A 57,671-nucleotide genomic window follows, 5' to 3' on the forward strand; every position below is an offset into this window, starting at 1 on the left:
TAAATATCCTGATCGCTACGTGATTCAATAATCAAAACTTCCTGTTTTTTCATCAACCACACCAAACAAGATATTCGTTTATGAGTTTGTTATAAAAATATCAAAAAGATCCCATCTTCAGTTCAAGGAGTTGATTACCGCAAAAGTGTTAGATTACGAGGTATCCACTGCCTTGCTCTCTTCTCCTCCCTTCACCACAACAACTATAGATGCGCAAAATTCATTTATAATCCATAGATGATGTTCATACAAGAGAAAAAAGGCCACAAACTTCCATCTATAGACATTTTAAAGAAGTGAAGAGCTGTATATGGCCCAGTTACCCTCAGATAGTGCAGACAAACAGGTAGGCCAACGCATTCAAATGCGTCGTAAAGAGCTGGGGATGACTGCTCAGCACTTAGCGGAGCTTGTTGATATATCCCACCAACAGCTTTCTCGTTATGAACGTGGAACGAACAAGATCAACGTAGCCCACCTCGTGAACATCGCGGTCAAGCTCAACACGCCGATTAGCTGGTTTTTCATTGATTGCTTCTCGACGTTTGAAAATGACGTCCAGAAACAACAGGATTTCGCTCCTGTAAAAGATGCAGACTTGAAGAGTCGACTTGATAATATATGGCCTCGCTTAACACATGAGCAAAGGCGCATATTGATTATGTTTCTTGATAAATACACCAAATAGCAGTAATAATTGATGGCTATTTCAACCAAATTTTTGTAAATCAGCAATGAGGGGCATTTTTATCTAATTCCATCATCTCCTGAACGACCTTTTCCTGGTTTAAAAGATCCTCAACAAACTTGTATATATCACGTCTAATAGTTTTGTTATCTAAAGATCTAAGTTCATCACGCTTCACTGATTTCACTGTATTTTCGAGCGATGATAGCGGTGTTTTAATCCCTTTATTTTTTAATTCTTTCAATATCTCTTCATCACTTAAATTTAGTCCATACTTCAAATGGCTAACGAGTAGATGTAAGTGCAGTAATTCCTGAGAACCTTCTGTTTTCGGTATGTACTTTGTTATAGTATCTGAAATTCTCAATAGATACTTCATAACTCCCGAGTATGTTTCTATAAGGTTATATTTTCCTTTCTCTGGGCGACGATAACCTAGAGTCTCACATAATTCGATTAGCTTATCATAGTGAACATCATCAAGTCTTATTGTTAACTTTTTACCCCCAAGCTTATCCAATTTTTCCTTGCGTCTGTTTTGATATTCAATGTACTTCTCACGTCGATAAGCCAATTCTGCTTCTTCTCGAATTTCATTTTTCGTAACCATGATTTTTCCTATCTGAATCAAACCACCTTTAGATCTGATCATCAGATTAACACAGCATCCTTCAGAAATCTGATCATCAGATTTGAAGATCACGGAAATTTGGTCTGCGTTCAAACGAGCACGCATCAACCATCTGATATTTATATGAAAAAATTACACCCGCAAAAATCTGTAAAGACTAGCCGCATCAATTGGATGCGTAAACCAAACAGGCTTTTACGATGCACACCTCACGCTTGATCAAACTGAAAACCGTCCTTGAATACTGTGCCTTCTCACGAGCAACCCTCTATCGCCAGATAAAAGCAGGCCACTTCCCAGAGCCTGTACGCCTAACAGGTGGAATAGCAAGTACAAACGAATCCTCGCGGGCTGTTGCATGGCGAGAAGTGGAAATACTGCAATGGATTGCCAATCGTCAAAAAGTGTCGTTAGCAGAAACCAAAATTTGATGACGTTTATGGATCAGAAAATCCCATCCCTCTAATAGCACGTTATATGCACATAGATATAAATAGTGAGAGTAATAACTGATATTGATTCATATGCTGATTATGGCCTCATATGGGCTATGACTCTCACTATTCTGAGAAGGAATAGTTATGTTATTACACAGAAGCAACATAGATATATGTCAATCTTTAAAGATCGGTAGAGACAATGACGGGCACAATCTAAAAATAAGAATTGATAAGTTAACTGTAGTTAGTAGTTTTCTTTCTGAAGAGGAAAGAAAGGAAGTGTATAGTAAACTTGAAAAAATGAATCAACGGAGTGAAAGGATATATCGAGCTGAATACATTAAAAACAAAAATGAAAAACCTTACCGCAAATCACTAAATATATACAGTAGAAAGAAGAACTCTCCAGTTCTATTGCACATTGATTATGTTCCGAAGCATCCTAATACAGGAGGGCTACGTTTGGATTTTAATCCTCAACATATGACGAAAGTAAAAATAGATGAATTAGTATCATGGATAAATGGCAGCTTAGGTGAGATATTTTATCGGCTACTTATTCGAGCATGGGTTACAAGAATTGATGTAGCTCTTGATGTATATAACTGCAAGCTAGATGATTACCTATGGGGATTAAAAAACGCAGGGAAGAGCACGTATTACGATACTGAAAATGGATTACCTGGGGTTAGAATAGGCAGCAATCGCTCTCTTCTACATATTCATTGTTATGAAAAAGTTAATGCACGCCGTGACAGAAAACTCATTCTGAAGGGTCGTGCCAAACATATTAATATCAATCTGGATGAGCATAAGCGCTTCTTGCGCATCGAAGCTCGATACAAGCCAGGCGCTAAACCAACCAGTAAGAAACAGGATGCCTTGATGCTGTCCCAACTCCTGGAGATGAGAAACCCATTCAAACGGCTGCAAGTCTATTCTAACGGCTTAGGAAAGGAGTTGCTTATGAGAGGGTGTCTTACTACCCTCCCAAAAGAACCCAGCGTTATAGCGCTGAAAGCCAGTCTCAGACAACAGCTAGGGCGTTCACGCTTGACTGCCTTACTTGCTAGACATAGAACAGTGCTTTTCGATGAACGTGAGATCTGGAATCTGTGGCCACGCTGCGTTGAGCAATTAAGCAGCATATACAACATAGCATCTGCTTAGGGTGTACTTAAGGGTGTAGCTAATCGAAAAGACGATTAGATAAAACACTTATAAATCAAAGCATATATAGCACTACTCAACATTCTAATTCAACATCGAGTAAACCTCATTCCCACGTAGCCCGTCGCGATGCGATGGTGCTACGTGCTTTCTTTACACTCCGTACCTCCCTCGCCACTCTCGGATTACTTTTTCTTATCCATTTTTTAATCCATTAAAAATAAGTAACGCATAAATAGCGGATGTATTGCAATATCTACATAAACTATAGTTATCAAAACTGCTTCACCTTAGAAAATCTCAATCGTGATATTACGCACAAATCGTTAGTCTCTGCCCTCAGTAAACCAGGGGGAAGACATGCTGTTACACGTTCTCTACTTAATTGGCATTACTGCCGAAGCCATGACCGGGGCGCTCGCTGCGGGTCGACGCCGTATGGATACATTTGGCGTTATTATCATTGCCACCGCGACAGCAATTGGCGGCGGTTCCGTACGCGATATTCTGCTCGGTCACTATCCGCTCGGTTGGGTACAGCACCCTGAGTACGTGATTATTGTCGCTTCTGCTGCGGTTCTGACGACGATCGTCGCCCCTGTAATGCCTTACCTACGCAAACTGTTCCTTGTACTTGATGCGCTGGGCTTAGTGGTCTTTTCTATTATCGGCGCTCAGGTTGCGCTGGATATGGGGCATAGCCCGGTCATCGCTATTGTGGCGGCTGTCATTACCGGCGTATTTGGCGGCGTATTGCGTGACATGTTCTGCAAACGTATTCCGCTGGTCTTCCAGAAAGAGCTGTATGCTGGTGTTTCCTTTGCGTCTGCCGTGTTGTACATCGCGCTACAACACTACGTATCCAACCACGACGTCGTGGTTATCTCCACGCTGGTTTTTGGCTTTACCGCTCGCTTGCTGGCGCTGCGTCTCAAGCTTGGCCTGCCGGTGTTTTACTATCGCCACGAAGGTCACTAAGGGCTAAAGCCGTTAATATGCCGGGCAGCCAGCCAGTTGCCCAGCGCCCGTATTTCCGGGTTATCCCGCCACTGGATGACCCGCCTGGCGCGCCCCTCCCCTGTCGTCGGAAGCTGTTGCCAGTATTCTGCCTGGCGTGCCAGTAACTGCCCCCATGAACGATCGCCGCTGGCCTTAAGCGCCGCCTGCGTTAACGGTATGCCCATCGCCATCACCCAGCGGATAAATGGCCGATGCCGCACCAGGTTAAACTGATGCCACAACTGCTTGCTTTTTTCTTTACTAAACCCAGGTGTCGCCTGTAGTTGTTCCTGCGTTAACGCGAGCCAGGAGAAAATATGCTCGAAACGATGCGCCTGGTGAAGCACACGCCATCCTGCCTCCCCCATCCCGTCAACCTCCAGCACCTCCTTCGACCCCAGCCAGACCAGCCTGGCGATGAACTGCTCCTGGCATACCTCAGTCGCATAAAAACAGGTTAATGCGTTATAGCGATTCCCCGGCGGTGCGGGCTTATCCCGTTGAGTGCTACGCCAGACAACCTTATCAATACGCGGAATCCCCTGTCCGGCAAGGCTGACAAGAATGTGGTCACCTGGCGCAATGTCCCACTCCTCCCAGCGCCTGACAGACCCTACATTTACGCGCTTCACCCGTTTATCATCCAGCATCACTGGCGCAAGCGACGCCACAACCGAGATTTTCCCGCTCTTGCCAACAGCGAACTGAACCCCGGTGACTTCAGCCACTTTTGCGACCGGAGGATACTTCCAGGCAACCAGCCAGTCGCCCTGCCCGGGCATCCAGTGTCTGGCCTCGGGTTCTTTACCCGTTCTTACCACGACTCCATCAATAACGAACGGTAATCCCGTTGTCCACCATGCTGTACGCACGCGTTCAACATCATCAGCGCTTTTCACCGGTTGAGAATATTGTTGTGCAAAGCCAAATCCTGCCCCGGACAGTTGACGCAAGCGCTCAGGCATCGTTGCCGGGCCATCAGGCCATGCCCAGATGAAAACAGACAGCGACTGGAGCGACGAGGTGTTATTCTGGCGCATCATCATTCCGGCGACCTTCGAACGGGCATTCATTCCTCCCATCTGCCGCTGAATATGGTTGTCGCGCAGCAAAAAAATCTCACCCTGCAACGTGCTATTGGCAAGCGCGCCTTTTGTGCTTTGCGGTACTGCGGGTATTAAACGCACCTTCTGCGTCCAGTCCTCGCCTTTAAGCCCGTTCCCCCGGCTAATCGCTCTGACCAGACGCCCATCCCGGTATACGAGAGTAACCGCCACTCCATCCACTTTCGGTTGCACCCACAAATCGCTGCGCTTACGCATCCACTGCTGCACCGCCTGTTTGTCCGCAAGCTTTCGCACCCCCGTATGCGGAACAGGATGGGGCAATGAGCCGCTCACTGGCGGCGCCAGTTCTGCCCCGGTATCACCGCCAAAGCAGCGTTGCCATTGCACCAATTGCGCGCTGAGCTGATCGTAAACGCTATCTTCTACCGCACTAACCCCCTGCTGCCAGTAACTGTCGTTCCACTGGGCGAGCTGCTGCTGTAGCCGGGCGATTTCGTCATTCGCTCTGGCTGGCGACCAGTCAGGGCAAGCCGCCCATACCGGGAAATGCCACAGCAACAGACTCAGCACGATGCTTTTCCCTCTTCTCATCAGTACCTCCGCTGTAGATTGCGGGCCAGGTATAACGCGGGGCGTCATCAAAACCGAGAGGAAAAAAGCGATCGTGCGAACACGCTTCCAGACATTTTCATTGATTGCAGTAACTACACGGTAAATCAGGAAACAGGTACGCAAAACGCAATAAACTGACGCAAAAAGTGTGACAAAGGCTACGTCACATAGCGGCGACGTGTATAATAAGCTCGTATGTAGGCTCTCTTTCGATAATCACATACATAAGATACTCATGGCTCAAGGCACGCTTTATATTGTTTCTGCCCCCAGTGGCGCGGGTAAATCCAGCCTGATTCAGGCGTTGTTAAAAACCCAACCGTTGTATGACACCCAGGTTTCTGTTTCACACACCACGCGCGCGCCGCGTCCGGGTGAAGTGCATGGCGAGCATTATTTCTTTGTCGATCATCATGAGTTCAAAACCATGATTGGCAGAGATGCGTTTCTGGAGCACGCTGAAGTGTTTGGTAACTATTACGGCACATCGCGTGAAACCATTGAGCAAGTGCTGGCAACGGGTGTGGATGTTTTTCTGGATATCGACTGGCAGGGCGCGCAGCAAATTCGTGAGAAGATGCCGCAAGCGCGCAGTATCTTTATTTTACCGCCGTCCAAAATTGAGCTGGACCGCCGCCTTCGCGGGCGCGGTCAGGATAGCGAAGAAGTAATCGCAAAACGTATGGCGCAAGCTGTTGCAGAAATGAGCCATTACGCCGAATATGATTACCTTATTGTGAATGATGATTTCGACACCGCCCTGGGCGATCTGAAAACCATTATTCGCGCAGAACGTCTGCGCATGAGCCGCCAAAAGCAGCGTCATGACGCTTTAATCAGCAAACTGTTGGCAGACTGAACCCACTTTCAGTATCATGCCCAGTCATTTCTTCACCTGTGGAGCATTTTAAATATGGCACGCGTAACTGTTCAGGACGCTGTAGAGAAAATTGGTAACCGTTTTGACCTGGTACTGGTCGCCGCGCGTCGCGCTCGTCAGATGCAGGTAGGCGGCAAGGATCCGCTTGTACCGGAAGAAAACGATAAAACTACCGTAATCGCGCTGCGCGAAATCGAAGAAGGTCTGATCAACAACCAGATCCTCGACGTCCGTGAGCGCCAGGAACAGCAAGAGCAGGAAGCCGCTGAATTACAAGCCGTTACCGCTATTGCTGAAGGCCGTCGTTAATCACAAAGCGGGTCGCCCTTGTATCTGTTTGAAAGCCTGAATCAACTGATTCAAAACTACCTGCCTGAAGACCAGATAAAACGTCTTCAGCAGGCGTATCTCGTTGCACGTGACGCTCACGAGGGTCAGACACGTTCAAGCGGTGAACCCTATATCACGCACCCGGTTGCGGTAGCCTGTATTCTGGCCGAGATGAAACTCGACTATGAAACGCTGATGGCTGCGCTGCTGCATGACGTGATTGAAGATACTCCTGCGACCTACCAGGACATGGAACAGCTTTTTGGTAAAAGCGTTGCAGAGCTGGTAGAAGGGGTATCCAAGCTTGATAAGCTTAAGTTCCGCGATAAGAAAGAAGCGCAGGCTGAAAACTTTCGCAAGATGATTATGGCGATGGTGCAGGATATCCGCGTCATTCTCATCAAACTTGCCGACCGCACTCACAACATGCGCACGCTGGGCTCATTACGCCCGGATAAACGTCGCCGCATCGCCCGTGAAACCCTTGAGATCTACAGTCCGCTGGCGCACCGTTTAGGTATTCATCACATTAAAACCGAGCTGGAAGAGTTGGGTTTTGAAGCGCTGTACCCAAACCGCTATCGCGTGATTAAAGAAGTGGTAAAAGCCGCTCGCGGCAACCGCAAAGAGATGATTCAAAAAATCCTCTCTGAGATCGAAGGGCGTTTGCAGGAAGCAGGCATTCCGTGTCGCGTGAGCGGGCGTGAAAAGCATTTGTACTCTATCTACTGCAAAATGGTGCTCAAAGAGCAGCGTTTTCACTCCATCATGGACATCTACGCCTTTCGCGTGATCGTGCATGATGCCGATACCTGCTATCGCGTACTCGGCCAGATGCACAGCCTGTATAAGCCGCGTCCGGGGCGCGTAAAAGACTATATCGCCATTCCAAAAGCGAACGGTTATCAGTCTTTACACACTTCGATGATCGGCCCGCACGGCGTTCCGGTTGAGGTACAAATCCGTACCGAAGACATGGACCAGATGGCGGAAATGGGGGTTGCGGCGCACTGGGCTTATAAAGAGCACGGTGAAACCAGCACCACCGCGCAAATCCGCGCCCAGCGCTGGATGCAAAGCCTGCTGGAGCTGCAACAGAGCGCCGGTAGCTCGTTTGAATTTATCGAGAGCGTTAAATCCGATCTCTTCCCGGATGAGATTTACGTTTTCACACCGGAAGGGCGCATTGTTGAGCTGCCTGCCGGTGCCACGCCGGTCGACTTCGCCTATGCCGTACATACCGATATCGGTCATGCCTGCGTAGGCGCGCGCGTCGACAGGCAGCCATACCCACTGTCACAGCCGCTTACCAGCGGTCAGACCGTCGAAATTATTACCGCCCCTGGCGCACGCCCGAATGCGGCATGGCTTAACTTTGTCGTCAGCTCAAAAGCTCGCGCCAAAATTCGCCAGCTGCTGAAGAACCTCAAGCGTGATGATTCCGTCAGCCTGGGGCGCCGTTTGCTCAACCATGCCCTCGGCGGCAGCCGTAAACTGGCTGAAATCCCGCAGGAGAACATCCAGCGCGAACTGGAGCGTATGAAGCTCGCAACGCTGGACGATCTGCTGGCGGAAATTGGTCTGGGCAATGCGATGAGCGTGGTGGTGGCGAAAAATCTTCAGCAAGGCGAAGCCACCGTACCTGCCACAACGCAGTCCAATCATGGGCATTTGCCGATTAAAGGCGCGGATGGCGTGCTGATCACCTTTGCGAAGTGCTGCCGCCCGATTCCAGGCGACCCGATCATTGCGCACGTCAGCCCAGGTAAAGGGTTAGTGATCCACCATGAATCCTGCCGCAACATCCGTGGTTACCAGAAAGAGCCAGAGAAGTTTATGGCTGTGGAATGGGACAAAGAGACGGAGCAGGAGTTCATCACCGAAATTAAGGTGGATATGTTTAACCATCAGGGGGCGCTGGCCAACCTGACGGCGGCAATCAACACGACGACCTCCAATATTCAGAGTCTGAATACGGAAGAAAAGGATGGTCGCGTCTATAGCGCCTTTATTCGCCTCACCGCGCGTGACCGCGTGCATCTGGCGAATATCATGCGCAAAATCCGCGTAATGCCGGACGTGATAAAAGTCACCCGTAACCGAAACTAGTTTTATGAACTTACAGCGTTATGCGCGTATCTGCGAGATGCTCGCCAGGCGTCAGCCTGATCTGACGGTCTGCATGGAGCAGGTCCACAAACCTCATAATGTCTCGGCGATCATTCGCACCGCCGACGCAGTAGGCGTACACGAAGTTCACGCCGTCTGGCCGGGCAGCCGTATGCGCACCATGGCGTCGGCGGCAGCGGGCAGCAATAGCTGGGTACAGGTGAAAACCCACCGTACCATCGGCGATGCGGTCAGCCACTTGAAGGGCCGGGGCATGCAGGTTCTGGCGACTCATCTCTCTGATAAAGCCGTTGATTTCCGCGAAATCGATTACACGCGCCCAACCTGCATCCTGATGGGGCAGGAGAAAACCGGTATCACCCAGGAAGCCTTAGACCTGGCGGATCAGGACATCATCATCCCGATGATCGGCATGGTGCAGTCACTTAACGTTTCCGTCGCTTCCGCTCTGATTCTCTACGAAGCGCAGCGCCAGCGGCAGAACGCAGGCATGTACCTGCGTGAAAACAGCATGCTGCCGGAAGACGAACAGCAGCGCCTGCTGTTTGAGGGCGGCTATCCGGTGCTGGCGAAAGTCGCCAAGCGCAAAGGTCTACCCTACCCTCATGTAAACATGCAGGGTGAGATCGAGGCCGACGCCGCCTGGTGGTCCACGATGCAGGCGGCAGGGTAATCACATGAAAGGCCGTTTGCTGGATGCCATCCCGCTCAATTCCCTGACCGGCGTTGGCGCGGCGCAAAGCAGCAAACTGGCGAAAATTGGCCTGCACACCGTGCAGGACCTCCTGTTGCACCTTCCCCTGCGTTATGAAGATCGCACCCATCTTTACCCGATTGGCGAACTGCTGCCGGGCATTTACGCCACTGTTGAAGGCGAAGTGCTGAACTGCAATATCACCTTCGGCGGTCGCAGGATGATGACCTGCCAGATTAGCGACGGCTCCGGCATTCTCACCATGCGCTTTTTCAACTTCAGCGCGGCAATGAAAAACAGCCTGGCGATCGGGCGGCGCGTACTGGCCTATGGTGAAGCCAAACGCGGGAAGTACGGCGCGGAGATGATTCACCCTGAATACCGCGTGCAGGGCGATCTCAGCACGCCAGAGCTTCAGGAAACGCTCACGCCCGTTTATCCGACCACCGAAGGCATTAAGCAAGCCACGCTGCGTAAGCTCACCGACCAGGCGCTGGACCTGCTTGATACCTGCGCCATTGCCGAGCTTCTGCCGCCTGAACTTGCGCAAGGAATGACGAGCCTGCCGGAAGCCTTGCGCACGCTGCATCGCCCACCACCGTCGCTACAGCTTAGCGATCTGGAAACCGGGCAGCATCCGGCGCAGCGACGCCTGATTCTGGAAGAACTACTGGCGCATAACCTGAGCATGCTGGCGCTGCGTGCCGGCGCGCAGCGTTTTCACGCCCAGCGGCTTAGCGCGAACGATTCACTGAAAAATCAGCTGCTGGCCGCATTGCCGTTCAAACCAACGGGTGCGCAGGCGCGCGTGGTGGCGGAGATAGAACGCGACATGGCGCTCGATGTGCCAATGATGCGTCTGGTGCAGGGCGACGTCGGTTCCGGTAAAACGCTGGTCGCCGCACTGGCTGCGCTACGCGCCATTGCGCACGGCAAACAGGTGGCGTTGATGGCGCCGACAGAACTGCTGGCCGAGCAGCATGCCAGTAACTTCCGCAACTGGTTTGCACCGCTTGGTATTGAAGTGGGTTGGCTGGCAGGTAAACAGAAGGGGAAAGCGCGCCTGGCGCAGCAGGAAGCCATCGCCAGCGGGCAGGTACAGATGGTGGTCGGCACCCACGCGATTTTCCAGGAGCAGGTACAATTTAACGGGCTGGCGCTGGTGATTATCGATGAACAGCACCGCTTCGGCGTCCATCAACGCCTGGCGCTGTGGGAAAAAGGTCAGCAGCAGGGGTTCCACCCGCATCAGTTAATCATGACCGCAACGCCGATCCCCCGCACCCTGGCAATGACCGCCTATGCCGATCTCGATACCTCCGTGATTGATGAGCTACCGCCGGGTCGCACACCTGTCACTACCGTTGCCATCCCGGACACCCGTCGTAGCGATATTATCGATCGCGTCCGCAATGCCTGTACCCAGGAAGGCCGCCAGGCATACTGGGTCTGTACGTTGATTGAAGAGTCAGATTTGTTAGAAGCCCAGGCTGCGGAAGCGACATGGGAAGAGCTCAGGCTCGCCTTACCGGAGTTGAAGATTGGTCTGGTTCATGGGCGGATGAAACCCGCAGAGAAGCAGGCGGTGATGGCGGCCTTTAAGCAAGGTGAGCTGCACCTGCTGGTCGCGACAACGGTGATTGAAGTCGGGGTGGATGTCCCCAACGCCAGCCTGATGATTATCGAAAACCCGGAACGGTTAGGTCTGGCGCAATTACACCAGTTGCGTGGACGCGTGGGCCGTGGCGCGGTGGCCTCCCATTGCGTACTGCTCTACAAATCACCGCTCTCGAAAACCGCACAGAAGCGCCTTCAGGTCTTACGGGACAGCAACGACGGCTTTGTGATTGCGCAAAAGGATTTAGAGATTCGCGGCCCCGGTGAACTGCTGGGCACGCGTCAGACGGGTAACGCCGAGTTCAAAGTGGCGGATTTGCTGCGCGATCAGGCCATTATCCCGGATGTTCAACGCATCGCCCGTCACATTCACGAACATTATCCGCAACAGGCAACCGCCCTGATTGAACGCTGGATGCCCGAAACCGAGCGTTATTCCAACGCCTGATAACCCCTGCCCGAGACCGTTTGTAAAATTTATAAATGCAATCGTTTGCTTTTACCATCTGGTCAGATAAAATCACCGCTTTTCCACCATGGGATTGCCTCTGATGTCTGTTAACACCGTCGAGTCGGCAAATGCGCAACCGGTTGCGCAGACGCAAAACAGCGAACTGATTTACCGTCTTGAAGATCGCCCGCCGCTCCCTCAAACCCTGTTTGCCGCCTGTCAGCACCTGCTGGCAATGTTCGTCGCGGTCATCACGCCAGCGCTGTTAATCTGCCAGGCGCTCGGTTTACCGGCACAAGATACTCAACACATTATCAGTATGTCGCTGTTCGCCTCCGGTGTGGCCTCAATTATTCAAATCAAAGCATGGGGGCCGGTCGGTTCAGGGTTGTTATCTATTCAGGGCACCAGTTTTAACTTCGTCGCCCCGCTGATTATGGGCGGCACCACGCTGAAAACCGGCGGAGCGGACGTCCCCACCATGATGGCAGCGCTATTCGGCACGCTGATGCTGGCAAGCTGCACCGAGATGGTTCTCTCCCGCATACTGCATCTGGCGCGCCGCATTATCACACCGCTGGTCTCCGGCGTGGTGGTGATGATTATCGGTCTGTCGCTGATCCAGGTGGGTTTAACATCCATTGGCGGCGGCTATGCCGCAATGAGCGACAACACCTTTGGCGCGCCCAAAAACCTGATGCTGGCAGGCGTTGTACTGGCGCTGATCATCCTGCTTAACCGCCAGCGCAACCCCTACCTGCGCGTGGCCTCGCTGGTGATCGCGATGGCGGCAGGCTATCTGCTGGCCTGGTTTATGGGGATGCTGCCGGAAAACACCACACCGGCAACACAAGACTTAATCATGGTGCCCACGCCGCTGTACTACGGTCTGGGCATTGACTGGAACCTGCTGCTGCCGCTGATGCTGGTCTTTATGATCACCTCACTGGAGACCATCGGCGATATCACCGCCACCTCCGATGTCTCCGAGCAGCCGGTCTCCGGGCCGCTGTATATGAAGCGTCTGAAAGGCGGCGTGCTGGCTAACGGCCTGAATTCCTTTGTTTCCGCCGTGTTCAATACCTTCCCCAACTCCTGTTTCGGGCAGAATAACGGCGTGATTCAGTTGACCGGCGTGGCCAGCCGTTATGTCGGCTTTGTGGTAGCGCTGATGCTGATCCTGCTCGGCCTGTTCCCGGCAGTAAGCGGCTTTGTGCAGCACATTCCTGAACCGGTGCTCGGCGGCGCCACGCTGGTGATGTTCGGCACCATCGCCGCTTCCGGCGTGCGTATCGTCTCCCGTGAGCCGCTGAACCGCCGCGCTATCCTGATTATCGCGCTGTCGCTGGCTGTCGGCCTGGGCGTTTCTCAGCAGCCGCTGATCCTGCAATTTGCGCCAGACTGGGTGAAAAACCTGCTCTCCTCCGGCATTGCCGCTGGGGGCATCACCGCTATCGTTCTGAACCTGATTTTCCCGCCAGAGAAGCCGTAAGCGAAATGCGGCGATGATCGACAATCATCGCCGCTGTAACGCTCTTTCACCATTCCCGCCTTGAGGATTGCGCGTAAATCGTGCATAACTCAGATGTGTGCACTTCGCGGGATGGAAGACCATGAAATTTATTGGAAAGCTGATTCTCTACATATTGATTGCCCTTTTGGTGGTGATCCTCGGCCTCTATTTTCTGCTGCAAACCCGCTGGGGCGCGGAGCATGTAAGCGCCTGGATATCAGAGAACAGCGGGTACAGCCTGACATTTGATGTCATGGATCACCGCTTTTCCGCACCGTCCCACGTTTTGCTTGAGAACGTCACGTTTGGCCGGGATGGCCAGCCCGCCACGTTAGTCGCGAAAACGGTGGATATCGGCCTGAGCAGTCGCCAGATAACCGATCCCCTGCACGTCGACGCCATCCTGTTGCAGGACGGCACGCTCAATATCTCCCCGCAAACCGCACCGCTTCCTGTTCAGGCTGACCGCCTGCAATTACAGAACATGGCGCTTAACAGCCCGGGCGGTGAGTGGAACCTGAGCGCTCAGCGCGTTAACGGCGGCGTGGTTCCCTGGCGTCCCGAAGCGGGCAAGGTATTGGGGAATAAGGCACAGATCCAGCTCAGCGCCGGTTCACTCACGCTGAATGATGTTCCCGCGACCAACGTGCTGATTGAAGGCAGCATTGATAAGGAACAGGTAATCTTAAGCAACATTGGCGCAGACATTGCGCGCGGCGCCTTAACCGGCGTGGCGCGACGCAACGCGGACGGCAGCTGGGTGGTGGAAAATCTGCGTCTGAACGACATCCGGCTGCAAAGCGATAAATCGCTGACCGACTTTTTTGCCCCGCTCACCGCTATCCCGTCTCTGCAAATTGGCCGTCTTGAAGTGACCGATGCCCGCCTGCAAGGCCCGGACTGGGCAGTAACCGACCTCGATCTCAGTTTGCGCAACCTGACGTTCAGCAAAGATGACTGGCAGACGCAAGAAGGCAAACTATCGATGAATGCCAGCGAGTTCATCTACGGTTCTCTGCATTTCTTCGATCCCATTCTGAATGCCGAATTCTCACCGCAGGGCATTGCGCTACGCCAGTTCACGACCCGCTGGGAAGGCGGTATGGTCAGAACATCCGGCAACTGGCTGCGTAATGGCAAAGCGCTAATCCTCGACGATGCCGCCATTGCCGGGCTGGAATACACGCTGCCGGAAAACTGGAAGCAGCAGTGGATGAAACCTCTGCCTGGCTGGTTAAACAGCCTGACGCTGAAAAAATTCAGCGCCAGTCGCAACCTGGTGATTGATATCGACCCGGCTTTCCCGTGGCAGCTCACCGCGCTGGATGGTTATGGCGCGAATCTGGGACTGGTGCAGAACCATCAATGGGGTATATGGAGCGGGAACGCAACGCTTAACGCGGCAGCCGCGACGTTTAACCGTGTGGACGTGCGTCGCCCCTCTCTGGCGCTGGCGGCAAACAGCAGTACAGTTAACATCAACGAGCTGAGCGCATTCACGGAGAAGGGGCTGTTAGAAGCTACGGCCAGCGTTTCGCAACTCCCCCAGCGCCAGACAAAAGTCAGCCTGAACGGACGCGGCGTGCCAATGAACGTCTTGCAGCAATGGGGATGGCCTGCGCTGCCCATTTCCGGCGACGGCAACATCCAGCTTACCGCCAGCGGTAATATCCAGGCGGACGCCCCACTGAAGCCAACGGTAAACGGCCAGTTGCACGCGGTAAACGCCGATAAACAGCAGGTGACGCAAACAATGCGGGCAGGCGTTGTGTCAGGAGCGGAAGTCACGCAACCACAGCCTGCGCAATAATGTGTTTTGCCCGGTGGCGCTACGCTTACCGGGCCTGTGACAGGTTTTCTCACGAAACGTCGCATGAACGTTATGTGTACTCATAATTCCCAAAAGATATGAAAACAGGTAACTCATGGATTTTGTGAAGATTTATATGAAACCGATCATGGTAAGGCGAAAGGCTGATGAAAAAAGTGAGTGGGGGGATGTGGAAACCTTGAGAAAGTAGCTATAATGCGCCCCGCCTCCATGTAGCAATGTGGGCGCGGAAGATCGTCGTCTCCGGTGAGGCGGCTGGACTTCAAATCCAGTTGGGGCCGCCAGCGGTCCCGGGCAGGTTCGACTCCTGTGATCTTCCGCCAAAGTTCCTCACTCTTCCCCTGGGTCTTAAGCCAATTCCCCAAACTCATTCCTTCATTGCGACCTGATCTTTAAACGCCCTCACCCATTATTAAGAAATCGATTATGGCTGTATCGTCCTGACGGCCTGGAGCAAACGGGAGAAAACATTACCTGGTGAACTAAAAGAAGCACAACCGCAGTTAAAAAGGATTAAGGGCGCGCTGATTCCCCTCGTCATATTGTGCGCCGGATGGCGCTTACGCTTATCCGGCCTACAAAATACAAACGGCAACGCGTATCGCCTCACATCGGGGGGAGTTCCAGTCTTTCGCAGCGTGCTTTTACCGCTTCGTGCAGCAGGCGGACTGCCGTCGAAAGCTGTTTGCGGTGCGGGCAGATCATGTTCAGCGGGACTTTCTCTCCCTGATAATCTGGCATCAGGCGCTGCAATCGCCCGTCACGCACATCTTCAGAGACATCAAGCCAGGATTTATACGCCATCCCCTCTCCGGCGATAGCCAGCCGCCGGATAACTTCAGCATCATCGCTCATCATGGTGCCGTTGACCTGTACGCTGCTGACGTCACCGTTGCGGATGAACGTCCAGCGGTCATGCAGGCGTCCGCGCAACACGAACGTTAACGCATTCAGATTCGCTAAATCATCGGGATGACGCGGATCGCCGTATTGCGCGACCCAGTCCGGCGAAGCCACCAGCACACGCCGGTTATCGGGGGAGACGGGCAGCGCGATGTAAGAAGCATCTTCCGTATTGCCGTAACGGAACGCGACATCAACCGGATCTTTAAATACATCGGCGACCTGATCGGAGAAAAACACCCGCAGGCGCAACGCAGGGTGGCGACGGCGAAACGACTGAAATACCGGGAGCAGTAAATTGCGCCCAAGATCGGAGGGCACGGCGATTTGCAGCGTACCGGAGATCTCATCTTCCGGCGTCTGAATTTTTTGCAGCCCGGCGTGCATCACCTCAAGCATCTGTCTGGCGTAAGGCAACCAGACCTCGCCTTCCGGCGTTAGCCGTAAGCTGCGGGTCGAGCGTGCGAACAGGCGAATGTTTAACGTAGACTCCAGCCGTTTGATGGCGGAACTGACCTGGGCAGGCTGTACCCCGGCTTCCCGCGCCGCATCGCTAAAACTGTTTAGCGCCGCCGCGCGAACAAACAACGTGAGATCTTCAAGCCGGAACATTTTCACTCCCCGAATATAAGTCCTGTCGTCGTGAGGCTATTTTTCCCGTTCTGCTGGCGGTTTACCATCGAATTATACAAACGATAAACCTGTTCCCACACCGGAGACGTTATGAAAGCCATCGCAATTACCCGCACCGCGCCAGAAGGCAGCAATATTGAGTTTTTACAGGACATTGACCTCCCTGTTCCGGTCGCCGCCGGACATGACCTGCTGGTTGAGGTGAAAGCCATCTCCGTTAACCCGGTCGATACCAAAGTACGCGCGGGTTTTAACGCAGAGACCCCGCGCGTGCTGGGCTGGGATGCCACAGGCGTAGTGAAATCAGTCGGCGAGGCGGTGACATTGTTCGCACCGGGGGATGAAGTCTGGTATGCCGGCGCGTTGGGCCGTCCGGGAAGCAACAGCGAGTTCCAGCTTGTTGATGAGCGCATCGTCGCGTTGAAACCCAAAACGCTGGATAATGCCGCCGCAGCAGCGCTGCCGCTGACCTCGATCACCGCATGGGAAATGTTGTTTGACCGCCTCGGCGTTGAAGAAGGCGGCAACGAAGGGGATACGTTGCTGATTGTCGGCGCCGCAGGCGGCGTGGGCTCCATCCTGACGCAGCTGGCCCGCAAACTCACCCGACTGACGGTGATCGGCACCGCGTCGCGCCCGGAAAGCCAGAAATGGGTACGCGAAGCCGGTGCGCATTATGTTATCGACCATAGCAAACCGCTGACGGAAGAGCTGGCGCGAATCGGCATCAACGCGGTGACGCACGTCGCCAGCCTGACCCACACTGATAAGCATTACCCGCAGCTCATCGAAGCCCTGGCGCCGCAGGGTAAGCTGGCGCTGATAGACGATCCAGCAACGCTCGACGCACGACCGCTGAAAACAAAGAGTATTTCGCTGCACTGGGAGTTTATGTTTACCCGCTCAATGTTTGAAACCGACGACATGCTCGCCCAGCATCAGCTACTGACCCGCGTGGCGCAGCTTATTGATGCTAAGGTGATTCACACCACGCTGGGCGAGCATTACGGAGCCATCAACGCGGCGAATATTCAGAAAGCGCACGCACAGCTTGAAACGGGCCGCTCCGTCGGCAAGATTGTGCTGGAAGGCTTCTGATAAGCCCCCAGGGGCGAGAAAGTCGCCCCTGCTTTTTTATGCGCCGCGTAAAACTATATGAACGGGTTGTCTCTTCCGGGACGAAATCGCTATGCTTGGCGCATCGCCCCTCTACCGCTAACGCCCATGATCAAAACGCTGCACATCGAAAACTACCGCTCGATTCGCCATCAGTCTCTGGAACTGGAACAGCTCAATATCGTCTTCGGCCCTAACGGCACCGGAAAGTCGAATATCTATAAGGCGATTCACCTGATGCACAGTGCGGCACAGGGGCAGTTCTCACAGGCGCTGGCGAACGAAGGCGGCATTCTGAAGGTATTCTGGGCCGGGAAAACGCGCAGCGACCAGTTGCGGCGCATGACTCTGGCGGTAGAAACAGAAACCTATGAATACGAGTTACAGGTAGGGTTTGTCGAGAAGCTCCCCTACCCGTCGCAGTTCGATCTCGACCCGGTCATCAAAGAGGAGTCTGTCTGGTTGAGCGGACACGCTCGCCGCCCCTCCTCACAGTTGATGAAACGTAAAAACCAGGTCGTATTCCTCAATAATATCCATCACGAGAAAGTCACCCACAGCGGCACGCTGTATGAGAACGAGTCGGTATTCGGCCAGTTGGGAGAGCCACACCTCTACCCGGAGGTGTCGCAGATGCGAGAAATGCTGCGCAACTGGCGCTTTTATCATGAATTTTCAGTCTCGTCTGGTTCTGCGATTCGTGTTCCGCAGGTGGGATTCCGCTCACCGGTTCTGGCCAGCGACGGAGCAAACCTGGCGGCAGCGTTCCAGACAATCGTCGAGATTGGCGATGAACTGCTGCTGATGCGGATTCTCGACCGGGCATTTCCCGGTTGCGTGTTCTACAGCGATAACAGCGGCGGCCGCTTTCGCCTGATGATGAAACGCGAAGGGTTGACCCGTCCGCTGGAACCTGCGGAGTTCTCGGATGGCACGCTACGTTTCCTGTGCCTGGCCGTAGCGCTGTTAAGCCCGCGACCGCCAGCTTTTATCGCGCTCAACGAACCGGAAAACAGCCTGCATCCGCAGATGTTGCCCGCCCTCGCCCAACTGATCGCCGAAGCCAGCCGCCATTCGCAAATCTGGCTCACCAGTCATTCGCCTGAACTGGCAAATCTGATCGAGAAACATGCCGCGTTTTCGCTGTATCAACTGGCGATGGAGGACGGTGAAACACAGCTTACCCGACTGTCGTAAAAGTGGGCGATGCTAACGCCCGTCTCGTTTGTGCCGCCATCTCTGCTATGATGCCTGCACATAAAAAAGACAAAACACCATGTTGAGGAAAAAATGGGGTCCACCAGAAGAGGGATGCTGAACGTCCTGATTGCCGCCGTATTATGGGGAAGTTCAGGGGTTTGCGCGCAGTACATTATGGAACAAAGCCAGATGTCGTCGCAGTTTCTGACCATGACGCGTCTGATATTCGCCGGGTTGATTCTGCTGATGCTCTCGTTTGTTCACGGCGACAAAGTATTTTCCATTTTCAAAAACCGCCAGGACGCCCTAAGCCTGCTGTTCTTTTCCATCATGGGGGCGCTTACCGTACAGCTCACCTTCCTGCTCACCATTGAGAAATCCAATGCCGCCACCGCAACGGTGCTGCAATTTTTATCGCCGACGATTATCGTGGCGTGGTTCTCGCTGGTACGGAAAGCACGCCCCGGCATTCTGGTGCTGACGGCCATTCTCACCTCTCTTATTGGCACCTTTTTGCTGGTAACGCACGGTAATCCGACATCGCTGTCTATCTCGCCTGCCGCACTGTTCTGGGGGATTGCCTCCGCGTTTGCCGCAGCGTTTTATACGACCTGGCCCTCTACGCTGATCGCGCGTTACGGCACGCTTCCTGTCGTTGGCTGGAGCATGTTGATCGGCGGCGTGATATTGCTGCCCTTCTATGCCGGGCAGGGAACGGATTTTGTGGTCAGCGGCAGCCTGATTCTGGCGTTTTTCTATCTGGTGGTCATCGGCACATCGCTGACTTTCAGCCTGTATCTGAAAGGGGCGCAAATGATTGGCGGGCCGAAAGCGAGCATTCTGAGCTGCGCGGAACCGCTAAGCAGCGCGTTGTTATCGCTGCTGTTGCTGGGCATCAGCTTCACCCTGCCGGACTGGCTTGGTACATTGCTGATCCTCTCGTCGGTGGTGCTGATTTCAATGGATTCCCGCCGTCGCGCCCGGGCGGCATAAGGCAAAAGAGTGGACTCCAATAATCTGGTCCACTCTTTTATCGCTTATAATGTCGCGTTAATGTTTATTAGCCTTTTGTATAATCTGCAATTTTTCTGGTCGATAAGCTTACGCGTCAGCGCCCAGCGCTCCCGATAAACCAGTTTATCGCTCACATTTAATTCCAGTGCGATTTCTTTAACCGACATGCCTTGTAAGAGATGAAACACAATTTGCTGCTCACGCAGCGTGAACAAGAAACTACTTGAACGGCATTTTCTATTACCATTAATCACCGCATTACAATGCACCATGAAAGCATCCATGCGCTCCCTGACCGCCGTAAGGCCATGCAGTCCGGCAACCGAAAGAAAAGAGGTATGGTCAGGGTTATACATATCGACAAAAAAGAGTATATGATTAAAACGCATTCGCTTTATCTCTTCCCCTTTTGCCGAGAGGGTAATATCGTGTTCGAGCGTGCGACTGCGTTGTTTATACGTCGCATCAAACCGCAATGAAAACGGAATAAAATTACTGTACTTATCGATCAGGTGAAAGGGTATATCTTCATTAAGCCCCATTTTCAATCCTGATTCATGCAGGGCATCTTCAAAAAGTGTATGAATGGCAATACCATCATAAATATTTTTCGTCAGGTAAATAAATTTAAAACGTAAGGATGAAGGGTTAAAATTAAGCATAACGTTATCCTTCGCATTAGTAGTTATAGGTATTGACCACGCCATAATCATCAATCCATGAGAGTGTTTTGACTGTGCCCTCCCCTTTTGTGTTTTTGGGTAAAACAACCGTTTTAGTTGACAATGGTGCCCAAAGACCATCATCAGGTAATTGCTTTATTTCTGTACCGTCATTCAACGTAAGATCCATTAATGTTACGTACAAAGGTGAGTTATTCTTTACTAACAGGCAGCGTTTTCCTCCACAATCAGATAAAGAGATGTGTAATTCTTTTATACTTTCCTCAAGGGTGATTGCTGCCAGTGCAGTGGGCCGCCAGAATAACTTCACCCGAGTACGAAAAGCGACCTGTAGCGCGCCCTTCTCCGCTTTACTATCAGCCACAGGAGGGACTTCCAGCGTGTTCAGCCAGAATAAAGACTCTCTGTCAGCAGGTAATGTATGCTGGTCGCCAGTAAACTGTACCCGCACCGCCCGGGATGTTTTTCCTTCAAGCCGAAAAATCGGAGGTAAAATGATAAACGGTGTTTTAATCTCCTCGGGACGATCAAAAATATTGTCTTTTTCAGTCCACAACTGCAATAAAACGGGTTTCAGCCCTTCATTGTAAATAGTAAATGATGTTTCGCGCGCCTTTTCATTAATTATCACTCGCGTGTAATTAATATACGTTGCCGACATAGCCGATGACGGCAATAAAAGTAAAATCAGGAAGTGGTTCAGAACATATTTTAGCCGTTTCGCCATGCCCCCTCCTCTATTTATAGACAAGGGTGAATGTCACTGCACCTCTGACATCGCCAGAAGAGACATTTGCCGCAGTCTGATATAAACCGGCACGCAGTGGCACGGTATAATTCGCATTGTCCTGAGCCGGATCATAATCCGTCAGGAGATATGCCGTATTAAACGACAGAGGGATATTCTGATCGTCCAACAACTGGATACCCACGCCACTCGCCGTTGAGGTGCTCGCCAGCGCAAAAACACCGTTGGCGTTATCAATAATGGCCGTGGTCGGCGTAAACAAATAGCTGATGCTCGATAACCCTGCCGGGCATTTTGTAAAGTTCAGATTAAAATCAGTACGCGCAGCGGTATAACCTATGCCACTAAAATCAGTTCGGCTAACAGCCGGTAAATTAACCGTGACATCCGACGTCGTACAGGTTCCCCCGGTGGTGGATATGATCAGCCCTCCCGCCAGAAAATCAGCGATCATATAGGTGCCGCTGCCAACAGACGTACTGCCCCCGTATGTCTGGTAGTGTCGCATATACATCGGGTCAAAGACGGAAGTGCTGCCTGCGGTTAACGATGTCGAGGTTTTTACAAAACGGATTTGGACATCCACGCCGAGATTCCATGAACTTCCATCGCCTGTCACCGTAAATAACTGCGAAGGCGTCTGCTGCCCTCCGGTCGCAATAGTAAGAGGATACCAGTCGCTGGTTTGCCCTTTTACCGTATAGCGCCAGCGAGCGATATACCCCAACCCGGTTTTTACCGTCGTGTTATAGACAGTATACGTTTGCCCATCGACCTGGGTAGTTCCCCAAACGGTGTAGGGGGGATACCCCTGTACCGCCATCGGGATGGCGTAGCTTTGATAATTGGTACGATGAGAGCAGGTCCATGCCGTCGGGTTGTAAGAGGTCGCCCATGTACCTAATAAATCGCCTACGGCAGCATCTTTACCCACCTGTACGGTCGTAGAGTCAAAGTACTGGTAGTAGCCATTGGTACGCTCACAGTTCACCCACGTCCCGTCCGCTCGCGCCACGCCGCACATCGCCACCAGTGCCAGAAAAGAGAGGGCAACGCCCGTTACGATAGTTTTCATCTTTCACTCCTTAATTACTGGCATACCGCATCAGCCCGACGTAAGTCGGCGACATCTGCGCTTTTCTGCTCTGATAAGCGGTAACTGAACTGGCACTCCTGACCCGATCCACTTCCCCATTTCACGCGCAATTTGCCCGCCAGATTCTTAACGCGCGCAAAACTTTGCCCACCCTGGGCGATGTAACCGACAGTATTGCCGCTCTCATCGACCACATCGGCGCCAAAAGGCAGCACATCACCGGCATGGCGGAGAGTGAAAAGCACGGAATACCCTGTATCCGTGGCGTATTTCATCAACACCACGGCGCCTGCGGTAGGGACGCTGTTCTGGCTGGTGACGTCCAGGGAGATATCATTCGATAGCCCCCGAGGGTCGAGCTCAATCGTGTTCTGGCGATAGGGTGAGAGGTAAGGCACTGCGGCATTGCCATTGCGGTTAAGGCTAAGGCTGCTGTTGTTTGCCACCTTTGCGCCTCCCGCATGTTCCGCTTCAATGACCGCCATGGTGTCCCCCATGATCGGCGTCAGCACAACGCCATTTTGCCAGGCGACAACACCGCCAGAGAGGTTCATGCCGTATTGCTGGTAACCCTGGCCTGCTGAGAAACTGCCGCCCATGCTGGTCCACGGCGAAGTCCAGTTACCACTGACGCCGCCCGTGGTTTTATTGCTGCTATGGTCGTAGTCATCCTGATTGACGAACGCGCCCCAGTTATACTGACGGTTCTCCCCGGAGGTGCCGGCGATTGAGTTTTGCAGCCCCCGATGCCCGCTTTCCTGAACATAGGTGGTACTGAGATAAGCCGAGCGCGCGCTGTTCCCTAACGGCAGGGAAATCCCTATCGCGATTTTGTTATCCCATTTGTCTTTCACTAAATCGCGGGTACGGCTGGCGTTGAGGTTAAAATTGAACCACTTGAACGCATTGGTGTAACCCAACTGATACTCGGTATCACGCCCGCTTTTGTTCCAGTAATCCTGAGTGCTGGCACTGAGATTAATGCTCCCAAGAGTCTCGGAAATAGTTTGCGTTGCGCTGAGTTGCAGACGATTCTTGCGGTTAATGCTGCTGGAATAAGCCCCTTTATTTGTCCGCTCTAAATCACGCATCAACATCGCATCGTCAATATCGTAATAACCGGAGCTGGAATAGCGATAGCTCGCCAGAGTGATATTGGTATCAACGACGGGCAGAATCCTGGCAAATGAAAAGCGGATGCTCTGGCCTTCACGCTTACTGTTATCCGCAAGCGTCGTTCGCGCATGCGTTATGTCAGCAGAAAGCGCGCCAATGAGCGTATTGAGCGCGACGCCACCTGCGACCGATTGATAATCCTCCCCGCCCATCGCACCGGTGTAAGTGGTCAGTAAGTTAGTAAAACCATGACGGAATGTCCCCATCGCAATCTGTGGTTTCTCATTCACGGAGGTATTCCGATAGCGCCCCGCCATCAGCGAATAGCGACTGGTTCCCGGGCGGAGCAGTTCAGCGATGGAAGCATAGGTCACGGTAAAACTGTGCTCACTCCCATCTGCCTCTTTAATCGTTACCAGCAGATCGCCGCCGGTGCCATTGGGGTACAGGTCATCAATACGGAACGCGCCTGGCGGAACCGTCGTTTGATAGATACGCGCGCCGCGCTGACTCACGCTGACGAGTGCGTTGGTGTTCGCAACACCGGTAATGACTGGCGCATAGCCTCGCTGGGAATCCTCATACATACGATCGTCAGAAGTCAGCATTACGCCCCGAAAACCAACGCTGTCGAAGACCTGGCCATCCGTGGTGGAATCACCCATCACCAGTTTGCTGCGCAGCGGAATAATGCCGCGCTCAAGATAAGTGCTGGTTGAGTCATAATGCCAACCCTGATCGTTGTTCCAGTTGAAAACACCGCGATAGCGTAAGCGCCAGGCATCCCAATTGAGCCCTCCCATCAGGCTCAGATACTGAGATGACATAGAGTCCGTTCCAGACATCTCTGCATGCCATGCGTTGTAATCATATTGCAACGTCGCAGCAGGAATACCGTTATCCCATAATTCAGGATTAACATAGCCGCGAACCTGGCGAAGCAGCCATATCTGAGGCGCCTGCACATTGATGCGCTGTGTCGTCACATCGTAATAAGCTGTTAAATCAGAAGATATATCACCGATACGCACACAACTTTCATTATTCTTTAACGACTGGCGCAGCATTGGATCAATTTTATCAATATCGATTCCCAGCGTTGATATCAGCTTCAGCGTAAAACACGGCTTGGCTACTACGGCATTGCTTTTATCATTTTCGAACTTAACTTCACCACGTCCTCGCCATTTGTCGTTCACATACAGATCGACATTATATTGTCCCTGCGGAACCGGGTTTCCCTGAGAATAGTTGCTAACATCAATCGCTGAGCGTAAAAAATCGCTATTAAATTGCACTTCATCATTTTCAGCGAAGGCAACCTGAACAGAAATAAAAGATAAAACAACGAATTGAGCAATGCGGGTTAATCTCAGAGGACAAGAAATAACGTTATGGGCTACTTTGTAATTTTTGCTCATTTGTTGTTTCTCCACCATAATCATTTATTACACTGTAAAAAACTGAAGCACCGCTCAATTGCGTCGATTTTTTATTAGCGAGCGGAAATACTATTTCGCTTTTTGGCTTCACCATACGCTGGGGGAAGTTTTCTACAGCAGCTAATACAGCTGACCCTGTTGTTCGACGAATCTCAACCTTGCTGAAAGTGATGTAATAGGGAGAGTCGTTTACTACTTTTATGTTGTTCCCTTGTTGGAATATTTTTAATTCTTTATAAGACTGTAATGGTGTTGGTTGCAGATTATCCGGGCGGTAGAATAATTTTATTCGGGTACGAAATGCCAACTGCATATGTGTTTTGCCCGACGTTGAATCCTGTGCTTTTGGCGGAATTTCCAGCATGTTGAACCAAAACAAGGACTCCCTGTCCTGCGGCAATGACGGGTTCGTCGCCATGATTCGCACAGCTTGCCCCTTCGCCGGATCAATACGAACAACGGGAGGAGCAATGAGGAACGGAACCGTGATCTCCCCAGGCTTTGCATTTGGGTTACCATCATCCATCCATATTTGTAAAAGATAAGGATTATTCCCCCGGTTTTTTAACTGTACCGTTGATTCCTTGTCTTTTGCATTAAATACAATGCGTGTTCCGTTAATCACAACGTCAGCCATAGCGTTCAGTGAGAACGCCGAAAATAACAATACCAGCCCGGAAGATAATATCTTTAACATCTCATCACCTCATAATCAGGAGTAAAGGACGCCGCCTTTACTCCTGTCTTTATTACTCGTAAACCATGGTGTAATCGACCTGAGTCGTTACAGAACCCGCAGTAGATGCGCCAGTAGCATAATATTGCGCAAAGTAATTCAGCGTACCGTTTCCAGAAGAGATATCGACAGGGATATCATTCTGGCCATTCGCTACTGAAGCCCCTGCAACAATGGCGTCACGATCGGCGTTTAATAATTGAACCTGCACGTTAGTCGCTGCATCTGCCGCTGCTGAATCAATGTTCAGACGACCGGTTGTGCTATCAACATAAGCGCCAGGTTCGAAGTAGGTGCTGGCGGTATTTAAAGATGTTCCTGAGCAGTTACTCAGCGAGATAGTGAACGGCGTAGCACCTGCCGTTGCGCCTGCTGCGCCGAGCGTAGTAGACGAAACGGTTGGCAGCGTTACCGTTGCATCATTACTGCCACCGTCGACAGAAATAGTACAAGTTGTATCAGTAATTTGTCCGTTAATTGTAATAGTTCCATCCACCGCAAATGCTGAAGCAGTAAATGCGGAAGTGATAACCATTGCTAACGCGGATAACGCATAATTATATTTACGCATAATAAATTCCCCTGGTGTTGTTGATATAAATGAACGACGTATTGAATGTGTTATTAAGGCAAAACAAACCTCACCCCATTATCAAAAATGAGTACTGAATAACACCTTCCGGTTCCATTGACATAATATACGCAAAACTTTCATCCGCAATATTAGGATTTTTCAACCAAAAGAAATCAAATCCAAATGCTTACAGGAAAATAAAGTACCGCATAATATCTGCGCTATTCACCATGCAAAATATATCGATAACCAGGTTTTTATAAGACAGTATCAGTTAAAAAAAGATAAAATTTTATAAATCAAATAAATTGATCCAGATCACTGCACAACCCAAAACAGTCGAAATTTAAACATATAAAAAACACAATAAAAACCAAATATCAAACAAACAAAAACAAAACGATCACATTTATTGCTGCATTATTAGCCAGAAAACACCACTTTTAGAATTACGAGAATAATCCTGACAATACGACTAAAGTATTTTATATAATTTATTAATAATTAATGAGTTATTACAAACAAATCATTTTTTTAATTTTTTGCAAGAATAATCCTATTTAGATTCTAAACGTAACTATTGTTAAGCTAAGGTTACAATACATACCATTTCCAGGAATTTTACCGGAACGATCTTTTCTTTTAATCACCTACTATTTCTCAGTATAAAAATCTAAAGATTGCTTACCACAACCTTACAAAAAAGGACAATCCACTATTAGAATCGGCTTTTTTGAGCACAAAAAAGAATGGAAGGGGAAAGTTTGTTGAAAACTCCGAACGGGGAAAAAAGAAGAGAAATTTCGCTATTGTCGTTAAGTGGGAAATACCATGCTGCATGTTATCGCCAGAAAAGAGTCTCTGGCGATAAAGTTCATTTAACTTAAAGCGTTACCGATCACCACCCCGGCACCGCGCCACCGTTAAAGATAGTCTCTGCGGCTTTCGCAACTTCCGACGATTGATAAGACTGCAAAAACGCTTTCACATTTTCAGCATCTTTGTTGTCTTCCCGCGCCACCAGTATGTTCACATACGGCGAGTTTTTATCTTCGATAAAGACGCTGTCATGTACCGGCGAAAGTCCGGTTTGCTGGATGTAGGTGGTGCTAATGATCGCCACATCCACTTTCGCATCGTCCAGTACGCGCGGCAGCTGCGCGCCTTCCAGCTCCATAATATTCAGATGACGTGGGTTGTCGGTGATATCCAGCGCCGTTGGTAACAGACCTTTCCCCTCTTTCAGGGTAATCAACTTCTCTTTTTGCAGCAGCAGGAGCGCACGCCCGAGGTTGGTCGGATCGTTAGGAATGGCGATCGTCGCCCCGTCTTTCAGTTGATCAACCGTTTTAATTTTTTTCGAGTAGCCCGCCATCGGGAAAACAAAGGTGTTGCCTACCGCTACCAGCGTGTAGTTATGGGCTTTGTTATCTTGTTCGAGGAACGGTCGATGCTGGAACACGTTGGCGTCCAGTTCGCCGTGATTGGTCGCATCGTTAGGCAGCAATGAACCGCTGAATCCTACCAGTTCCACATCAAGACCGTACTTCTCTTTGGCAACTTTCTTCGCGACTTCCGCCACATCCTGCTCGGCGCCGTTAATCACGCCGACTTTGATGTGTTTCGCGTCACTGCTTTGCTGATCGCACCCCGCCAGCAATATGCCCGCCAACAGTACCGCCGCCCCTGCCCGTAAATGAGGTATCGTCAATTTCACGTTTTTATCCTTATTAAATAACCATCTGATGGGTAATGAAATGACTATAGCGGGAAGGCCGCTGCGGTTTAAAAAACGAAAAAGCATCAGCAAGAAGAAAAAGGCATATACAAAAAGCCCGGTGGCGCGAACGCTTGCCGGGCCTACGTAAACTACCCATCAAACCAGCGCTTTCACGATCTCCATTAACCTGACGATATCGTCAGGCCGGGTGTTTCCGGTTTGCGGATCGATAATCGAGCTGTAAACATGCGGCATCACGCGCGGCACGCCCGCCTCCAGACAGGTTTGCAAAATAACGCCGAAATTTTCCAGGGAAATGCCGCCGGTCGGTTCGATCAGCGTCATCCCGTTGCGGGCTGCGCTGGTTGCCAGCACATACAGCTCCGGTAACGACGTCTCGCCGCCCATCGGGAAAAACTTCGCCGCCTGCGCCCCCATATCCTGCATCATGCGTACCGCTGCATCGCAGGAAACGCGGGCCGGCGTCCCCTGGCTGCTGCGAACACCAGTAGAGATAAGCACCTCGCCCGGCGTGCCTGTCGGGCTGACCAGCGCGTTGATATGCGTTTTTTCGCCGCCCGTTGCCGCCAGCGCGCCAGCGGCAAAACCACATCCGGTAAAGGTCTGGTTGACGTGCGCCGGGTGTACCTTTGCAGCAATCATCGCCGCCTTATAGTATTGCGCCGGATCGCCCGCTCCCAGCCCCACGGAGATGCACGGCACCTCCGCCATCCAGCGTTTTACCTCCTGAACACCGTCCTCCACTGAGGCAAACTGTGCGGAGAGGACGCCGATCGCCGCATGGCCTTCGGCAGCATCATAAATTTCCCTGGCATTGGCGATATCTTTCGCCAGTACGTTAATCGCCACACGATTACGATAAAAATTAATCTGCTGCATGGTCGGCAATCTCCTTCAGTCGCGCCACGATTAACGCCATTTCCCCTTCTGCGACCGTTCGCGGGTCGAGGCTGAAAACGCCCTGGTGGAGGTTATAGCGACGGGCATAAATGGCGATATCGCCGCCGCGCAGCTGAGCTTCGACTTCGCGGGCATCCAGCCCCAGTTCACGGGCATTCACCCGAATACGAATACGCCAGATCGCGCGCCCGGCCTCATCCTGCTCGATATCCGCACTCAACCCACGAATCGCTGAAATGGCGTCGGCTACCGGCTGAAGCTGTTCGGCGGTGACTATCGTCTGCCCCTGGTGATAATTCTCCAGCGCATACACCAGCCCGACCATATTCTCCTTACCGATCTTCATCGCTCTGGCGATGCCGTGATGCTGCGCTTTGCAGGCGGCGATCCACGTTCTCTTGCCGGTGATAAATCCAGAGGTTGGCGCATTGAAGGCTTTCGCGCCGCTGTAGACAACCATATCCGCGCCGCTCGCCACCCAGACGTGCAAATCCTCCTCGGCAGCGGCATCAACAATTAACGGCAGGTTGTGAATCTTCGCCACCTGGACGAAGTCCTCAATGCCCAACATCCCCTTCTGCACGCAGTGATGTGATTTCACATACAGCAGGGCGGCGGTGTCATCGGTAATCGCACTCTCCAGTTGCCAGCGCGCGGCCAGGTTGCTCGACCCTACTTCCACTACGCGCCCGCCACCCAGACGGATCGCGCTGGTGATCGGCGCGCCGTAATCCACATTATGCCCACGCAGCATCACCACTTCATTGGCCATACCGGAACTGTCCGGCATTAGTGTCACCCTGAACGGGTCGCCACGGGTAATGGCGGCGGCAACGGCAATCGCAATTCCCGCCGAGGCGCATGAGGTAACATAACTGTCTTCAGCGCCGGTATAGTGGGAGACCCGCTCACCGGTTTTTTCCACCAGCTTGTCGATCTCGACAAAAGCGGAGGCCGCACGCGCCGTGGCGTGCATCACCTCCGGCGCGACGCTGGAGACGCCAAGAATCGTCATCTTGCCGCAGGCGTTAATCACCTGCTTCAGCCCCAGCTGTTGATAGATATTCTGTGTCATGGCTTACAACACTCCCAGCAGCGAGCAGACCACGCTAAGCGCCACAATCGACAGCAGAATGGTGGTATAACGCGGCCCTTTCTTCACCAGAAAGATATAGATGGCAAATACTGCCGCCAGCGGCAGCAGGCCAGGCGCAATCGAATCGAGGATCTGCTGAACCACCACTTCAGAACCTTTCAGGGCGCTGATTTTCAGCGGGGTGGTGATCTTGACGTAGCTCGCCGACAGCGCCCCCATCATGATCAGCCCCAGCACGTTAGCGCCGTAGATCAGTTCCTTGATTCGCCCCCCTTGCAACAGCCCGACGATGGAATCACGTCCCAGCGTATAGCCTTTGTGAATCAGGCCGTAGCTGATCGCCAGCGTAATGGCCGGATAGAGAATCAGTGGCGCAATACCCCCGAATGCGCTGCCATTGGCGGCGAACGGAATAAAAATCGCAATCAACAGCGGCATCACCGCCGCCCAGACGATGGAATCACCCATCCCGGCCAGCGGCCCCATCAGGCCGGTTTTAATCCCGGTGATGGAGGCGTCGCTGATCGGTTCGCCACGCGTTTTCTGCTCTTCCATAGCGATGGAGATGCCCTGGATCACCGCGCCAAAGGTCTGTTCTGAGTTAAAGAAGTTCAGATGGCGCTTCAGCGCTTCCACCTGTTCCTCTTTTTGTGGGTAGAGTTTTTTGATGATCGGCGTCATCGAGGCGCAGAAAATCAGGCTCTGTAAACGTTCATAGGAGTTAGAAACCTCCGCGCCCAGCCAGTAGATAAACCACGCCCTGGTGATGTCCGCTTTGGTCAGCGCTCCGGTTTCCCGCGCACGCTCAACCAGTTCATGTTGCATTACGTCGCTGCTCATCATGCTGCTCCTTCATTTTTCGCCAGGCCTTTAATCAGGAAGGCCACACAGGTGCCGAAGATTGCCATCGCCATGATGTCGACCTTGAGGTACAGCACCGCGAAGAATCCACCGATAAACCACGGCAGCAGACTCTTTTTGCCGATCACCATAATGGTGATGGCGAAGCCCAGCGCCGGGAGGATCCCGCCCATGATTTCAAAGGAGTGGGTCAGCCAGTGCGGCATCAGCTTGAGGAAGCTTTCCACTACGTTCTGGCCGAAATAGTTGGCGGCGAACACTACCGGGAAACGCAGCGCCAGACCGAGTAACGCCGGGTAAAGGAAAGCGCAGCGCATAATGCCCGCCATGTTTGCCGTTTCCGCGTGTTTGTCGGCCATATGTACCCAGGCGGCGTTCAGCGTACGGCGTAGCTGGTCGAGGAATACGCCGATCACGCCAAACGGAATCGCCAGCGCAATCGCCAGGTTGGGGTCCATTCCGGCTTTAACCGCAATGGGGATCGAGATACAGGCCGCCAGCGCCGGATCTGACGGCACGTTGCCGCCCGGCGTCGAGGTCACGCCCAGATAGACGAGCTGCATACCCGCCCCGATGATCATCGCCGTCTGCATATTCCCGAGCAGCAGCCCCACAAAGACCGCGACAACCACCGGCTGAAGCAGCATGGCGGAGAAAGTGTAGCCAAGGCGTAATCGGGCAAACCAGTAATACAACCCCATCAGGCTTGCAAAGACTAAAGTATCCATAGTGTTATCCCATTATCAGAGGGTTAGAATTTTTTCAGGATATCGTCCAGCGACTGTGGTTTATCTTCCGGGATAGTCTGGAAGAACACCTGAATCCCACGACTTTTCAGGTCGTTAAGAATGCCAACGTCTTTTTCATCGAGCGTAATGTTCTGGAAAACCGCTTTGCGGTTTGGCCCGCCGCCTAAGCCCCCAACCTGAATGGTGGTGACATCAAATCCCTGCTGCACGGCCTGTTGAATGGCCGCCAGAGACGGGAACAACACCAGCACATTGCCGTCACCGAGTTGGTTTTCTTTCCACGATGCCGCAAAGCTCTGGTTGCTGTAGCAATCCACTTTGATGTTTGGCGGCGCGGCCATCAGGTAGATGTTTTTCATAAACGGATCGGCGTCCAGTTCGTCACTGACCACGGCAATCCGGTTCGCCTGGGATTGTCCGACCCACTTCGTCACGACCTGCCCATGAATCAGACGGCTGTCGATGCGACATAACACGATGTTTGCCATAATGATTTTCCTTATTGTGATTGTTGTAATTGACGAACATGGGCGACGACATCCAGACAACTGCTGCGCCCGGCTTCCACCAGACCGCTCACGCAGGCGGTAAGCGGGCCGTGTTCGCGCCGGTCCAGCGCCTCCAGCAACAGCGAGGCGTTCAGCCCGGAAACCACCGCCACCGGATAATCCGCACTCAGTCGTGCCGCCACGTTGGAGGTCGTGCCGCCAACAAAATCGGTCAGAATAAGTGAGCCTTCCGGCATGGTTTTCACCACGGCTTCGACACGTTGATAAAACTCGCCCAGCGTATCCACGGGCATGAGCGCAATTTCTGTTACGCCTTTAATTTCCCCCATCACCATGCGAAGGCTGTTGCAGAGCTGTTGTCCCCAGCCGCCATGCGTCAGCAGCAGGATCTGGGGCAAGGATTCAGTGGTAGTCAAAATGGCCTCCTGGCTCGATTACATGAGACTGACAATGCCCGATAGCGTCACCGCCGTAGGCCGGATAAGGCGTTTACGCCGCCATCCGGCACACATTGCCCGGTGGCGCTACGCTTACCGGGCCTACGAATAGCAAACGCCATCCGGCAAAACTCATCAGAGTAAGAGCAAAGGCTGTGCCAGGATTTGTGTCACGCGAGGGGAGAAGAGAGGTCTGGCGAGGCGCAGCGCCACGCCAGATAAGGGATCAGCTATAGAGTAATTCGTAGATATAAAAATATTCCGCGTCCGATAAACGGATGGCATAAGCCTCTTCAATCGGCAGGAAAGCCGATTTGATGACACTAAACGCGCGGGCATCCAGATCCGGTTTGTTTTCCAGCGCCATCTGTAACGGTTTTCGGTTAATCACGATACGCTCGACCATACAGCAGCAGTGGATCAGGAAGCGCAGTGTCACCTGGCGGCTTGGTTTCAGCGAAAGCGTGGTGGTCAGATGGTTAAGCACCCCTTCCATTTCTTTCAGAATGCGCTGCGGGTTAAGCACTGAAATATGGTTGATGATGCTCTCCATCGTCAGCGCGCTGATAAAGCGCATTGCGCTGCGTTCCATTTCCAGGCGGCGTTCAGCGCTGGTGAGGTCCGGCGTTAACAGGCTCAACACCAGTTCCGGCCCCTGCTCAGAGAACAATTCCTCCAGCGAAATGAATGGAATATCCGGCAGCCCCGGCTGGAAGGTGCCAACAATACCCGCCAGTCGTTCACTGGCATGCAGCGACTGCTGGACGCGCTCCAGGCTGCGAACATCGTTGTAATCGAGGATCACCATCCGCGTGTCTTGCGACATCAGCTCGCCAAAACTCTCCTCCAGCACCTTTTTGATTTTTTCCGCCGTGCCCATGCCGGTAATACAGGAGATAACCAGCACTTTGCCGCCGTTTTCCTGCTGTGGCGTACAAAGCTGGCAGGGGATGCTTTTACCCTGCATTAACGCCGCCAGCTGCGGCAGGTCGCTGGTTTCATAGCTTAAATCCAGCCCCACCTCCAGCAGGCTGGTCAGGGTTATATTTGGCATCAGCAGAACGTCAATCTGGAATAATTTGCTGATCGTACTGCCAAAATGTACCAGCGAGCCGATGTCCACCATCAGGATCAGCCGCTGATAACGTCGGGTCTGAATCATCTGGGTCAGGGTTTCCAGCGTGTCATGCACCGACTGCTCAAACGGCATATCGATAGCACTGAACAACTCGCGCTCCAGCACCCGATTCACATACTGCGCCATGCTTGTGGCCGTTGTTGCGCCGTGAGCAATCAGGATCACCCCGCAGTCCGGGCTGGCGTCGATACGCTGACGATAATGACGACACTCTTTGAGGAACAGACACAGCCAGACCACTTCCGTCGCCGGACACTGAATATGCAGCAATTCATTGATTTTTCGGCACAACAATGTGGCGTTGTCGTACTCATCTTTGCAACGATCGAGGATCAGGCTGGAAGAATAAAGCTGCGGGATCAGGCCGCGCTGAACGTAGCCAATCAGCGCCAGAAAATGTTTACGCAGCGGATTTACCAGGTTCTCCGGCAGCGTAAACGTAAGCACCTGCTCCACGCAGCCAATAAGCAGCGTCACGCGTTCCTCAATCTGGTCGCCATAACGCGGCGGGTGCGCAATATTGTCGCGACTGTAGAGGCCATATTCAAAAATCGAGCTGAGCTTATTTTTCAGGATTGCCAGCGTTTCCGCCGGAGGCACGTTACTGTTGCGCAGATTGACGTATTCGCGGGTCAGGAAGCTGTAAAAAAGATCGCTCTCTTCAATCTCAGCGCCCGTCGCCAGCGACGTTTTCAAGGCGGGCAACGTGCGCGCGTCAACGTTCAAGCGCTCTTTGCCATCAAACAGCGTGTCCACCAGCAGACGTTGCTCCGGCGTGGCGTTAAACGGCATTTCCGCCAGCCGTTTATCCAGTTGCAGCGTATCGTTATGCTCCGTCATCCCCGACGCCCACGCCTGAGCGCAGAGGAACTGGATATCACTCTTGAGCTGGCCGATGTTGCCTTCCAGCGGCTTATTCAGCAGCCAGAGCAACAGCGTCTTGTCGATACTCACCGTGCGCTCAATTTTGCGACTTTCACGTTGCAGAAAGCCGACAATCAGCTCCACCTGTTCTTCGATTGAACGCTGGCGAATGCCCGGCAGATCGATACAGACCTGAATACGCCGCTGAAAAGTACGCAACAACGCCGAACTTACCGGTTCTGTCGTCGCGCAAATCAGGCGTACCGATATCGAACGCGCCTTGCTGCTTGCCCCCAGCGGACGGTATTCACCTTTATCGAGAATGGAGAACAGCTTTTCCTGCCCTTCATACGGCAGACGGTGTACCTCATCCAGCAGCAGATAGCCGCCGTCCGCCTGCTCCACCAGGCCAGGTTTATTCTCGCTCGCTCCGGTAAACGCCCCCTGTCGATGACCAAACAGGTGCGAAGAGAGCAGTTCCGGGTTATGGGCATATTCCGCACAGTTAAAATAGACCAGCGGCGGCAGGGAGCCTGCGGCGTGCTCGCAGGCAAAGCGGTGCATCAGTTCAGCAAAGAAGGTTTTGCCAACGCCGGAAGGTCCGGTCAGCAACACATGCAACCCGTGGGGGTAAAGCACTGCGGCGCGGCCTTTCTCTACTGCATCGCGCAGGCTACGATCGTAGCCAATCAGACCGGTAAAGGGATCGTCGATTGTGTGCCCTTCCTGACGCGGCAACAGATCGGCAATCGTACGTACTTCACGTTCGGCGTCATCCAGCTTACGCCCCAGCAGCGTCTCCAGCGCCTGACGGTGCAGGAAAAACACCGGGCGGCCCCGGCTTTTGATCGCCAGACCATCATTGCAGAGTTGATTGAGATCTTTACTGACCGAGTTGCGCGCCAGCCCGAGGTTAAAGCCAATGGCTTCCGCCGTAAATGCCGTCTCCTGCGCCAGATCGGCAAGATTCAGCCCGCGCGTCAGTCGTTCGAGTTCCCCCAGTATTACCTCAATCCGTCTCATCTCTTTACCGCTTAAGAAATAAATGATTGTTCAGAACATACACTATTCTGCTACGCAAGAAAGTGAGAGAGCGGGGAGAATCCGCCTACAACTTACAGACGAGACGGTTTTGCGAAGTAATGCGGACCGCTGAGAGAGTCGTGTTCTGTCTATACTTATGCTTAAACTTTGAATACTGGATGATGACGATGAAACAAACCGCTCTGCTGCTCTTTACCGCCCTTCTCGCGCTGCCAGGCATTGCGTTGGCTAACTCGCCTTATAGCTCGCTTCAGACCGCTAACGAAAAAAGCACCGTCCTGAAAGAGCTACGCAAAATGTGTACGCCGCAGGCATCGCTGTCGGATGAGGCATGGGAGAAAATGATCATGTCGAATGAGAGTAATCAACAGCACATCCGCGAGGCCATTGTTGCGATAGAAAGGAACAACCAGAATAACTACTGGGAAGCGCTCGGCAAAGTCGAATGCCCGGATATGTAAAACGTCATGGGTGACCGAATCGTCACCCCTTTTGATGTATTATCGCGTCGTTTGTATGCGAACTTTTACCGTCACCAGCAACGCCGTCAGCAACATCAGGCTGCCGGAGAGCACCAGCGGCGACAGCAGACCAAGGTTATCAAGCGCATAGCCGCCAACAGCCGCACCGCAGGTATTGGCAAGCTGGATCACCGCAACCTGAACAGACCCGGCTTTTTCCGCCTGATCGGCAAGCGTACGGGTGATCCACGTTGACCACCCTACCGGCACCAGCGCAAACGACAGCCCCCAGACAATCGCGATCCCTGCCGCCACCACTTTTTCGCTTCCCCACAACGTCAGCACCAGCGCGCTGACGGCCAGAACCAACGGCGCGCCTGCCAGCGCCAGTTTGACCGAGCGTTTAAGAATAAAAGAGGAAAGCGACGTTCCCACAAAACTGGCGATGCCAAAGCTCAGCAGCACCAGCGTCAGGCCATCGACATCAAAGCCCGCCAGATTCATATACACCGGGCGGATGTAGGTAAAGAACGCGAACTGTCCGGCAAAGGACATAAAGATGGCGATCATCCCCGCCATTACGCCGGGACGTTGCAACAGACTGAAGATATTTTGTTTTTGGTGAGACGGTTCGCCAGGCAGCGAAGGTAACGATTTCACTACCCAAATAACACACAGTACGCCCATCACCGCCGCCGCGTTAAAAACATGACGCCAGCCAATAATCCCACCTAAAAAACTGCCCAGCGGCGCGGCGATCACCAGCGCAATAGAGACCGCGCCAAAAATAACCGACAACGCTTTAGGCACGGTACGCGGCGGCACCAGACGCATCGTCAACGAAGCCGACATCGCCCAGAATCCCCCCAGCGCCAGCCCCAGGCAGGCACGCCCGGCCAACAGCAGCGTGAAGGAATTTGCAAACGAGACCAGCAGACAGGAAAGCGTTAATAAAACGGCAAACAGGATCACCACATAGCGACGATCGGTCGCCTGAATAATTTGGGTGATAAACAGGCTGGCAAACATGGCGACAAACGCCGTTACCGTTACCGACTGCCCGGCGACGCCTTCAGAGATTCCGAGGTCCTGCGCCATCGGCGTCAGCAGGCTGACGGGCAAAAACTCAACGGTGATCAGGCAGGCAACACAGAACGCCACAGCGAAAACAGCCGACCAGTTTGGCCGGATAATCGTCTCAGCATGGGATTGTTCTTCGATTCTTGCACTCATTTCGTTACCTGCGTCTTTCTCTGCCAGAAAAGCCGTGCAGTGTAACATCTAAAGTGTGACGTATTTAACGTTTTAGCAACTTTCCTTTGTTGCAGGGAAATATGCTTACCCGATCGCATGATGAAAAATGCGCCATGATATTCGCGCGCCTTCGCATTCACAGTGGGAAGAAAAGGACATAGTATAGCACTAAGTGCTATACTTACGGTTACAGGATGTCAACCCGATGCGTGTATTTAAAACCAAATGGTTTGCCAGGGAAGCAAAGTCCCATGCAATCAAAGACGAAGAGTTATGTAAGGTTATTGCAGCAGCAATGCAGGGAAAAGTGGAGGATCTCGGTGGTGGGGTTTACAAAAAACGCCTCAATCAGAATCGCGATCGCGCGATCATCCTCGCAAAAGGAGGTATACATTGGTTTTATACATTTTTATATGCCAAACAGGATATGGCAAACATCGACAACGGTGAATTAGCCGGGTTCCGCGAGTTAGCAAAGCATTATGCTGGTCTCGCTGAAGATAAAATGACGGCATTGATTAAAAGTAAAGAATTGGTGGAGATTTGCCATGACTGCAAAAAATAAATTCAAAAGCCCTGCTTTTGAAGCTATTCACAGCGCAGCTTCTGGATTATTCAGCGTTGATGCCATTCCCCAGGAAACGATGCGCAACTTTGACAAAGCATGCCTCAGTAGCGTGGAGGATCTTCAGCCGCTTGAAATCAAAGCACTACGCGAGAAGCTGAACGTCAGCCAGCCCGTTTTCGCGCGCTATCTGAATACCAGCGTTTCTACAGTGCAAAAATGGGAGAGCGGCGCAAAGCGCCCCGGCGGTATAGCATTGAAGCTTCTTACCATTGTGCAAAAGCACGGACTAAAAGTGCTGGCCTGATGAGTCTCGCTGATAAGCAATTAACACCATTCGTTATATGCAAAATGGCACATACCGTTCTCAATGCAACCAGTGCACGCCATCTTCAGGTTGAAAAAGGGCGTTGTAGCGTATCTGGAAGGCGTTAATCTCTTGCATATCCGGTTCTATTTCGCGCAGAAACCCCAGCGCCAGGCGTACCTGCGCGTCAGTAATTGGCGCGGCCAGACGCGTTTTTTGCAGCTGACGATACCACTGTTGCAGGTTCTGATCGCTGCCATCCACAATCACGATCTGCCAGATCAGCAATATCTGGGCGGCATTTTGCAGATGTGATTCATCAGGACGATGCAGGTACTGTAAAAACGCCTCTCCAGGCGCTTTGCCCATCTGGTCGATCATTGATTCCACCGGCACCACGCTGATGCCCAGACGCTCGCTTAACCGACGAATCGCACGCCGGGCCCCCGAGGTGAGCACCCTGAAGCCAACAATAAACACCACGACCAGCGTGGCCAGCATGATCCAAATCATAACCTGCCCTGTTAAACCAACTTTGCAGAAAGCGCCTGACAGGCTTCACGAACCCACTGCGAATATTGTGGAATGCACTCTTTTGGCATTTGCAATTCAACACCGCTGATACTGATCGCAGCAATCACCTCATGATTACGATTAAACACCGGCGCAGCGATACAATAAATACCTGGGGAATCTTCCGCGTTATCAAAGACCCATCCTTGCTCACGGATTCTGGCAAACTCCTTTAGCAAGGCTTTCTTACTGGTGATGGTGGTCTCAGTGTATTGCGGTAACTGCTCATCCGGCAAAAGTTCATCCATTTTGTCCTGCGGTAACCAGGCACAAAGCGCTTTCCCCACGCCGGAACTGTGCATCGGCAGCTTTTTACCGACCCAGGTACGAATACCGATTGGCTGAGTGTTCTCAAGCTTCATCAGGTAAATGGGCGCGACTTCATCCAGGATACCCAGATGGCAGGTCAGATCAGTTTGCTCACGCAATTTCTCCAGAACAGGCAGAGCAACGTTGCGGATATCAAATTGCTCCAGCGAACGATTACCCCATTCGTACAATTTCAGGCCCAGGAAAAAGCGCCCCTTTTCCAGACGCAAAAGGTGATGTTCGACCAATGCGTTTAACAATGATGACGTGCTGCTTTTAGGTAATGCTAAATCTTGTTGGATCTGGCTGAACGTCGCCCCTGGTGTATTGAAGAGGTAATTACAGATTTTTACCGTCTTATCCAGTGCGGGAACAGAGGTAGTAATATCCTGGCTCATACGAAATTAATCTTTTCTATTCATAGACTCCTCTCAGTATACCGCAATCACTTTCCTCAGGAATGCGGCTTTTTTGCGCATAGAGGAAGCACAGGCAATTCCTGAAATGTTAACCACCTAAATCAGATCGCTATCACAATTGTTCATTTGTTCTGCAAAAATCATTGACGAATGATTTGGATATTTGCTGTACTAATTTCAATATACAGAACATTAGTTCCATATACTGAACAAGAGGTAGCAATGTCGAACGTATTTAAAGGTATCTTTCCGCCAGTCCCAACCATTGTTGACAATCATGGCGAATTAGATCGCGCCGGAATGGCCACCATGATTGACCATGTCATTAACAACAGGGCTGACGGAATGCTGATTCTGGGCAGCGGCGGTGAGTTTTCACATTTTTCCACTGAGCAGAGAAAACAGATCGCCGAATTCAGTCTGCAATATGTTGCAGGAAGAGTACCGGTGTTAATTGGTATTGCCTGCGCCAGCACCGCAGAAACCATCCAGTTAGGTGAACACGCACAAAACGCAGGCGCTACGGGCGTACTGGTGGTGAATCCTTACTATGCGAAACTCAGTGATGACGCGCGTTTTACGCATTACAAACGCATTGCCGAAGCACTCAGTATACCTGTCTTTTTGTATAACTTCCCTGAGTTAACTGGCCAGGATATCGGTCTGGACGTGATCACCCGACTCGCCCGTGAAGTGCCTAATATTGTAGGAATTAAAGACACCATTGATAACATCAGCCACACCCGGGAAATTATTAATCGCGTCCACCCATTCCGCCCGGAGTTTATTGTCTTTAGCGGTTATGACGAATATTTGCTTGATACGCTATTGTTGGGCGGTCACGGTGGAATCCCTGCAACATTTAACTTTGCCCCACACATTACCAGAGGCATATATCAGGCATTTATTCGTGAAGACCTCACTACGGCTAAAGCACTACAGCAGCAACTGGCAACGCTTTCTCCTCTGTATGCATTAGAACAGCCTTTTTTTGGCGTCATCAAGACAGCTATCAAATTAACTGGAGTGGATATTTCAACTGCCGTAGTTCCACCAGCCTTACCACTCAATGAGGAAAAAACAGCCCTTGTTCGAAATATTCTGGCCCGTATTACTCTGTAAATCAGCATGAGAGCAATGATAATGAACATCAACCCTGTACTAAAACTCAATCCAAAAGATGATGTGGTTATCGCAAGACAGTGTGTTCCCGCTGGCACCTGGCTTGAAGAAGAACAAATTACAGTTATCAGCGACATTCCCGCAGGACATAAAATTGCCCTACGCTCACTAAACATCGGGGAGGCAGTGAAACGGTATGGGCAGATTATCGGTTTCGCTACCCAACCTATTCAAGCCGGCGAGCATATACATATGCACAACCTGGGCATGGGCGATTTTGAGCGTGATTACGCCTGGGGCGTGGATCGGCATTCCCCCACACCCGCCGAACATCAGGATATATTTCAGGGAATTCGTCGCGCTGACGGGCGTGCCGCCACGCGTAACTATATTGGCATTTTAAGTTCGGTTAACTGTAGCGCGACGGTCGTCAGAGCGATTGAGGATCATTTTCGTCTACACGGTCTGGCCGATTACCCAAATGTCGATGGCGTGGTGTCGCTTCCACAAAGTTTTGGTTGCGCGATTGGCTCTAAAAGTGAGTCCATGGCGGTCATGCGGCGCACGATGGCAGGTTACGCCACACACGCCAACTTTGCTGGCGTCATTATTATTGGGCTGGGTTGTGAGTCCAGCCAAATCAAAGACATGATGAATGCCCATGGGTTGGAAGATGGTCCAATGATGCACAGCTATACTATCCAGGACGTTGGCGGAACACGGCATGCCATCCAGAAAGGGATTGATCTGGTAAATCAAATGCTTCCCCTCGCGAACCAGGTCATCCGCGAACCCATTCCCGCCTCGGAAATTATTCTGGCGCTGGAATGCGGTGGCTCTGACAGCTATTCCGGTATTTCCGCCAATCCAGCGCTCGGCTATGCGGTGGATAAGCTGGTACAGCAGGGTGGCACGGCCATTCTGTCTGAAACATCAGAAATTTATGGCGCAGAACATTTATTGACCCGCCGCGCTGTCTCGCGCGAGGTTGGCGAAAAACTGATTGCGCGGATTCACTGGTGGGAAGACTACTGTCGTCGCAGCGGAAGCGAAATGAATAACAACCCTTCAGCAGGTAATAAGGTTGGCGGACTTACCACGATTCTGGAGAAATCCCTCGGCGGTATTGCCAAAGCCGGAACCACTAATCTGACAGAGGTTTATGAATACGCAGAACCAGTTACAGCAAAAGGGTTCGTCTTTATGGATACCCCCGGCTATGACCCTATTGCCGTTACCGGGCAAATCGCAGGCGGCGCGAATCTGCTTTGCTTCACCACTGGCCGGGGTTCGGCATTTGGATCCAAACCAACGCCCAGCCTGAAACTGGCTACCAACAACGCGCTCTGGCTGCGCCAACAGGAAGATATGGACATTAACTGCGGCACCATTGTCGAAGGTGAAGAGACGATCGCAGAAGTCGGTGAACGTATTTATCAAATGATCCTTGATATGGCATCCGGCAAAAAAACAAAAAGTGAAGAATTTGGCTATGGTAGTCAGGAATTTGTCCCCTGGACAATTGGCTCCATAATGTAACGCTCCACAATATAACAATACCTCGTACCGCCATGCTCACTATGAGCATGGCAAGGAGTTCCTATGTCTATTGTTAACGTAAATACTGAAGAAGAAAAATTAAAGGCTACAACAGTAAGATGGCGAATATTTATTATTATGCTTTTGTTGGGTGCGATTAATTATATTGATCGCACATCGCTTTCTATTGCCATGCCCTATATTACCGATGAATTTGGCATTACTGATACCCGGGTTGTCGGTGTTATCCATAGCGCTTTCTTCTGGGCTTATGCACTGATGCAAATTCCCAGCGGCGTGATTGCAGATAAGTTCAAAGCCAGAAATATTATCGCACTGGCTACCATCTTATGGGGAGCATTCCAGGCCGTTGCCGCCTTATGTCACTCCATTTTCACGCTTTCACTTTCCCGTCTTGGTCTGGGCGTCACAGAATCCCCTATCATGCCCGCAGGCGCAAAATTAATGGGGACATGGTTAACGCCAACTGAGCGTGGGCGCGGCTCAATGTTGCTCGATGGCGGCGCGCCATTAGGAACCGCGCTGGGTGCGGTCATCATCGCCGGGTTGATTGCCTTTTTCGACTCGTGGCGTATGGCGTTTGTTGTCGCGGGGGTTGGCACGATGCTCGTCGGTTTACTGGCATGGTGGTATATCCGTACTTATCCGTCAGAACACCCACGTATTAACCAGGCGGAACTGGACCATATCACCGCGGCAAACGGCCCAGCCACCAACAGTAAAAAATACCGTCTCGCTGATATCAAACCTTACCTCAAGCAGCGCAATGTGCTTGCGTTGATCGGCGGATGGGTATGCTACAGCTTTGTGTTCTATGGCCTGATGACCTGGCTGCCACTCTATTTCCAGGCCACTTATGGCTTTGATATTAAGTCGATGGGTGGCGCGATGGCGCTGATCTTCCTGCTGTGCTTTATTGGTCAGCTCACAGGCGGTTACATCATGGATAAATGGCGCAGTAAAGGCGCAAAAACCAGCCGCGTTATGCATACCATGTTGGCAATTTCCGCCACTACCGCAGGGGTAGGGATTTTTCTGTGCGCCCAAAGTTCAACACCAGCCATTGCGATTACATTGCTGACAATCGCGCTCTTCCCGTTACGTTGGGCCAGTGTCTACTGGTCAATACCGGGTCTGCTGGGAGCACAATCGGTAGCAGGGACTATCTGTGGCACCATGAACTTTACCAGTAACCTGTTCGCTGCCATTTTGCCTATTTTTATCGGCTTCCTGGTGCAATCTACCGGTAATTACTATGCCGCGATGATGTTCTTTGCGCTGGCCGCAGTGGGTTACCTCATCTGCTCGCTGCTCATTAACTTCGATAAAAAAATGGATATTGCTGAAAAGTAATTACCCGTCTCCGGCCCGCTCGCGGGCCATTTTTTATGGCATCAGGAACGAAGTATGTTCAATTCAGATAACTTTATTGCCGTCGACTGGGGCTCCAGCAACCTACGCCTGTGGGTTTACCAGAAGGGGAGCTGTGTCTGGCGTCACGCCAGTCATGATGGGGTGATCAATCACCATGCAGGGCAGTTCAAAGATATTTGGCTGACATTGCTCGAACAGTGCCCACACACTCTGGCAGATAATACGACGGTTATCATGAGCGGCATGATTGGCAGCAATATTGGCTGGGTAGACAGTCACTATTTACTCTGTCCGGTCTCCCTGCAAACCCTGTCGCAGCATCTCACTCAAGTTCATGACGCGGGCCATCTCCCTGTATTTATCATTCCTGGTTTGCAGTTAGCGGGATCTGAAACCTGTAACGTGATGCGCGGTGAAGAAACACAGCTTCTTGGCGCGTTATCAGAAAATAGCTGGTATGCCTTCCCTGGCACCCACAGTAAATGGGTACGCATGGAGAACGATACGGTCCGTGATTTTCAAACCATCATGACCGGCGAATTTTTCCACCTGCTGACCCGACACTCCATCGTGGGAAAACACGCAACGGTACAACAGCACAATGTCGATGCTTTTTTAGCGGGCGCAAAACGTGGTCAACATGAAAACTGCCTTTCTCGCGGCGTCTTTGATCTCAGAGCACGAACACTAAGTCATATCCTTCCTCAGGACGCGCTTTTTGATGCCTTATCCGGTCTGCTGATCGGCCATGAAATCGCACAAATGCTGCAACATTACGCAATCCCTGCACACGAAGAAATTGTACTGGTCGGCAGCGACGAGCTGCTCGTCCGCTACCAGACCGTATTCCAGCTTTTTGGCCAGCGCTGTCGCCTCCTCAACGGTGAAACAGCATTCATTAACGGCATCAGGAGTGTTTTACATGAACATCCGTAATCCTTTAGTCGCAATACTACGAGGTATAACGCCCGATGAAGTTCTGGCGCATATTGATGTACTCGCAACAGCAGGTTTTACCACCGTAGAAATTCCGCTGAATTCCCCCGACTGGCAAACCAGTATCGCCATAGCCGTTGCACACTATGGTCAGACGATACATATCGGCGCAGGAACCGTGACCGCCGTTAGCGAAGTTAACCTGTTATCCGCATTCAAGTGCTCGTTTATTTTGACGCCGAATACCGACCCGTCAGTTATTGACGCGGCACGAGATGCCGGAATGACGACCTGTATCGGCTGTCATACCGCCAGCGAAGCGTTTGTCGCGATCCATCACGGCGCCAGCGCATTAAAAATTTTCCCGGCAGGCGAACTGGGGCCAGGATACATCCGCGCATTAAAAGCCGTTCTACCGACGCATATTCCACTCTATGCCGTCGGTGGCATCCGTCCCGACAATCTGGCTGACTATCTGAATGCAGGATGCATTGGCGCAGGATTAGGCAGCGATCTGTACCGCGCCGGACAAACCGTAAACCAGACGGCAAAAAATGCCCAGGCCTTTATCGAGGCGTGGAACGCCTGTAAGCAGCAATAAAAAAGCCCGGCGCCAGGCCGGGCAAAACGTTACCAATACACACTTAAGCGACTTTCAGTTGCTGTATTTTTTTCTCACGGCGAATTTTACGTTCTTCCAGCACCGCGACCATCGCCATCAGGCAGATGCAGCTAATGGCAGCGGCATCCAGCGCGGCGAAGGTGCCCGCCCAGCCGGTCAGACCAAAGACTGGCGTACCGTCGGCAATCATCCCCAGCCCCAGCTTGGCGAAGCTGTCGCCGATCAGGTAAGCGAAGGTGCCTTTAATGCCGTCCGCCGCGCCGATCGCTTTTTTCGGGACGAAGCCGACTGCCGCCACGCCGATCAGCAACTGCGGGCCAAACACCAGGAAACCGAGCGCGAACAGGGACGCCAGGTAGACGTACTGGTTGCTAGCATGCTGGTAAACGCCGAGGGTGGCGATAATCAGCGCCAGCGCAACGCAGGCCACCAGCGCACGACGACCGTTCGCCAGATCCGACAGCCAGCCCCACAGCAGCGTGCCGACCAGCGCGCCCACTTCAAACAGGGTAAAGCCCTGAATCGCCACTTCTTTTGAGAGTTTCAGTTCCTGGAATGCGTAAACGGTAGACCACTGGTCGATACCAATACGCACCACGTACAGGAAGATGTTGGAGAAGCACAGCAGCCAGATCACTTTGTTTTTCAGGACGTATTCCACAAAGATCTGCCACTTGGTCATCTCATTTTCTTCGGTCTCTTTGTCCTCTTCGCTGATCTCTTCGCCGAACAGCTCTTCCGCCTTACCAAGACCATAAGATTCCGGGGAGTCGCTGCCAAAGCGCAGGCCGATGAAGCCCACAATCAGCGCGATGATCGACGGGAAGATAAACATGCCGATCACATGGCCGTCGAACAGGTAGTTCGCGCCGAACAGCGCCACGCCTGCCGCGCCAGCGCCGCCGAGGTTGTGGGAGATATTCCAGAAGCCGAGGAAGGTGCCGCGCTTACGACGGGGCGTCCATTTGGTGATGGTGGAGTAACTGCACGACCCGCCGGTACTCTGGAAGAAACCGCTCAGCGCGTAGAAGGCGATCATCAGGAACAAGCTAACGGAACCGCTCCCCATGCTGGCGCTGAAGCCCAGCATACAGATAGCGGAAAGAATCAGCATAAACGGCAGGAACTGCTTGGTATTTTTGCCGTCGGCATAGTAGGAAACCAGCGTTTTGCCTACGCCATAGGTGATCGAGAAGCCCAGACCAATCATCCCCAGTTGCGTCATGCTCAGCCCGTAGGTGGAGATCATGTCGTTCTGGGCGATGTTGAAGTTTTTGCGGATCAGGTACATGGTCAGGTAGCCGATAAAGACCACCAGATAGGACTGCATGAACGGTTTGAACCACATTTTGCGCCGTACATCGAGCGGCAGATCCAGGGTCGGCTTACGCACCTGGTTTAAGAAGTTCAGCATGGGACGGGTATCTCCTGATTTTTTAAGCCTGCTTTATTGCAGGCATTGTAAAAATCAGCCGCCCAACCAGCCTGAGACAGCGTCCAGGCGAAACCGGGAAAATTTCTTAGTTTTGCCCCACTCGGGGTAAAAAGGTGAAGTCCGTCACGTAATGCTGGCCTCGCGCGGCGCCTGCGCATTCAAAAACGGCAGCAGCAGCAGGGCGGAAATGCCCGCTGCAATGGCAATCACCACAAAGAACCCGGTCCAGTGCCAGGTTTCCATCACCTGTGCCAGCGGCCAGCCGGAGAGCGATGCGCCAAGATAGGCAAACAGACCGACAAAACCGGTTGCCGCCCCCGCCGCCTCTTTGTGCGAACATTCCGCAGCCGCCATGCCGATCAGCATCTGTGGGCCAAAGACAAAAAAGCCGGTGGTGAAGAAGCACGCCGCCTGCATCACGTAACTGGCGAACGGCATCAGCCATAACGAACCGACAGAGAGCAGTATTCCGGCAGCGAAAATCAGGTTCATTGGCCCACGGTTGCCGTTGAACAGTTTATCTGAGCCCCAGCCCGCCACCAGCGCGCCGATAAACCCGCCCAGCTCGAACATCGTGACCGCCGTGTTGGCGGTGACCAGATCGACACCCAGCGTCTCCGACATATACAGGTTGCCCCAGTCGTTGATCGCCGCGCGTACCACGTACACCAACACATAGCACAGCGAGAGCAGCCAGATATAGGGATTCAACAGCACGTATTTGGTCAGGATCTCTTTGCGGGTCAACCCCGCGCCCTCCTGCTGCTGAGCGATTTCCAGCTCATCATGCCGCCAGTCCCCGACCGCTGGCAAACCGATAGCCTGTGGCCTGTCGCGCAGCCGCCAGCAGAGAAAAATGCCGACGATAATCGCCAGCGTTCCGGCAATCATCATCCCGGCGCGCCAGCCATAATGCAGAGCGGCAGCAGCCATGACGATCGGAATCAGCGCCCCACCGACGTTATGCGCGGTATTCCAGATGGCCCACCACCCGCCACGCTCATTACGCGAGTACCAGGACGTCAGCAAACGGGCGCACACCGGCGCTCCCCAGCCCTGGAAGAAGGCATTCAACGCCCACAGTAATGCAAAGGCCCACAGCGACGTGGAGAAACCGAACAGGATATTCACCACGCCGGTGGCGATCAGCCCAATGCCCATAAAATAACGGGCGTTGGAACGGTCGCTGACGATGCCAGAGACAAACTTCGACAGGCCATAGGTGATGTAAAACAGCGTCGCCAGCAGGCCGATATCACTGCGGGTCAGCACACCGCTGACGAGGATCTCCGGCACGGCGGCATTAAAACTTTTACGGGTGAAATAGAACAGCGCGTAGCCAAGCCAGATGGTAAGTAAGATCTGTCGCCGCCAGTAGCGGTAACGCGCATCGACTTCGTGTTTATCGGTTATCAACGGCGCATTTGCCGGAGCTTTCAGAAACGTCAGCATCACCGCTCCTTAAACGTAACGCAGAGGCAACGACACGCTAACGCGCGTGCCGTGCGTACAGGAGATGGCCAGCACGCCGCCAAGCGCCGTCACGCGCTCGCGCATCCCGGTCAGACCAAAGCCTTGCTGGCCGGAATCCGGCGGCAGGCCGCTGCCATCGTCTTCAATCACCAGCATCAGCCGCTCATCCTGCTGCCAGCCCTGTAGCGTAACCGCGCTGGCATTAGCGTGTTTCACAATGTTGTTCAGCCCTTCCTGACAAACGCGAAACAGCGTTACCCGCTGACTTTCGCTAAGCGCAGACTCGTCTATTCGCCAGTCGAGATGGCTGATAATGCCGCGACTTTCCAGTTCCATTTCCCGCATCAGCGAACGGATAGCCTGTTCCAGCGTCAGGTCATCCAACTGGCGTGGACGCAAGCGCCCCAGCAGGCGACGCACCGCGTCATACACGCCCAGCGACAGTTGCTCAATGTGCGCCCCGCTCTGTTTTACGCCGCCATTATCCGCCGCCAGCCGCTGTACAATTCCCGCCTGAGTGCGAATGGCGGTGATGGTCTGACCGATGTCGTCGTGCAGTTCCCGCGCTACGTCGCGCCGCACGCTCTCTTCCGTTTCCAGCAGGCGTTCCGCCAGACGATGGTTACGCGCCAGTTCATTTTGCAGCGACTGGTTGAGTTCGCGCAGGCGCTGAATCCCCGCGCCAAGCAGCAGCCCGGTCAGGCTTTGCGCCAGCAGAGAAAGCAGTAAATCAACGGGATGATCGTGCCAGGTCTGGCTGGCAATCAGCGCGATGGCGTTCATCAACGTCGCAATCAGCGCCCCTTGCCAGCCGTAATGCCAGGCGAGCGCAATAATCGGCAGCGCAAGGCAGAACGGCGTAAAGCGTGACAGCTCAGCCGGTAGACCCAGCTGTAGCCACAGGCTGACGGTGAACAGCAGCAGATACCAGACCAGATGCCGCCCGCGCCAGTTCACCGGCTGCGAGACCAGCGCCGGGCCGAGCGGTAACCAGGTGGTGCTGGTCAGGTAATGCCAGAACACCAGACAGATGGGCGCCAGCGTCAACCCGCCGGTAAGCGTCAGCAGCAGCGCGTTTAACGTCTCTTCCCCCTGGCCTAACCAGGGCAGAGACTGTAACAATGCCGCCGCCGTCAAGGCCGCGCCCTGTAACAGCAGGGTGCGCCAGTCGCGCTGATGGCGATAGCGGGAGATTAATGCCACAGGCAGCAACGTCAACAGGCCTCCGATCATCAAAAGCGGTAGATGCGCCAGCGCCACTTCCTGCGCCAGCCACCAGACCAGCAGCCATTCCGCGCCCAGCAATACCGGCCAGTAGCTGCGCGGACACTGCAACATCAGCCCCAGGCGTAAACCGAACGGGAACAGCAGTACCGCCAGCTCCGGGCGCTCAACCAGGTGCAGGCTGATGCTCCACAGGCAAAACCACGCGGCGGAGAAGATAAAAAAGCAGGCGATAACGGTAATTAACCGGGAAAGGATGGTTTTCATCACCAGCCATCAAACATGCGGCGCGCCAGTTCAACGTCGTTGCTGACGCCCAGTTTTTCCAGAAGATTGGCGCGATGTACGTGTACCGTTTTTGGCGACAGCCCCAGCTCGGCGGCGATCTCTTTTACCGCCATTCCCTGCGCCAGCTTTTCCGCCACCTGGCGTTCACGTCTGGTCAGCGGGTCCTGCCGTCCGGCCGCCAGTTTAACGGCGATATCCGGCGTCAGGTAACAGCCGCCCGTCGCCACCGTGTGTACCGCGGCAATCAGCTCGTCAGGGCTACAGCGCTTGGAAAGGAAGCCGCGCGCACCGGCGTTCAGCGCCTGTTCCACCAGCGCCGGACTGTCATGTACCGACAGCATTATCGTCGCCATCCCTTTAGGAAGCTGACTTAATAACTCCAGCCCGGAGATATCCGGCATGGAGATATCGCAGATGCAGACCTGCACGCCGCGCCCCGGTAATCCCGCCAGCGCCTCCTGCCCCGAGCCAAACTCGGCCACAACCTGTAAATCAGGTTCCAGCCCCAGCAGCTGCGCAAAGCCGGAGCGGACGATAAGGTGATCGTCAATAAGGGCGATGGTGATCATGGTTCTGTCCTGGTACTTGAAAGTGCCTGATGGCGCTGCGCTTATCAGGCCTACGGGCGGGAGCCGTTGTAGGCCGGCCATCCAACAAAGCGCTTACCTTAACGATAAGCGCATGGCTGTTCAAGCCGTGAGCAGCATTCAATGCGTCTGGCGGGCGTACGACTCCGTTACGGTTCCATACTGTCCAGGTCGCAGATACGCACTTTGTCGCTATCAGAAAAAAGCGCAAAGGAATCCCGAATATCGGGCCGGATCAGGGTGGTTTTTAGCAGTGTGATGTAGACATTCTCTAATTTCATCACATTAAGCTGGCAAGTGCTTGCAAAACCAAAGACATTCACTCGCTGGTAAGCCGAGGATAACTGGCAAATATAATCTTCAGAAATGGCGTTCAGCGTAATTTCCGTCATGCCAAACACCTGCTGGCTGTACTCTCTTGGGTGCCTGAGGTACTGGAGTGAAGGATAGTGCGCTGCGAGCGTCTCTATCTTATGAATCAACGCAATAAGGTTGGAATCATTTTTCACATCAAGGATATCTTTAAATTTCGAGCCCACAAAAACATTGATCTCCCCGGCATAGACAGGCGCACTGCGCTCAGTATGCAAGCGCTGTTTCTCCTCTGAGAGAACATCAATATAAACAATATCGCAGTCTACATTTCTACTTTTGCTTTTATGCTTTACGATAGAGAAATGCAGTTCACTTCTTTTCGCGATATCCCTGATATTATAATGCTGACCAAGCCACATCCGCGTCAACTTACGACCGGGGCCTTTTCGTAGTTTTATTTGTTTATCAAGATAGCCTGCGGAGTTGATACTCAGAATGCCATCATCAAACGTTCTAATCTTAACGTCATCAGACAACATTTTTAGAATGTATTGCACTGAAAGATGGCTGATATTCGCCATATAGACATAATGGATTGTTTTATGAGAAAGAAAGCGATTGATTTTCAGCATGTTAATAAAGCCATAATCCATACTGGCGACTAAGCCAGAAGAGAATTCATTATTAACCGTTTCATATATATAGGATTTTAACTCTACCTTTGTTTTAAGGTAGATGATATGAAAACGTGCGTGTTTATACCTCGCTTTAATCTTAGAAACAATTCTGAGCTGAAGCGGGGAGCAAACAATAAAAAGATGCTCAACGATTTCCATTAGTTATTCGCTCTGAATCACAGCAACCCGGCGCATAATATCATTGCAATATGACATCGTAAAGAAGCGCCCCAGACGCTCAGGCGAGTATTGGTCACTTTGTCCGAAAAGATACTTTCTATACTGCAAATAAGACAGTTCATAAACCGGATAATAAAGACACGTCACGTCCGAAAATATTACTTATAGTTATATAACACTCTCAAATAATTAACCTGAACAAGGGTTTCCCCTTGTTCAGATAGCCATTATTACTCAAAGAAAACCGAGATTTTATTAAACATTGACGGATCGGACTGATTGCGCGCCACTTTCACCACATCTTCCAGTTTATCGATCTGACTAATCATCTGCTCCAGACGCTGATCGTCGTTGACCAGTAGCCAGATGCGGCTCTGGTCGCTGCTCTGGATGGGTAGACAAAGAATCCCTTCCACGTTGAAAGCGCGACGGGCGAACAGCCCACAAACGTGCGTCATGACGCCAGGATGGTTACGGACGGTGAGTTCCAGGATAACGTTCTCATGTGATTGTTTCTGCATGGTTTATTCCCCCACCATCTCAGTATTGGCCGCACCCGGCGGCACCATCGGATAAACTTTTTCGTCTGCATCAATACGTACATGGATCAGCGCCGGTCCTGGGCGGCTGATGATTTCCCGCAGCGCCGCTTGCGGATCGGCTTCATTATTTAAATCACAGGTTTCCAGACCAAAACCAGCGGCAATCTGCATAAAGTTGATCATCCCCGGATAGGTGGCAGCAAACACGCCCTGCTTGTAGAACAGGCTTTGTTGCTGATGCACCAGCCCCAACGCTTCGTTATTCATCAGGATAATTTTTACATCCAGTTGGTTTTCGCTGGCGGTCGCCATCTCCTGAATATTCATCATCAGGCTGCCGTCGCCGGAGAAGCACAACACTTTCTTGTCCGGGTTCGCCAGCGCCGCGCCAATCGCCGCAGGCAAGCCAAAACCCATCGTCCCCAGCCCGCCGGAAGTCAGCCACTGACGTGGACGGTTGAGCGGATAAGCCTGTGCGGCCCACATCTGGTGCTGGCCTACGTCGGTCGTGATAATCGCGCTGTCATCCACGCAGGCGGCAACGGCATTAATCAGCCCGTAATGGCTGAGCGGATCGCTGGCTTCAGGGATCGCGCACGGGAACTCGCGCTGCAAATCCGCCACCAGTTGATGCCACTCTTCGCGTGGCTGAGCCTCAATGTGCGGAATCAACTGCGCCAGAACGTCATCAACATCAGCCTGAATGGCAACGTGCGGTTGTTTAATTTTACCCAGTTCCGCGCGATCGATATCCACATGGATGATTTTGGCATTCGGACAGAACTGTTCGGTTTTGCCAATCGCCCGGTCATCAAAACGCGCCCCCAGAACCACCAGCAGATCCGCCTCTTGCAGAATATAGTTTGTGCTGCGCGCGCCATGCATGCCCAGCATCCCCAGAGAAAGCGGATGCGCCTTCGGCAGTATGCCCAGCGCCATCAGAGTCATAGTGGTGGGCAGTCTGGCTTTTTCCGCCAGTTCACGCACGCGCGCAGGCGCGTTAATCACGCCGCCGCCAAGATACAGCACCGGGCGCTTCGCGGCGTTGATCATCGCCGCCGCATCACGAATGCTCTCAGCGCTGAATTCCGGCGCCGCCATTTTTTCAGCCGGAGCAGGCAACGCTTCAATGTCAAACACCGCCGTCTGTATATCCTTAGGAATGTCTATCCACACCGGCCCAGGGCGCCCGGACTGGGCAAGGCGAAACGCATCGCACATTACCTGTGGCAACTCATTGATATCTCTGACCAGATAGTTATGTTTTGTGATGGGGATAGAGATGCCGTAGGTGTCGACTTCCTGAAACGCATCGGTGCCGATCATCGAGGCCGGAACCTGACCGGTGATGCATACCAACGGAATGGAGTCGAGACGCGCGTCGGCAATGGCGGTGACCAGGTTAGTCGCGCCCGGCCCGCTACAGGCCATACATACCGCGGGTTTACCGTCGGTTCGCGCCATCCCCTGAGCGATAAACCCCGCCCCCTGTTCATGGCGCGCCAGGATGTGGCGGATTTGCGTACTTTGGCTTAAGGCGTCATAAACGGGGAGAATCGAACCGCCCGGAATGCCAGTGACGATGTTAATGCCCTGACGTTCCAGAAAATGAACGATAAATTCTGCGCCCGTAAAGCGCGTACGCGGGGATGTTGATGTTGTGCCCGAACTTGCCATGCTCCAGTCCTTTTATTCTGGGCCGACTTGCCGGGAAGGTGTCTTAAACGAAAAACCCCGCCCGGTTTGCGCCGGCGGGGTTTTGGAATCGTGTGTTGTTCCAGTCCCTACGGCGCATTGCCGACGACCACCACCACACGCACGACGACCACTGCGGCAGGTTGCGCAGTTTTTAGTAGGGTCGCAGTCAGCATGGAAGGGTTCATTAGGGACCTTGTCTGTTTATGGATTAACAGGTTTTATACAAGCACAGCTTTTCAGGCATGACAACGGAAAATTTTTCATCTGCACAAAAATGCGTCGACGATCACGCTTTGCCAGATGCCGACGCAGGCCTGCAAAACAAAAAACCCCGCCGGAGCGAGGTTTTTATCAGCGTTATGCGGTTGGTTGCCGCAAAGCACACTGTGTTATATCAACATCAGAAGTATACGCGTTCCGCGAAGAACACGCAATTTCGGCACGGATTTTGACGCATTTGAGTATGGATCAGAAGTCGCGATCCGTCCACAAAATACTGTTCATTCATACAGTATTTATCTATAATATCACTGTACGCAATGTGTTATAGGGGGCCGCATCGTAACCGGCGCAACAAAGTCCTGGCTGAAACGGGTGGTGCCGTCAGCGCCTTAACCCCCATGTGAGCACACTGTGTTATGTCAACAAAAGGTGCTGACAACAGGCGGCGGAGAGGTACGTCAGCACCGTGCTCCTTTTACCAGAAGGAGAGCGTATGAGCCTCGTGGATATCGCTATTCTTATCCTGAAACTCATTGTTGCTGCACTGCAACTGCTTGATGCCGTTCTGAAATACCTCCGGTAATTCAGATTCAAGCCGCACCGAAGGGGAGCGGGCAACCGCTCCCCTTTCATCATCTGCCTGGTGCTTGTCCATCGTCGATATGTTACGTTTTTATGACAACCACTGACGATACCTGAACCATGACCCTTTCCATTTTCTGCATTTTACTGTTTGCCGCGCTGCTGCATGCCAGCTGGAACGCCATCGTGAAGGCGGGAAATGACAAACTTTACTCCGCAATCAGCGTCAGTGGTTCCGCAGCGTTGATGGCGCTGGCGTGTCTGCCCTTCGCCCCGCCCCTTCCCGCCGCCAGCATCCCTTTTTTAGCCGCCTCCACCGCCTTACAGGTGGTTTATACCGTGCTGGTCGCCAAAACCTATCAGGTTTCGGATATGAGCCAGACCTATCCCCTGATGCGCGGCACCGCACCGCTGCTGGTGGCGATAATTAGCGTCCTGTTTCTTGGCGATAGCCTTTCCACAATGGCCTGGCTCGGCATCGCGGTAATTTGCCTGGCGATTCTCGGCATGGCCTGTAACGGTCGTGCCCGCTCCCGGCGGGGTATCACGCTGGCGCTGATCAACGCCTGCTTTATCGCTGGCTATACGCTGGTGGACGGTACGGGCGTGCGGGTGTCAGAAACCGCGCTGGGTTATACGCTGTGGACCTTCTTGTTGAACGGCACCTGTCTGCTTGGCTGGGCGATGATTGCCCGGCGGCGGGAAGCCTCGCGCTATCTGGCGCAGCACTGGAAGAAAGGCATTTTTGGCGGTATCGGCACGATGGGTTCCTATGGGCTGGCGCTGTGGGCGATGACTCAGGCGCCGCTGGCCGTGGTGGCCGCACTGCGTGAAACATCCATTCTGTTCGGCGCGCTGATTGCCTGGCTGCTGCTCAATGAGAAAGTCGCCGGGCTACGGTTGGTCGCGGCTGGCGGGATTGCCGCCGGGGCGATATTACTGCGTTTATCCTGATTGCCGGATGGCGGCTACGCCTTATCCGGCCTACGGGAGCCGCCGGGCACCATCAAACTGCGGTAAAATAATCTCTCGGCAACAATTGTTGCCGCTTTTTGTTTACATATCCTGCCGTTCGGCTCCCGCGCTATTCCCGCCGTGAATATGGCCTTCTTTTTTTAGTGTGGTAGATTCCACTCGCATTTATGGGAATGCGTAGCACCTTATTCTTATTTTTTTCTTTTTTTAAAAGTAATCAGCGAAATGAAAAGGCAGAGAAGCGTCAATTTGTTGTTGATGTTGGTATTACTGGTGGCCGTCGGGCAGATGGCGCAAACCATTTATATCCCCGCCATTGCCGATATGGCGCGTGAACTGAACGTTCGTGAAGGGGCAGTACAGAGCGTCATGGCCGCTTACCTGCTCACCTACGGCGTATCACAACTGTTTTACGGCCCGCTTTCCGATCGGGTAGGGCGCCGCCCGGTGATCCTCGTCGGGATGTCCATTTTTATGCTGGCTACGCTGGTCGCGATTACCACCCACAGCCTGACGGTATTGATTGCCGCCAGCGCGTTACAGGGCATGGGCACCGGCGTCGGCGGCGTGATGGCGCGTACGCTGCCGCGCGATCTGTATGAAGGTACGCAGTTACGCCACGCTAACAGCCTGCTGAATATGGGGATTCTGGTGAGTCCGTTGCTGGCGCCGCTGATTGGCGGGCTGCTGGATACCGTCTGGAACTGGCGCGCCTGTTACGTTTTCCTGCTGGTTCTCTGCGCAGGCGTCACCTTCAGTATGGCACGCTGGATGCCGGAGACACGCCCCGCAGGCGCACCACGTACCCGCCTGATCGCCAGCTACAAAACATTATTCGGCAACGGCGCATTTACCTGTTATCTGCTGATGCTGATTGGCGGACTGGCGGGAATCGCCGTCTTTGAAGCCTGCTCCGGCGTGCTGATGGGAGCGGTGCTGGGTCTGAGCAGCATGGTGGTGAGCATCCTGTTTATTCTGCCAATTCCGGCGGCGTTTTTCGGCGCGTGGTTTGCTGGTCGCCCGAATAAGCGCTTCGCAACGCTGATGTGGCAGTCGGTATTCAGTTGCCTGTTGGCGGGCGTCATGATGTGGGTCCCAGGTCTGTTTGGCGTGATGAACGTCTGGACGCTGCTGATCCCCGCCGCGCTGTTCTTCTTCGGCGCCGGAATGCTGTTCCCACTGGCGACCAGCGGCGCGATGGAGCCTTTCCCATTCCTCGCCGGAACGGCTGGCGCGCTGGTGGGCGGCCTGCAAAACATCGGCTCCGGCGTGCTGGCGTGGCTCTCCGCAATGCTGCCGCAAACCGGGCAGGGTAGCCTCGGCTTTTTGATGACGCTTATGGGGCTGCTGATTTTACTGTGCTGGCTGCCGCTGGCGTCGCGTGTGCCGCATCAGGGGCAGACGATTTAATCGAATGATGGCCCGGTTTCCCGCCGGGCTTTTCACATACCGGCGAGATCATCGTGGTCAGGAGCGGCTCCAGCGCCGGACGCCACGCCCCTTCTTCTCCGTCATAAAACTGCGTATCCGCGTTAATCGCATACGGAATATTCACCCTTTGCAACTCGCACGCCATAAACCGGGCAAACGCGAGCTGCGAAGCGGAAGGGCTATTTTTGATTGATTCACCCGGCGCCCAGCCGCCAACCCAACTGACATGGCCGGTTTTTTGCTGCCAGCGCACGGCGGCGTTAATTCGCGCGCGAATCGCCGCTTTCTCCGCCGCCGTGCCCGACGTCCACGGGTATTTACCGTTATTTTTCAACGGCCCCCACGGAAAGATATGCCACTCCGCCAGCACGTAATTCTGGCTTTGCGGGGGCAGTTTTAGGGCCGACAACGCTTCCGGCGCGGCGCGCAGACGAGGCGCGACAAAAATCATGCGTTGGGGGTCAATCGCGTGAAGGGTGCGGATGGTTTTGTCATATACCCGGTTCAGGGAAGCCTGGCTGTGGTTGAGTTTCTCCGCCGGTTCATAAATCAGGTCAAACCCCAGCAGCGGCGAACGTTGCGCAAAATAGTGCGCGACGGCTACCCACCAGTTGATCACCTCTTGTTCATTGCCGGGACTGGGGTCGTTTTTATACTCATCGGCCTGATAAGCAATGATCGGAATCACGCCATACTGCTCACACGCCTCCACCAGTTTTCGCAGGTGGATGAGTCGCGCTTCCGTCGGCTCTCCCGCGACGCGTATGCGCACATGCTTAAATCCCTTCGCCTGAAAATCACGCACCACCAGAGGATCAAACTCCCGGATACCCCGTTCGGTGCGCGCCCAGTCAACGTCCATCCCCACACCAAGCTGCTGCGCATAG

Annotated in this window: 55 protein-coding genes and 1 tRNA gene (2 of these 56 only partly in view); 26 read left to right on the plus strand and 30 right to left on the minus strand. The window is 52.8% G+C overall.

Features of this window, described 5'->3' with window-relative positions; translation table 11 throughout:
* Window positions 1–53 carry the 5' end (the start) of a hypothetical protein gene (locus OGX81_RS14135; protein ID WP_187305234.1) on the minus strand. 511 nt of this gene lie to the left of the window's left edge, so the window shows 53 of its 564 coding nt (coding positions 1–53); it begins with the start codon at window positions 51–53; its stop codon lies off the left edge, out of view.
* Between the two features lie 257 nt (window positions 54–310).
* Here OGX81_RS14135 and OGX81_RS14140 point away from each other — a divergent pair, with 257 nt between their 5' ends.
* Entirely contained in the window at window positions 311–688 is a 378-nt protein-coding gene (locus tag OGX81_RS14140) for a helix-turn-helix domain-containing protein (RefSeq protein ID WP_085347587.1), read from the plus strand.
* A 40-nt stretch (window positions 689–728) separates the two neighbouring features.
* Here OGX81_RS14140 and OGX81_RS14145 read toward each other — a convergent pair whose 3' ends face one another.
* Window positions 729–1,424 (minus strand): hypothetical protein, encoded by a 696-nt coding sequence (locus tag OGX81_RS14145; protein WP_104868014.1) that lies wholly within the window; start codon window positions 1,422–1,424, stop codon window positions 729–731.
* A 95-nt stretch (window positions 1,425–1,519) separates the two neighbouring features.
* On the opposite strand from OGX81_RS14145, the gene OGX81_RS14150 reads away from it, so the two are divergent.
* From OGX81_RS14150 to OGX81_RS14160, 3 genes are all read left to right on the plus strand, one after another.
* The gene (locus tag OGX81_RS14150) at window positions 1,520–1,750 is read left to right on the plus strand and encodes a helix-turn-helix transcriptional regulator (protein WP_016155001.1); all 231 of its coding nucleotides are present in this window, start codon (window positions 1,520–1,522) and stop codon (window positions 1,748–1,750) included.
* Between the two features lie 150 nt (window positions 1,751–1,900).
* Window positions 1,901–2,929 (plus strand): hypothetical protein, encoded by a 1,029-nt coding sequence (locus OGX81_RS14155; RefSeq protein ID WP_104868013.1) that lies wholly within the window; start codon window positions 1,901–1,903, stop codon window positions 2,927–2,929.
* Window positions 2,930–3,289: 360 nt separating this feature from the next.
* Entirely contained in the window at window positions 3,290–3,907 is a 618-nt protein-coding gene (locus OGX81_RS14160) for a trimeric intracellular cation channel family protein (RefSeq protein ID WP_047460236.1), read from the plus strand.
* Here OGX81_RS14160 and ligB read toward each other — a convergent pair.
* The gene (ligB, locus tag OGX81_RS14165; protein ID WP_104868012.1) at window positions 3,904–5,586 is read right to left on the minus strand and encodes an NAD-dependent DNA ligase LigB; all 1,683 of its coding nucleotides are present in this window, start codon (window positions 5,584–5,586) and stop codon (window positions 3,904–3,906) included. The two genes, OGX81_RS14160 and ligB, sit on opposite strands and share 4 nt — an antisense overlap.
* 256 nt (window positions 5,587–5,842) lie before the next feature.
* On the opposite strand from ligB, the gene gmk reads away from it, so the two are divergent.
* The 8 genes from gmk to OGX81_RS14205 all read left to right on the plus strand — a co-directional run bounded on the left by gmk (window position 5,843) and on the right by OGX81_RS14205 (window position 15,376).
* Window positions 5,843–6,466, plus strand: coding sequence for a guanylate kinase (gene gmk, locus OGX81_RS14170; protein WP_012135783.1), 624 nt, complete (start codon window positions 5,843–5,845; stop codon window positions 6,464–6,466).
* A gap of 54 nt (window positions 6,467–6,520) precedes the next feature.
* Window positions 6,521–6,796 (plus strand): DNA-directed RNA polymerase subunit omega, encoded by a 276-nt coding sequence (rpoZ, locus tag OGX81_RS14175; RefSeq protein ID WP_000135058.1) that lies wholly within the window; start codon window positions 6,521–6,523, stop codon window positions 6,794–6,796.
* Window positions 6,797–6,814: 18 nt separating this feature from the next.
* Entirely contained in the window at window positions 6,815–8,926 is a 2,112-nt protein-coding gene (spoT, locus tag OGX81_RS14180; RefSeq protein ID WP_104868011.1) for a bifunctional GTP diphosphokinase/guanosine-3',5'-bis pyrophosphate 3'-pyrophosphohydrolase, read from the plus strand.
* A gap of 4 nt (window positions 8,927–8,930) precedes the next feature.
* Window positions 8,931–9,620: a tRNA (guanosine(18)-2'-O)-methyltransferase TrmH gene (gene trmH / locus OGX81_RS14185; RefSeq protein WP_049011031.1), complete on the plus strand. Its 690-nt coding sequence runs from the start codon at window positions 8,931–8,933 to the stop codon at window positions 9,618–9,620.
* A 4-nt stretch (window positions 9,621–9,624) separates the two neighbouring features.
* On the plus strand, window positions 9,625–11,706 hold the full coding sequence (recG, locus tag OGX81_RS14190; RefSeq protein WP_104868010.1) for an ATP-dependent DNA helicase RecG: 2,082 nt from the start codon (window positions 9,625–9,627) through the stop codon (window positions 11,704–11,706).
* A gap of 103 nt (window positions 11,707–11,809) precedes the next feature.
* Window positions 11,810–13,201, plus strand: a complete 1,392-nt coding sequence (xanP, locus tag OGX81_RS14195; protein ID WP_104868009.1) for a xanthine/proton symporter XanP — start codon at window positions 11,810–11,812, stop codon at window positions 13,199–13,201.
* Window positions 13,202–13,322: 121 nt separating this feature from the next.
* Window positions 13,323–15,032 (plus strand): AsmA family protein, encoded by a 1,710-nt coding sequence (locus OGX81_RS14200; RefSeq protein WP_104868008.1) that lies wholly within the window; start codon window positions 13,323–13,325, stop codon window positions 15,030–15,032.
* Between the two features lie 249 nt (window positions 15,033–15,281).
* Window positions 15,282–15,376, plus strand: a tRNA-Sec gene (locus OGX81_RS14205).
* A gap of 283 nt (window positions 15,377–15,659) precedes the next feature.
* Here OGX81_RS14205 and OGX81_RS14210 read toward each other — a convergent pair.
* Complete coding sequence (locus OGX81_RS14210; RefSeq protein ID WP_012135792.1) at window positions 15,660–16,568, minus strand: LysR family transcriptional regulator; 909 nt, start codon at window positions 16,566–16,568, stop codon at window positions 15,660–15,662.
* 111 nt (window positions 16,569–16,679) lie between these two features.
* Here OGX81_RS14210 and OGX81_RS14215 point away from each other — a divergent pair, with 111 nt between their 5' ends.
* From OGX81_RS14215 to OGX81_RS14225, 3 genes are all read left to right on the plus strand, one after another.
* Window positions 16,680–17,687, plus strand: coding sequence for a zinc-binding alcohol dehydrogenase family protein (locus tag OGX81_RS14215; protein ID WP_012135793.1), 1,008 nt, complete (start codon window positions 16,680–16,682; stop codon window positions 17,685–17,687).
* Between the two features lie 126 nt (window positions 17,688–17,813).
* The gene (locus OGX81_RS14220; protein ID WP_012135794.1) at window positions 17,814–18,902 is read left to right on the plus strand and encodes an AAA family ATPase; all 1,089 of its coding nucleotides are present in this window, start codon (window positions 17,814–17,816) and stop codon (window positions 18,900–18,902) included.
* A 93-nt stretch (window positions 18,903–18,995) separates the two neighbouring features.
* The gene (locus OGX81_RS14225; protein ID WP_024131066.1) at window positions 18,996–19,898 is read left to right on the plus strand and encodes a carboxylate/amino acid/amine transporter; all 903 of its coding nucleotides are present in this window, start codon (window positions 18,996–18,998) and stop codon (window positions 19,896–19,898) included.
* Between the two features lie 44 nt (window positions 19,899–19,942).
* Here the strand turns inward: OGX81_RS14225 and OGX81_RS14230 are convergent, their stop codons facing one another.
* The 14 genes from OGX81_RS14230 to dagR all read right to left on the minus strand — a co-directional run bounded on the left by OGX81_RS14230 (window position 19,943) and on the right by dagR (window position 35,632).
* Window positions 19,943–20,581 (minus strand): helix-turn-helix domain-containing protein, encoded by a 639-nt coding sequence (locus OGX81_RS14230; protein ID WP_012135796.1) that lies wholly within the window; start codon window positions 20,579–20,581, stop codon window positions 19,943–19,945.
* Between the two features lie 16 nt (window positions 20,582–20,597).
* The gene (locus tag OGX81_RS14235) at window positions 20,598–21,329 is read right to left on the minus strand and encodes a fimbrial biogenesis chaperone (RefSeq protein ID WP_012135797.1); all 732 of its coding nucleotides are present in this window, start codon (window positions 21,327–21,329) and stop codon (window positions 20,598–20,600) included.
* 10 nt (window positions 21,330–21,339) lie between these two features.
* On the minus strand, window positions 21,340–22,425 hold the full coding sequence (locus OGX81_RS14240; protein ID WP_012135798.1) for a fimbrial protein: 1,086 nt from the start codon (window positions 22,423–22,425) through the stop codon (window positions 21,340–21,342).
* 14 nt (window positions 22,426–22,439) lie between these two features.
* Window positions 22,440–24,860, minus strand: a complete 2,421-nt coding sequence (locus OGX81_RS14245) for a fimbria/pilus outer membrane usher protein (protein ID WP_223849112.1) — start codon at window positions 24,858–24,860, stop codon at window positions 22,440–22,442.
* Window positions 24,861–24,954: 94 nt separating this feature from the next.
* Window positions 24,955–25,701, minus strand: coding sequence for a fimbria/pilus periplasmic chaperone (locus OGX81_RS14250; RefSeq protein ID WP_012135800.1), 747 nt, complete (start codon window positions 25,699–25,701; stop codon window positions 24,955–24,957).
* 52 nt (window positions 25,702–25,753) lie between these two features.
* Window positions 25,754–26,311 (minus strand): fimbrial protein, encoded by a 558-nt coding sequence (locus tag OGX81_RS14255; protein ID WP_012135801.1) that lies wholly within the window; start codon window positions 26,309–26,311, stop codon window positions 25,754–25,756.
* Between the two features lie 901 nt (window positions 26,312–27,212).
* A complete protein-coding gene (nlpA, locus tag OGX81_RS14260; protein WP_104867991.1) occupies window positions 27,213–28,031 on the minus strand; it encodes a lipoprotein NlpA in 819 nt (272 codons plus the stop codon).
* Between the two features lie 159 nt (window positions 28,032–28,190).
* A complete protein-coding gene (gene dagF / locus OGX81_RS14265) occupies window positions 28,191–28,934 on the minus strand; it encodes a 2-dehydro-3-deoxy-phosphogluconate aldolase (RefSeq protein ID WP_049008076.1) in 744 nt (247 codons plus the stop codon).
* A complete protein-coding gene (gene dgaE, locus OGX81_RS14270; RefSeq protein ID WP_104867990.1) occupies window positions 28,921–30,030 on the minus strand; it encodes a D-glucosaminate-6-phosphate ammonia lyase in 1,110 nt (369 codons plus the stop codon). The genes dagF and dgaE overlap by 14 nt, the downstream gene beginning before the upstream one ends.
* A gap of 3 nt (window positions 30,031–30,033) precedes the next feature.
* Window positions 30,034–30,894, minus strand: a complete 861-nt coding sequence (locus OGX81_RS14275) for a PTS system mannose/fructose/sorbose family transporter subunit IID (protein WP_012135806.1) — start codon at window positions 30,892–30,894, stop codon at window positions 30,034–30,036.
* Window positions 30,891–31,640 carry a PTS mannose/fructose/sorbose/N-acetylgalactosamine transporter subunit IIC gene (locus OGX81_RS14280; RefSeq protein WP_012135807.1) on the minus strand — a complete coding sequence of 250 codons (750 nt, stop codon included), beginning with the start codon at window positions 31,638–31,640 and terminating at the stop codon, window positions 30,891–30,893. The genes OGX81_RS14275 and OGX81_RS14280 overlap by 4 nt, the downstream gene beginning before the upstream one ends.
* 23 nt (window positions 31,641–31,663) lie before the next feature.
* Window positions 31,664–32,149 (minus strand): PTS sugar transporter subunit IIB, encoded by a 486-nt coding sequence (locus tag OGX81_RS14285; protein WP_042323421.1) that lies wholly within the window; start codon window positions 32,147–32,149, stop codon window positions 31,664–31,666.
* Window positions 32,150–32,160: 11 nt separating this feature from the next.
* Entirely contained in the window at window positions 32,161–32,586 is a 426-nt protein-coding gene (locus OGX81_RS14290; RefSeq protein ID WP_024131069.1) for a PTS sugar transporter subunit IIA, read from the minus strand.
* A gap of 247 nt (window positions 32,587–32,833) precedes the next feature.
* Window positions 32,834–35,632, minus strand: coding sequence for a transcriptional regulator DagR (gene dagR, locus OGX81_RS14295; RefSeq protein ID WP_012135811.1), 2,799 nt, complete (start codon window positions 35,630–35,632; stop codon window positions 32,834–32,836).
* A 188-nt stretch (window positions 35,633–35,820) separates the two neighbouring features.
* Between dagR and OGX81_RS14300 the strand changes: the two genes are divergently transcribed.
* Window positions 35,821–36,114 carry a YicS family protein gene (locus tag OGX81_RS14300; RefSeq protein ID WP_024131070.1) on the plus strand — a complete coding sequence of 98 codons (294 nt, stop codon included), beginning with the start codon at window positions 35,821–35,823 and terminating at the stop codon, window positions 36,112–36,114.
* A gap of 39 nt (window positions 36,115–36,153) precedes the next feature.
* On the opposite strand, the gene nepI is transcribed toward OGX81_RS14300, so the two are convergent.
* Complete coding sequence (gene nepI, locus OGX81_RS14305; RefSeq protein WP_104869095.1) at window positions 36,154–37,347, minus strand: purine ribonucleoside efflux pump NepI; 1,194 nt, start codon at window positions 37,345–37,347, stop codon at window positions 36,154–36,156.
* Between the two features lie 226 nt (window positions 37,348–37,573).
* Here nepI and OGX81_RS14310 point away from each other — a divergent pair, with 226 nt between their 5' ends.
* On the plus strand, window positions 37,574–37,933 hold the full coding sequence (locus OGX81_RS14310) for a type II toxin-antitoxin system RelE/ParE family toxin (protein WP_104867989.1): 360 nt from the start codon (window positions 37,574–37,576) through the stop codon (window positions 37,931–37,933).
* Window positions 37,917–38,240 carry a helix-turn-helix domain-containing protein gene (locus tag OGX81_RS14315; RefSeq protein WP_047460187.1) on the plus strand — a complete coding sequence of 108 codons (324 nt, stop codon included), beginning with the start codon at window positions 37,917–37,919 and terminating at the stop codon, window positions 38,238–38,240. Before OGX81_RS14310 ends, OGX81_RS14315 begins: the two co-directional genes overlap by 17 nt.
* 60 nt (window positions 38,241–38,300) lie before the next feature.
* Here OGX81_RS14315 and OGX81_RS14320 read toward each other — a convergent pair whose 3' ends face one another.
* Together OGX81_RS14320 and OGX81_RS14325 are read right to left on the minus strand one after the other, a co-directional pair.
* The gene (locus OGX81_RS14320; protein WP_012135814.1) at window positions 38,301–38,753 is read right to left on the minus strand and encodes a DUF1198 domain-containing protein; all 453 of its coding nucleotides are present in this window, start codon (window positions 38,751–38,753) and stop codon (window positions 38,301–38,303) included.
* 11 nt (window positions 38,754–38,764) lie between these two features.
* Window positions 38,765–39,520, minus strand: coding sequence for an IclR family transcriptional regulator (locus tag OGX81_RS14325; RefSeq protein WP_012135815.1), 756 nt, complete (start codon window positions 39,518–39,520; stop codon window positions 38,765–38,767).
* Between the two features lie 243 nt (window positions 39,521–39,763).
* Between OGX81_RS14325 and OGX81_RS14330 the strand changes: the two genes are divergently transcribed.
* The 5 genes from OGX81_RS14330 (at window position 39,764) to OGX81_RS14350 (ending at window position 45,134) form a co-directional block, all read left to right on the plus strand.
* Window positions 39,764–40,663, plus strand: a complete 900-nt coding sequence (locus OGX81_RS14330) for a dihydrodipicolinate synthase family protein (protein ID WP_024131072.1) — start codon at window positions 39,764–39,766, stop codon at window positions 40,661–40,663.
* 21 nt (window positions 40,664–40,684) lie between these two features.
* Entirely contained in the window at window positions 40,685–42,202 is a 1,518-nt protein-coding gene (locus tag OGX81_RS14335; protein WP_172958463.1) for a UxaA family hydrolase, read from the plus strand.
* A gap of 138 nt (window positions 42,203–42,340) precedes the next feature.
* A complete protein-coding gene (locus OGX81_RS14340; protein WP_230031916.1) occupies window positions 42,341–43,576 on the plus strand; it encodes an MFS transporter in 1,236 nt (411 codons plus the stop codon).
* 54 nt (window positions 43,577–43,630) lie between these two features.
* Entirely contained in the window at window positions 43,631–44,533 is a 903-nt protein-coding gene (locus OGX81_RS14345) for a 2-dehydro-3-deoxygalactonokinase (protein ID WP_012000763.1), read from the plus strand.
* Window positions 44,520–45,134 carry a 2-dehydro-3-deoxy-6-phosphogalactonate aldolase gene (locus OGX81_RS14350; RefSeq protein WP_012000764.1) on the plus strand — a complete coding sequence of 205 codons (615 nt, stop codon included), beginning with the start codon at window positions 44,520–44,522 and terminating at the stop codon, window positions 45,132–45,134. Before OGX81_RS14345 ends, OGX81_RS14350 begins: the two co-directional genes overlap by 14 nt.
* A gap of 43 nt (window positions 45,135–45,177) precedes the next feature.
* On the opposite strand, the gene uhpT is transcribed toward OGX81_RS14350, so the two are convergent.
* From uhpT to ivbL, 8 genes are all read right to left on the minus strand, one after another.
* Window positions 45,178–46,569, minus strand: coding sequence for a hexose-6-phosphate:phosphate antiporter UhpT (gene uhpT / locus OGX81_RS14355; RefSeq protein WP_012000765.1), 1,392 nt, complete (start codon window positions 46,567–46,569; stop codon window positions 45,178–45,180).
* 144 nt (window positions 46,570–46,713) lie between these two features.
* Complete coding sequence (locus tag OGX81_RS14360; protein WP_012000766.1) at window positions 46,714–48,042, minus strand: MFS transporter; 1,329 nt, start codon at window positions 48,040–48,042, stop codon at window positions 46,714–46,716.
* 9 nt (window positions 48,043–48,051) lie between these two features.
* Window positions 48,052–49,554 (minus strand): signal transduction histidine-protein kinase/phosphatase UhpB, encoded by a 1,503-nt coding sequence (gene uhpB / locus OGX81_RS14365; RefSeq protein ID WP_012000767.1) that lies wholly within the window; start codon window positions 49,552–49,554, stop codon window positions 48,052–48,054.
* Entirely contained in the window at window positions 49,554–50,144 is a 591-nt protein-coding gene (gene uhpA / locus OGX81_RS14370; protein ID WP_024130070.1) for a response regulator transcription factor UhpA, read from the minus strand. Before uhpA ends, uhpB begins: the two co-directional genes overlap by 1 nt.
* Window positions 50,145–50,311: 167 nt before the next feature.
* On the minus strand, window positions 50,312–51,313 hold the full coding sequence (locus OGX81_RS14375) for a glycosyltransferase family 52 protein (protein WP_012000769.1): 1,002 nt from the start codon (window positions 51,311–51,313) through the stop codon (window positions 50,312–50,314).
* 251 nt (window positions 51,314–51,564) lie between these two features.
* Window positions 51,565–51,855: an acetolactate synthase small subunit gene (ilvN, locus tag OGX81_RS14380; RefSeq protein ID WP_012000771.1), complete on the minus strand. Its 291-nt coding sequence runs from the start codon at window positions 51,853–51,855 to the stop codon at window positions 51,565–51,567.
* A 3-nt stretch (window positions 51,856–51,858) separates the two neighbouring features.
* On the minus strand, window positions 51,859–53,553 hold the full coding sequence (gene ilvB, locus OGX81_RS14385; RefSeq protein WP_104867988.1) for an acetolactate synthase large subunit: 1,695 nt from the start codon (window positions 53,551–53,553) through the stop codon (window positions 51,859–51,861).
* A 107-nt stretch (window positions 53,554–53,660) separates the two neighbouring features.
* Entirely contained in the window at window positions 53,661–53,759 is a 99-nt protein-coding gene (gene ivbL / locus OGX81_RS14390) for an ilvB operon leader peptide IvbL (protein ID WP_047460165.1), read from the minus strand.
* A 530-nt stretch (window positions 53,760–54,289) separates the two neighbouring features.
* On the opposite strand from ivbL, the gene tisB reads away from it, so the two are divergent.
* The 3 genes from tisB to emrD all read left to right on the plus strand — a co-directional run bounded on the left by tisB (window position 54,290) and on the right by emrD (window position 56,763).
* Entirely contained in the window at window positions 54,290–54,379 is a 90-nt protein-coding gene (gene tisB / locus OGX81_RS14395) for a type I toxin-antitoxin system toxin TisB (RefSeq protein ID WP_047460159.1), read from the plus strand.
* Window positions 54,380–54,498: 119 nt separating this feature from the next.
* Window positions 54,499–55,332 carry an EamA family transporter gene (locus tag OGX81_RS14400; protein WP_012000775.1) on the plus strand — a complete coding sequence of 278 codons (834 nt, stop codon included), beginning with the start codon at window positions 54,499–54,501 and terminating at the stop codon, window positions 55,330–55,332.
* A gap of 246 nt (window positions 55,333–55,578) precedes the next feature.
* Window positions 55,579–56,763 (plus strand): multidrug efflux MFS transporter EmrD, encoded by a 1,185-nt coding sequence (gene emrD, locus OGX81_RS14405; RefSeq protein WP_012000777.1) that lies wholly within the window; start codon window positions 55,579–55,581, stop codon window positions 56,761–56,763.
* Here emrD and OGX81_RS14410 read toward each other — a convergent pair.
* On the minus strand, window positions 56,690–57,671 hold the 3' portion of the coding sequence (locus tag OGX81_RS14410) for a cellulase family glycosylhydrolase (protein WP_225622034.1). The gene runs 80 nt beyond the window's last position; the window shows 982 of its 1,062 coding nt (coding positions 81–1,062); its start codon lies beyond the right edge, outside the window; it ends in the stop codon at window positions 56,690–56,692. The two genes, emrD and OGX81_RS14410, sit on opposite strands and share 74 nt — an antisense overlap.

The organism is Citrobacter sp. CK206 (genome assembly GCF_030333125.1).
Taxonomy (GTDB): domain Bacteria; phylum Pseudomonadota; class Gammaproteobacteria; order Enterobacterales; family Enterobacteriaceae; genus Citrobacter_B; species Citrobacter_B koseri.

Excerpts from the sequence above, each read along its gene's own strand:
- OGX81_RS14140 (WP_085347587.1), top strand. The coding sequence starts at position 311 with ATGGCCCAGTTACCCTCAGATAGTGCAGACAAACAGGTAGGCCAACGC.
- OGX81_RS14145 (WP_104868014.1), bottom strand. The coding sequence starts at position 1,424 with ATGCGTGCTCGTTTGAACGCAGACCAAATTTCCGTGATCTTCAAATCT.
- OGX81_RS14150 (WP_016155001.1), top strand. The coding sequence starts at position 1,520 with ATGCACACCTCACGCTTGATCAAACTGAAAACCGTCCTTGAATACTGT.
- OGX81_RS14155 (WP_104868013.1), top strand. The coding sequence starts at position 1,901 with ATGTTATTACACAGAAGCAACATAGATATATGTCAATCTTTAAAGATC.
- OGX81_RS14160 (WP_047460236.1), top strand. The coding sequence starts at position 3,290 with ATGCTGTTACACGTTCTCTACTTAATTGGCATTACTGCCGAAGCCATG.
- ligB (WP_104868012.1), bottom strand. The coding sequence starts at position 5,586 with ATGAGAAGAGGGAAAAGCATCGTGCTGAGTCTGTTGCTGTGGCATTTC.
- gmk (WP_012135783.1), top strand. The coding sequence starts at position 5,843 with ATGGCTCAAGGCACGCTTTATATTGTTTCTGCCCCCAGTGGCGCGGGT.
- rpoZ (WP_000135058.1), top strand. The coding sequence starts at position 6,521 with ATGGCACGCGTAACTGTTCAGGACGCTGTAGAGAAAATTGGTAACCGT.
- trmH (WP_049011031.1), top strand. The coding sequence starts at position 8,931 with ATGAACTTACAGCGTTATGCGCGTATCTGCGAGATGCTCGCCAGGCGT.
- recG (WP_104868010.1), top strand. The coding sequence starts at position 9,625 with ATGAAAGGCCGTTTGCTGGATGCCATCCCGCTCAATTCCCTGACCGGC.
- xanP (WP_104868009.1), top strand. The coding sequence starts at position 11,810 with ATGTCTGTTAACACCGTCGAGTCGGCAAATGCGCAACCGGTTGCGCAG.
- OGX81_RS14200 (WP_104868008.1), top strand. The coding sequence starts at position 13,323 with ATGAAATTTATTGGAAAGCTGATTCTCTACATATTGATTGCCCTTTTG.
- OGX81_RS14210 (WP_012135792.1), bottom strand. The coding sequence starts at position 16,568 with ATGTTCCGGCTTGAAGATCTCACGTTGTTTGTTCGCGCGGCGGCGCTA.
- OGX81_RS14215 (WP_012135793.1), top strand. The coding sequence starts at position 16,680 with ATGAAAGCCATCGCAATTACCCGCACCGCGCCAGAAGGCAGCAATATT.
- OGX81_RS14220 (WP_012135794.1), top strand. The coding sequence starts at position 17,814 with ATGATCAAAACGCTGCACATCGAAAACTACCGCTCGATTCGCCATCAG.
- OGX81_RS14225 (WP_024131066.1), top strand. The coding sequence starts at position 18,996 with ATGGGGTCCACCAGAAGAGGGATGCTGAACGTCCTGATTGCCGCCGTA.
- OGX81_RS14230 (WP_012135796.1), bottom strand. The coding sequence starts at position 20,581 with ATGCTTAATTTTAACCCTTCATCCTTACGTTTTAAATTTATTTACCTG.
- OGX81_RS14235 (WP_012135797.1), bottom strand. The coding sequence starts at position 21,329 with ATGGCGAAACGGCTAAAATATGTTCTGAACCACTTCCTGATTTTACTT.
- OGX81_RS14240 (WP_012135798.1), bottom strand. The coding sequence starts at position 22,425 with ATGAAAACTATCGTAACGGGCGTTGCCCTCTCTTTTCTGGCACTGGTG.
- OGX81_RS14250 (WP_012135800.1), bottom strand. The coding sequence starts at position 25,701 with ATGTTAAAGATATTATCTTCCGGGCTGGTATTGTTATTTTCGGCGTTC.
- OGX81_RS14255 (WP_012135801.1), bottom strand. The coding sequence starts at position 26,311 with ATGCGTAAATATAATTATGCGTTATCCGCGTTAGCAATGGTTATCACT.
- dagF (WP_049008076.1), bottom strand. The coding sequence starts at position 28,934 with ATGCAGCAGATTAATTTTTATCGTAATCGTGTGGCGATTAACGTACTG.
- dgaE (WP_104867990.1), bottom strand. The coding sequence starts at position 30,030 with ATGACACAGAATATCTATCAACAGCTGGGGCTGAAGCAGGTGATTAAC.
- OGX81_RS14275 (WP_012135806.1), bottom strand. The coding sequence starts at position 30,894 with ATGATGAGCAGCGACGTAATGCAACATGAACTGGTTGAGCGTGCGCGG.
- OGX81_RS14280 (WP_012135807.1), bottom strand. The coding sequence starts at position 31,640 with ATGGATACTTTAGTCTTTGCAAGCCTGATGGGGTTGTATTACTGGTTT.
- OGX81_RS14285 (WP_042323421.1), bottom strand. The coding sequence starts at position 32,149 with ATGGCAAACATCGTGTTATGTCGCATCGACAGCCGTCTGATTCATGGG.
- dagR (WP_012135811.1), bottom strand. The coding sequence starts at position 35,632 with ATGAGACGGATTGAGGTAATACTGGGGGAACTCGAACGACTGACGCGC.
- OGX81_RS14300 (WP_024131070.1), top strand. The coding sequence starts at position 35,821 with ATGAAACAAACCGCTCTGCTGCTCTTTACCGCCCTTCTCGCGCTGCCA.
- nepI (WP_104869095.1), bottom strand. The coding sequence starts at position 37,347 with ATGAGTGCAAGAATCGAAGAACAATCCCATGCTGAGACGATTATCCGG.
- OGX81_RS14310 (WP_104867989.1), top strand. The coding sequence starts at position 37,574 with ATGCGTGTATTTAAAACCAAATGGTTTGCCAGGGAAGCAAAGTCCCAT.
- OGX81_RS14315 (WP_047460187.1), top strand. The coding sequence starts at position 37,917 with ATGACTGCAAAAAATAAATTCAAAAGCCCTGCTTTTGAAGCTATTCAC.
- OGX81_RS14320 (WP_012135814.1), bottom strand. The coding sequence starts at position 38,753 with ATGATTTGGATCATGCTGGCCACGCTGGTCGTGGTGTTTATTGTTGGC.
- OGX81_RS14325 (WP_012135815.1), bottom strand. The coding sequence starts at position 39,520 with ATGAGCCAGGATATTACTACCTCTGTTCCCGCACTGGATAAGACGGTA.
- OGX81_RS14330 (WP_024131072.1), top strand. The coding sequence starts at position 39,764 with ATGTCGAACGTATTTAAAGGTATCTTTCCGCCAGTCCCAACCATTGTT.
- OGX81_RS14335 (WP_172958463.1), top strand. The coding sequence starts at position 40,685 with ATGAACATCAACCCTGTACTAAAACTCAATCCAAAAGATGATGTGGTT.
- OGX81_RS14340 (WP_230031916.1), top strand. The coding sequence starts at position 42,341 with ATGCTTTTGTTGGGTGCGATTAATTATATTGATCGCACATCGCTTTCT.
- OGX81_RS14345 (WP_012000763.1), top strand. The coding sequence starts at position 43,631 with ATGTTCAATTCAGATAACTTTATTGCCGTCGACTGGGGCTCCAGCAAC.
- OGX81_RS14350 (WP_012000764.1), top strand. The coding sequence starts at position 44,520 with ATGAACATCCGTAATCCTTTAGTCGCAATACTACGAGGTATAACGCCC.
- uhpT (WP_012000765.1), bottom strand. The coding sequence starts at position 46,569 with ATGCTGAACTTCTTAAACCAGGTGCGTAAGCCGACCCTGGATCTGCCG.
- OGX81_RS14360 (WP_012000766.1), bottom strand. The coding sequence starts at position 48,042 with ATGCTGACGTTTCTGAAAGCTCCGGCAAATGCGCCGTTGATAACCGAT.
- uhpB (WP_012000767.1), bottom strand. The coding sequence starts at position 49,554 with ATGAAAACCATCCTTTCCCGGTTAATTACCGTTATCGCCTGCTTTTTT.
- uhpA (WP_024130070.1), bottom strand. The coding sequence starts at position 50,144 with ATGATCACCATCGCCCTTATTGACGATCACCTTATCGTCCGCTCCGGC.
- OGX81_RS14375 (WP_012000769.1), bottom strand. The coding sequence starts at position 51,313 with ATGGAAATCGTTGAGCATCTTTTTATTGTTTGCTCCCCGCTTCAGCTC.
- ilvN (WP_012000771.1), bottom strand. The coding sequence starts at position 51,855 with ATGCAGAAACAATCACATGAGAACGTTATCCTGGAACTCACCGTCCGT.
- ilvB (WP_104867988.1), bottom strand. The coding sequence starts at position 53,553 with ATGGCAAGTTCGGGCACAACATCAACATCCCCGCGTACGCGCTTTACG.
- ivbL (WP_047460165.1), bottom strand. The coding sequence starts at position 53,759 with ATGAACCCTTCCATGCTGACTGCGACCCTACTAAAAACTGCGCAACCT.
- tisB (WP_047460159.1), top strand. The coding sequence starts at position 54,290 with ATGAGCCTCGTGGATATCGCTATTCTTATCCTGAAACTCATTGTTGCT.
- OGX81_RS14400 (WP_012000775.1), top strand. The coding sequence starts at position 54,499 with ATGACCCTTTCCATTTTCTGCATTTTACTGTTTGCCGCGCTGCTGCAT.
- emrD (WP_012000777.1), top strand. The coding sequence starts at position 55,579 with ATGAAAAGGCAGAGAAGCGTCAATTTGTTGTTGATGTTGGTATTACTG.